The 56223-nt window shown below is 44.5% G+C and carries 64 protein-coding genes and 1 pseudogene (1 of these 65 only partly in view); 48 read left to right on the forward strand and 17 right to left on the reverse strand.

What is annotated here, in order from left to right; translation table 11 throughout:
- Nucleotides 1-90 precede the first annotated feature (90 nt).
- Nucleotides 91-344 (forward strand): annotated as a pseudogene (locus AR337_RS22550) (transposase); the annotation flags it as partial.
- A gap of 257 nt (nt 345-601) precedes the next feature.
- Nucleotides 602-727 (forward strand): GapA-binding peptide SR1P, encoded by a 126-nt coding sequence (locus AR337_RS00185; RefSeq protein ID WP_059169993.1) that lies wholly within the window; start codon nt 602-604, stop codon nt 725-727.
- 54 nt (nt 728-781) lie between these two features.
- Here AR337_RS00185 and AR337_RS00190 read toward each other — a convergent pair whose 3' ends face one another.
- Entirely contained in the window at nt 782-2254 is a 1473-nt protein-coding gene (locus tag AR337_RS00190; RefSeq protein ID WP_059169994.1) for an aminotransferase class I/II-fold pyridoxal phosphate-dependent enzyme, read from the reverse strand.
- A 258-nt stretch (nt 2255-2512) separates the two neighbouring features.
- Here AR337_RS00190 and AR337_RS00195 point away from each other — a divergent pair, with 258 nt between their 5' ends.
- Together AR337_RS00195 and AR337_RS00200 are read left to right on the forward strand one after the other, a co-directional pair.
- Nucleotides 2513-3475 (forward strand): nitronate monooxygenase family protein, encoded by a 963-nt coding sequence (locus AR337_RS00195; RefSeq protein ID WP_059169995.1) that lies wholly within the window; start codon nt 2513-2515, stop codon nt 3473-3475.
- Between the two features lie 208 nt (nt 3476-3683).
- Nucleotides 3684-3956: a UPF0223 family protein gene (locus tag AR337_RS00200; protein WP_059169996.1), complete on the forward strand. Its 273-nt coding sequence runs from the start codon at nt 3684-3686 to the stop codon at nt 3954-3956.
- Between the two features lie 115 nt (nt 3957-4071).
- Here the strand turns inward: AR337_RS00200 and AR337_RS23895 are convergent, their stop codons facing one another.
- Complete coding sequence (locus AR337_RS23895) at nt 4072-4197, reverse strand: hypothetical protein (protein WP_301335699.1); 126 nt, start codon at nt 4195-4197, stop codon at nt 4072-4074.
- Nucleotides 4198-4335: 138 nt separating this feature from the next.
- A complete protein-coding gene (locus tag AR337_RS00205) occupies nt 4336-4956 on the reverse strand; it encodes a YktB family protein (RefSeq protein ID WP_059169997.1) in 621 nt (206 codons plus the stop codon).
- Nucleotides 4957-5131: 175 nt separating this feature from the next.
- On the opposite strand from AR337_RS00205, the gene AR337_RS00210 reads away from it, so the two are divergent.
- Together AR337_RS00210 and AR337_RS00215 are read left to right on the forward strand one after the other, a co-directional pair.
- Nucleotides 5132-5326: a hypothetical protein gene (locus tag AR337_RS00210; protein ID WP_059169998.1), complete on the forward strand. Its 195-nt coding sequence runs from the start codon at nt 5132-5134 to the stop codon at nt 5324-5326.
- Nucleotides 5327-5533: 207 nt separating this feature from the next.
- Nucleotides 5534-6328 carry an inositol monophosphatase family protein gene (locus tag AR337_RS00215; protein WP_059169999.1) on the forward strand — a complete coding sequence of 265 codons (795 nt, stop codon included), beginning with the start codon at nt 5534-5536 and terminating at the stop codon, nt 6326-6328.
- A 32-nt stretch (nt 6329-6360) separates the two neighbouring features.
- Here the strand turns inward: AR337_RS00215 and AR337_RS00220 are convergent, their stop codons facing one another.
- A complete protein-coding gene (locus AR337_RS00220) occupies nt 6361-6540 on the reverse strand; it encodes a YlaF family protein (RefSeq protein ID WP_059170000.1) in 180 nt (59 codons plus the stop codon).
- Between the two features lie 195 nt (nt 6541-6735).
- On the opposite strand from AR337_RS00220, the gene typA reads away from it, so the two are divergent.
- From typA to AR337_RS00235, 3 genes are read left to right on the forward strand one after another with little or no spacing between them, the layout of a single operon-like run.
- On the forward strand, nt 6736-8574 hold the full coding sequence (gene typA, locus AR337_RS00225; protein ID WP_059170001.1) for a translational GTPase TypA: 1839 nt from the start codon (nt 6736-6738) through the stop codon (nt 8572-8574).
- Between the two features lie 22 nt (nt 8575-8596).
- Nucleotides 8597-8902 carry a YlaH-like family protein gene (locus AR337_RS00230; protein ID WP_059170002.1) on the forward strand — a complete coding sequence of 102 codons (306 nt, stop codon included), beginning with the start codon at nt 8597-8599 and terminating at the stop codon, nt 8900-8902.
- An 18-nt stretch (nt 8903-8920) separates the two neighbouring features.
- Nucleotides 8921-9226: a hypothetical protein gene (locus tag AR337_RS00235; protein ID WP_059170003.1), complete on the forward strand. Its 306-nt coding sequence runs from the start codon at nt 8921-8923 to the stop codon at nt 9224-9226.
- A gap of 54 nt (nt 9227-9280) precedes the next feature.
- Here the strand turns inward: AR337_RS00235 and AR337_RS00240 are convergent, their stop codons facing one another.
- Nucleotides 9281-9481, reverse strand: a complete 201-nt coding sequence (locus tag AR337_RS00240) for a YlaI family protein (protein WP_059170004.1) — start codon at nt 9479-9481, stop codon at nt 9281-9283.
- Nucleotides 9482-9658: 177 nt separating this feature from the next.
- Between AR337_RS00240 and AR337_RS00245 the strand changes: the two genes are divergently transcribed.
- Complete coding sequence (locus AR337_RS00245; RefSeq protein WP_059170005.1) at nt 9659-10114, forward strand: pyridoxamine 5'-phosphate oxidase family protein; 456 nt, start codon at nt 9659-9661, stop codon at nt 10112-10114.
- A 100-nt stretch (nt 10115-10214) separates the two neighbouring features.
- Here AR337_RS00245 and AR337_RS00250 read toward each other — a convergent pair whose 3' ends face one another.
- On the reverse strand, nt 10215-10802 hold the full coding sequence (locus tag AR337_RS00250) for a YhcN/YlaJ family sporulation lipoprotein (RefSeq protein WP_059170006.1): 588 nt from the start codon (nt 10800-10802) through the stop codon (nt 10215-10217).
- Between the two features lie 163 nt (nt 10803-10965).
- Between AR337_RS00250 and AR337_RS00255 the strand changes: the two genes are divergently transcribed.
- Nucleotides 10966-12294: a PhoH family protein gene (locus AR337_RS00255; protein ID WP_059170007.1), complete on the forward strand. Its 1329-nt coding sequence runs from the start codon at nt 10966-10968 to the stop codon at nt 12292-12294.
- 65 nt (nt 12295-12359) lie between these two features.
- Here the strand turns inward: AR337_RS00255 and AR337_RS00260 are convergent, their stop codons facing one another.
- On the reverse strand, nt 12360-12854 hold the full coding sequence (locus AR337_RS00260; protein WP_059170008.1) for a hypothetical protein: 495 nt from the start codon (nt 12852-12854) through the stop codon (nt 12360-12362).
- Between the two features lie 179 nt (nt 12855-13033).
- Between AR337_RS00260 and AR337_RS00265 the strand changes: the two genes are divergently transcribed.
- Together AR337_RS00265 and AR337_RS00270 are read left to right on the forward strand one after the other, a co-directional pair.
- On the forward strand, nt 13034-13315 hold the full coding sequence (locus AR337_RS00265; RefSeq protein ID WP_059170804.1) for a YlaN family protein: 282 nt from the start codon (nt 13034-13036) through the stop codon (nt 13313-13315).
- 148 nt (nt 13316-13463) lie between these two features.
- A complete protein-coding gene (locus tag AR337_RS00270; protein ID WP_059170009.1) occupies nt 13464-14666 on the forward strand; it encodes an FtsW/RodA/SpoVE family cell cycle protein in 1203 nt (400 codons plus the stop codon).
- 95 nt (nt 14667-14761) lie between these two features.
- On the opposite strand, the gene AR337_RS00275 is transcribed toward AR337_RS00270, so the two are convergent.
- Nucleotides 14762-15664: a heme A synthase gene (locus tag AR337_RS00275; protein WP_059170010.1), complete on the reverse strand. Its 903-nt coding sequence runs from the start codon at nt 15662-15664 to the stop codon at nt 14762-14764.
- Between the two features lie 663 nt (nt 15665-16327).
- Here AR337_RS00275 and cyoE point away from each other — a divergent pair.
- From cyoE to AR337_RS00310, 7 genes are all read left to right on the forward strand, one after another.
- Nucleotides 16328-17260, forward strand: coding sequence for a heme o synthase (gene cyoE / locus AR337_RS00280; RefSeq protein WP_059170011.1), 933 nt, complete (start codon nt 16328-16330; stop codon nt 17258-17260).
- 89 nt (nt 17261-17349) lie between these two features.
- Nucleotides 17350-18423 carry a cytochrome c oxidase subunit II gene (coxB, locus tag AR337_RS00285; RefSeq protein WP_059170012.1) on the forward strand — a complete coding sequence of 358 codons (1074 nt, stop codon included), beginning with the start codon at nt 17350-17352 and terminating at the stop codon, nt 18421-18423.
- A gap of 30 nt (nt 18424-18453) precedes the next feature.
- Nucleotides 18454-20325, forward strand: coding sequence for a cytochrome c oxidase subunit I (gene ctaD / locus AR337_RS00290; RefSeq protein ID WP_059170013.1), 1872 nt, complete (start codon nt 18454-18456; stop codon nt 20323-20325).
- The gene (locus AR337_RS00295) at nt 20325-20954 is read left to right on the forward strand and encodes a cytochrome (ubi)quinol oxidase subunit III (RefSeq protein WP_059170014.1); all 630 of its coding nucleotides are present in this window, start codon (nt 20325-20327) and stop codon (nt 20952-20954) included. The genes ctaD and AR337_RS00295 overlap by 1 nt, the downstream gene beginning before the upstream one ends.
- Before the next feature lie 4 nt (nt 20955-20958).
- Nucleotides 20959-21294 (forward strand): cytochrome c oxidase subunit IVB, encoded by a 336-nt coding sequence (gene ctaF, locus AR337_RS00300; RefSeq protein WP_059170015.1) that lies wholly within the window; start codon nt 20959-20961, stop codon nt 21292-21294.
- Between the two features lie 130 nt (nt 21295-21424).
- Nucleotides 21425-22318 carry a cytochrome c oxidase assembly factor CtaG gene (gene ctaG / locus AR337_RS00305; RefSeq protein WP_059170016.1) on the forward strand — a complete coding sequence of 298 codons (894 nt, stop codon included), beginning with the start codon at nt 21425-21427 and terminating at the stop codon, nt 22316-22318.
- Between the two features lie 360 nt (nt 22319-22678).
- Nucleotides 22679-23146, forward strand: coding sequence for a DUF420 domain-containing protein (locus tag AR337_RS00310; RefSeq protein ID WP_059170017.1), 468 nt, complete (start codon nt 22679-22681; stop codon nt 23144-23146).
- 53 nt (nt 23147-23199) lie between these two features.
- Here AR337_RS00310 and ytvI read toward each other — a convergent pair whose 3' ends face one another.
- Nucleotides 23200-24258, reverse strand: coding sequence for a sporulation integral membrane protein YtvI (gene ytvI, locus AR337_RS00315; protein ID WP_059170018.1), 1059 nt, complete (start codon nt 24256-24258; stop codon nt 23200-23202).
- A 159-nt stretch (nt 24259-24417) separates the two neighbouring features.
- Nucleotides 24418-24777: a YugN family protein gene (locus AR337_RS00320; protein ID WP_059170019.1), complete on the reverse strand. Its 360-nt coding sequence runs from the start codon at nt 24775-24777 to the stop codon at nt 24418-24420.
- A 204-nt stretch (nt 24778-24981) separates the two neighbouring features.
- Between AR337_RS00320 and AR337_RS00325 the strand changes: the two genes are divergently transcribed.
- Together AR337_RS00325 and AR337_RS00330 are read left to right on the forward strand one after the other, a co-directional pair.
- Nucleotides 24982-25416, forward strand: a complete 435-nt coding sequence (locus AR337_RS00325; RefSeq protein ID WP_059170020.1) for a CBS domain-containing protein — start codon at nt 24982-24984, stop codon at nt 25414-25416.
- 189 nt (nt 25417-25605) lie between these two features.
- On the forward strand, nt 25606-26682 hold the full coding sequence (locus tag AR337_RS00330; RefSeq protein ID WP_059170021.1) for a CAP domain-containing protein: 1077 nt from the start codon (nt 25606-25608) through the stop codon (nt 26680-26682).
- Between the two features lie 337 nt (nt 26683-27019).
- Here AR337_RS00330 and AR337_RS00335 read toward each other — a convergent pair whose 3' ends face one another.
- Together AR337_RS00335 and AR337_RS00340 are read right to left on the reverse strand one after the other, a co-directional pair.
- Complete coding sequence (locus AR337_RS00335) at nt 27020-27415, reverse strand: hypothetical protein (protein WP_059170022.1); 396 nt, start codon at nt 27413-27415, stop codon at nt 27020-27022.
- Between the two features lie 4 nt (nt 27416-27419).
- A complete protein-coding gene (locus AR337_RS00340) occupies nt 27420-27920 on the reverse strand; it encodes a PaaI family thioesterase (protein ID WP_156424267.1) in 501 nt (166 codons plus the stop codon).
- Nucleotides 27921-28055: 135 nt separating this feature from the next.
- Here AR337_RS00340 and AR337_RS00345 point away from each other — a divergent pair, with 135 nt between their 5' ends.
- The 3 genes from AR337_RS00345 to AR337_RS00355 all read left to right on the forward strand — a co-directional run bounded on the left by AR337_RS00345 (nt 28056) and on the right by AR337_RS00355 (nt 29269).
- Entirely contained in the window at nt 28056-28469 is a 414-nt protein-coding gene (locus tag AR337_RS00345; protein WP_059170023.1) for a YlbD family protein, read from the forward strand.
- A 14-nt stretch (nt 28470-28483) separates the two neighbouring features.
- Entirely contained in the window at nt 28484-28723 is a 240-nt protein-coding gene (locus AR337_RS00350; protein WP_059170024.1) for a YlbE-like family protein, read from the forward strand.
- Nucleotides 28724-28828: 105 nt separating this feature from the next.
- Nucleotides 28829-29269 (forward strand): YlbF family regulator, encoded by a 441-nt coding sequence (locus AR337_RS00355; RefSeq protein ID WP_059170025.1) that lies wholly within the window; start codon nt 28829-28831, stop codon nt 29267-29269.
- Between the two features lie 106 nt (nt 29270-29375).
- On the opposite strand, the gene AR337_RS00360 is transcribed toward AR337_RS00355, so the two are convergent.
- The gene (locus AR337_RS00360; protein WP_059170026.1) at nt 29376-29708 is read right to left on the reverse strand and encodes a hypothetical protein; all 333 of its coding nucleotides are present in this window, start codon (nt 29706-29708) and stop codon (nt 29376-29378) included.
- Between the two features lie 141 nt (nt 29709-29849).
- On the opposite strand from AR337_RS00360, the gene AR337_RS00365 reads away from it, so the two are divergent.
- On the forward strand, nt 29850-30125 hold the full coding sequence (locus AR337_RS00365) for a YlbG family protein (RefSeq protein WP_059170027.1): 276 nt from the start codon (nt 29850-29852) through the stop codon (nt 30123-30125).
- Between the two features lie 470 nt (nt 30126-30595).
- Here AR337_RS00365 and AR337_RS00370 read toward each other — a convergent pair whose 3' ends face one another.
- A complete protein-coding gene (locus tag AR337_RS00370) occupies nt 30596-30985 on the reverse strand; it encodes a hypothetical protein (protein WP_059170028.1) in 390 nt (129 codons plus the stop codon).
- Between the two features lie 375 nt (nt 30986-31360).
- On the opposite strand from AR337_RS00370, the gene rsmD reads away from it, so the two are divergent.
- Together rsmD and coaD are read left to right on the forward strand one after the other, a co-directional pair.
- Nucleotides 31361-31942 (forward strand): 16S rRNA (guanine(966)-N(2))-methyltransferase RsmD, encoded by a 582-nt coding sequence (gene rsmD, locus AR337_RS00375; protein WP_059170029.1) that lies wholly within the window; start codon nt 31361-31363, stop codon nt 31940-31942.
- Entirely contained in the window at nt 31935-32417 is a 483-nt protein-coding gene (gene coaD, locus AR337_RS00380; protein WP_059170030.1) for a pantetheine-phosphate adenylyltransferase, read from the forward strand. The genes rsmD and coaD overlap by 8 nt, the downstream gene beginning before the upstream one ends.
- Before the next feature lie 68 nt (nt 32418-32485).
- Here coaD and ylbJ read toward each other — a convergent pair whose 3' ends face one another.
- Entirely contained in the window at nt 32486-33703 is a 1218-nt protein-coding gene (gene ylbJ / locus AR337_RS00385; protein ID WP_059170031.1) for a sporulation integral membrane protein YlbJ, read from the reverse strand.
- Between the two features lie 274 nt (nt 33704-33977).
- Here ylbJ and AR337_RS00390 point away from each other — a divergent pair, with 274 nt between their 5' ends.
- Both AR337_RS00390 and AR337_RS00395 read left to right on the forward strand, forming a co-directional pair.
- On the forward strand, nt 33978-34760 hold the full coding sequence (locus AR337_RS00390) for a patatin-like phospholipase family protein (protein WP_059170032.1): 783 nt from the start codon (nt 33978-33980) through the stop codon (nt 34758-34760).
- A 1-nt stretch (nt 34761) separates the two neighbouring features.
- Nucleotides 34762-35799, forward strand: a complete 1038-nt coding sequence (locus AR337_RS00395; protein WP_059170033.1) for a SepM family pheromone-processing serine protease — start codon at nt 34762-34764, stop codon at nt 35797-35799.
- Here the strand turns inward: AR337_RS00395 and AR337_RS00400 are convergent.
- Nucleotides 35796-37031, reverse strand: a complete 1236-nt coding sequence (locus AR337_RS00400; protein ID WP_059170034.1) for a nucleotidyltransferase — start codon at nt 37029-37031, stop codon at nt 35796-35798. The genes AR337_RS00395 and AR337_RS00400 overlap by 4 nt on opposite strands.
- A gap of 232 nt (nt 37032-37263) precedes the next feature.
- Between AR337_RS00400 and AR337_RS00405 the strand changes: the two genes are divergently transcribed.
- The 4 genes from AR337_RS00405 (at nt 37264) to AR337_RS00420 (ending at nt 39594) form a co-directional block, all read left to right on the forward strand.
- Nucleotides 37264-37794, forward strand: coding sequence for a DUF177 domain-containing protein (locus AR337_RS00405; RefSeq protein ID WP_059170035.1), 531 nt, complete (start codon nt 37264-37266; stop codon nt 37792-37794).
- Nucleotides 37795-37875: 81 nt separating this feature from the next.
- Entirely contained in the window at nt 37876-38049 is a 174-nt protein-coding gene (gene rpmF, locus AR337_RS00410; RefSeq protein ID WP_053366094.1) for a 50S ribosomal protein L32, read from the forward strand.
- 95 nt (nt 38050-38144) lie between these two features.
- Entirely contained in the window at nt 38145-38900 is a 756-nt protein-coding gene (locus AR337_RS00415; protein ID WP_059170036.1) for an enoyl-CoA hydratase/isomerase family protein, read from the forward strand.
- A gap of 88 nt (nt 38901-38988) precedes the next feature.
- Nucleotides 38989-39594: an RsfA family transcriptional regulator gene (locus tag AR337_RS00420; protein WP_059170037.1), complete on the forward strand. Its 606-nt coding sequence runs from the start codon at nt 38989-38991 to the stop codon at nt 39592-39594.
- A 75-nt stretch (nt 39595-39669) separates the two neighbouring features.
- Here the strand turns inward: AR337_RS00420 and AR337_RS00425 are convergent, their stop codons facing one another.
- On the reverse strand, nt 39670-40143 hold the full coding sequence (locus AR337_RS00425; protein WP_059170038.1) for an N-acetyltransferase: 474 nt from the start codon (nt 40141-40143) through the stop codon (nt 39670-39672).
- Between the two features lie 318 nt (nt 40144-40461).
- Here AR337_RS00425 and AR337_RS00430 point away from each other — a divergent pair, with 318 nt between their 5' ends.
- The 14 genes from AR337_RS00430 to murD all read left to right on the forward strand — a co-directional run.
- Nucleotides 40462-41790 carry an acetyl/propionyl/methylcrotonyl-CoA carboxylase subunit alpha gene (locus AR337_RS00430; RefSeq protein WP_059170039.1) on the forward strand — a complete coding sequence of 443 codons (1329 nt, stop codon included), beginning with the start codon at nt 40462-40464 and terminating at the stop codon, nt 41788-41790.
- Nucleotides 41791-41855: 65 nt separating this feature from the next.
- Nucleotides 41856-42068: an acetyl-CoA carboxylase biotin carboxyl carrier protein subunit gene (locus AR337_RS00435; RefSeq protein WP_059170040.1), complete on the forward strand. Its 213-nt coding sequence runs from the start codon at nt 41856-41858 to the stop codon at nt 42066-42068.
- A gap of 10 nt (nt 42069-42078) precedes the next feature.
- The gene (locus AR337_RS00440; protein ID WP_059170041.1) at nt 42079-43620 is read left to right on the forward strand and encodes an acyl-CoA carboxylase subunit beta; all 1542 of its coding nucleotides are present in this window, start codon (nt 42079-42081) and stop codon (nt 43618-43620) included.
- A 167-nt stretch (nt 43621-43787) separates the two neighbouring features.
- Complete coding sequence (locus tag AR337_RS00445; RefSeq protein WP_059170042.1) at nt 43788-44678, forward strand: 2-dehydropantoate 2-reductase; 891 nt, start codon at nt 43788-43790, stop codon at nt 44676-44678.
- Nucleotides 44675-45070, forward strand: coding sequence for a DUF3397 domain-containing protein (locus tag AR337_RS00450; RefSeq protein WP_059170043.1), 396 nt, complete (start codon nt 44675-44677; stop codon nt 45068-45070). Before AR337_RS00445 ends, AR337_RS00450 begins: the two co-directional genes overlap by 4 nt.
- Nucleotides 45071-45170: 100 nt before the next feature.
- Nucleotides 45171-46805 carry a bacillithiol biosynthesis cysteine-adding enzyme BshC gene (bshC, locus tag AR337_RS00455; protein WP_059170044.1) on the forward strand — a complete coding sequence of 545 codons (1635 nt, stop codon included), beginning with the start codon at nt 45171-45173 and terminating at the stop codon, nt 46803-46805.
- A 148-nt stretch (nt 46806-46953) separates the two neighbouring features.
- The gene (gene mraZ, locus AR337_RS00460; protein WP_059170045.1) at nt 46954-47385 is read left to right on the forward strand and encodes a division/cell wall cluster transcriptional repressor MraZ; all 432 of its coding nucleotides are present in this window, start codon (nt 46954-46956) and stop codon (nt 47383-47385) included.
- Between the two features lie 61 nt (nt 47386-47446).
- On the forward strand, nt 47447-48379 hold the full coding sequence (gene rsmH / locus AR337_RS00465) for a 16S rRNA (cytosine(1402)-N(4))-methyltransferase RsmH (protein WP_059170046.1): 933 nt from the start codon (nt 47447-47449) through the stop codon (nt 48377-48379).
- Between the two features lie 57 nt (nt 48380-48436).
- On the forward strand, nt 48437-48793 hold the full coding sequence (ftsL, locus tag AR337_RS00470) for a cell division protein FtsL (RefSeq protein WP_059170047.1): 357 nt from the start codon (nt 48437-48439) through the stop codon (nt 48791-48793).
- A 44-nt stretch (nt 48794-48837) separates the two neighbouring features.
- Nucleotides 48838-51006, forward strand: coding sequence for a penicillin-binding protein (locus tag AR337_RS00475; RefSeq protein WP_367576238.1), 2169 nt, complete (start codon nt 48838-48840; stop codon nt 51004-51006).
- Between the two features lie 131 nt (nt 51007-51137).
- Entirely contained in the window at nt 51138-53057 is a 1920-nt protein-coding gene (locus AR337_RS00480) for a stage V sporulation protein D (RefSeq protein ID WP_059170049.1), read from the forward strand.
- A gap of 164 nt (nt 53058-53221) precedes the next feature.
- Nucleotides 53222-54691 carry a UDP-N-acetylmuramoyl-L-alanyl-D-glutamate--2,6-diaminopimelate ligase gene (locus AR337_RS00485; RefSeq protein WP_059170050.1) on the forward strand — a complete coding sequence of 490 codons (1470 nt, stop codon included), beginning with the start codon at nt 53222-53224 and terminating at the stop codon, nt 54689-54691.
- 162 nt (nt 54692-54853) lie between these two features.
- Entirely contained in the window at nt 54854-55828 is a 975-nt protein-coding gene (gene mraY / locus AR337_RS00490; protein ID WP_059170051.1) for a phospho-N-acetylmuramoyl-pentapeptide-transferase, read from the forward strand.
- Nucleotides 55829-56223, forward strand: partial view of a UDP-N-acetylmuramoyl-L-alanine--D-glutamate ligase gene (murD, locus tag AR337_RS00495; RefSeq protein WP_059170052.1) — the 5' end (the start) only. 955 nt of this gene lie beyond the right edge of the window; the window shows 395 of its 1350 coding nt (coding positions 1-395); the start codon lies at nt 55829-55831; the stop codon falls past the right edge of the window.

The following is a 56223-nucleotide window of genomic DNA, read 5'->3' on the forward strand; positions in this document are numbered from 1 at the left end:
AAATTGAGGATTTTCGAGGAGTCGCCATCCTCCATTCCAATCCACTAAAATCCCTTTATATAAAGAAAACTATGTATGAGGTGACCTGCCATGATGATTAAAAATCAAGCCAATGAACGTGAGCAATTAGAAATGCTGACAATTGATTGAATCGGCCATTAATTTTTCGTTCATCTATCCTTTGGTAGAAAACTTATACTCTGGACTGGGTCGGCCTAATATTGAACTAGTCGTTCCTTTAAAACAACTTTATACAATACAAATTTGGCATTCGATCCATGCGCCAAACCATTAAAGAATTTGAAACCAACATGGCATATCGGTGGTTTTTAGGGTTTGGTTTCTAGCATTAACCTTAGGAATTTCCCCAAAAATGACAAAAGGCTGCAAGAGGGGTGCCTCTCGCGGCCTTTTGTCGACACTCTGGGCAAGCCTAATAACGCCTGCTTTTTCAATTAAAAGAGAAATGTGGTGTTATTTACCGTTAAAAAAACCTAAAGTGACATACAATATCTATTGAAATTTTAAATACGTTATATTATTATATAAATAACCAACCATTAAGCGCTTACATTATGACAATAATAAGGAGCTGATCATCATGGGAACAATTGTATGCCAAAACTGCAATTCAACGATTGACCATTTCGAAGATGAAAAAGTTACTGTCCTTTACTCCAAATGCACCTGTGACAAATGCCATTCCCGTAATGATGAAGATTTGTAAACAGCACATATAAAACAAAACAGGATTCCCGCGAATCCTGTTTTTGTTTTAATTCTATTTTATGGCTTTATACTCTTTAATTACATGGATTGTTTTAATTTCATCATCTTCCGGCCCTTGGACAGGCAGGCCAACTTCCAAGTTTTTCTTGATATATAAAAGGTTTTCCTTGGTAATGATTTCACCTGGAATGAAAATAGGGATTCCGGGAGGATAAACCATGATAAATTCGGCGGTAATTCTTCCCTCGGATTCTTCAAATGGCACTACCTCGGTTTCTGAGTAAAAGGCATCACGAGGCGTTAAAGCCAACAAAGGCATATCCGGCAGGAATACTTGCAATGGGACTGGTTTCACTGCGTCCTCAACGCATTCTTCCGCTAGCTTTGCAAGGGCGTTGATAAGAATATCAGCCTCCCGCTGCGTATCACCCGGGGTTACGATGCAAAGTATATTGTAAAGGTCGGATAGCTCAACTTCGATATTGTACCTTTCACGAAGCCATTTCTCTACTTCATAGCCAGGTATTCCTAAATTCTTAACAGATATGATTAGCTTTGTTGGATCATAGTCAAACGCAGCCTTTGATTTGAGGATTTCCGGGCCTACACAATAGAGCCGGTCAATTTCATTTATTTTTTTCCTCATTGACTGGGCTAAATCGATTGTATTGGATATGAGCTCCTGCCCTTCCAATACAAGCCTTTTCCTGGCAACATCGAGTGATGCGAGCAGGAGATACGAGGTCGATGTCGTGGTCAGCATGCTCAAAATTGATTGAACGCGTTTTGCGGAAACAAGGCCTTCCCGAATATTCAAAATTGAACTCTGGGTCAAGGATCCGCCAAGTTTATGGACGCTTGTCGCTGCCATATCGGCTCCTGCCTGCATGGCGGAAAGTGGGAGCTCTTCATGGAAGTGGATATGGACACCGTGCGCCTCATCAACTAGTACAGGAACGTCGTATGAGTGGGCAATTTCAACAATCTTCCGAAGATCTGCGGAAATGCCAAAATAGGTCGGGTTAATGACAAGCACCCCTTTAGCGTCCGGGTGCTGATCCAATGCTCTTGCGACAGAATCAGTGGTGATGCCGTGCGAAATACCAAGGACTTCATCAATCTCGGGATGAATGAAAACAGGTATTGCGCCTGAAAAAACGATGGCGGACATGACTGATTTATGGACGTTTCGTGGAACGATGATCTTGTCGCCAGGTCCACAAACGGCCATGACCATTGTCATAATTGCGCCGCTTGTACCTTGAACTGAAAAAAAGGTATGGTCTGCTCCAAATGCTTCAGCGGCTAATTCCTGAGCCTGCTTAATAATTCCTTTGGGTGAATGTAAATCATCTAGCGGGCCAATATTTATTAAGTCAATGCTTAACGCATTGTCGCCAATGAAAGCCCGAAATTCCGGATCGATTCCGGCTCCCTTTTTGTGGCCTGGAATATGGAATTGGACGGGGTTCTTTTTTGCGTGTTCAACAAGGCCGGTGAACAACGGCGTTTCGTATTGGGACAAGTTTCTCCACACCTCTTTTTGCTGAATAATCAATTGTTACGGTTATGTTCCTTTAAAGGATGGCTTGAAGTGTAAAAACCTGAGCCGGCCAGCTAGGACATAAAACAAATGAATTATAGCACTTCTGCTTATGTTTGCAAATAATATTTCATTTCCTTTCAGAATTGTAGGGTCTTTAGATTGTAGTTTCCCGTTTGGAAAGGAAAATTAACCTGATTGAGAGAATTAACTAAGGGTACAGATGGAGGAGGCGGAGAAATGGAATGGAATACAAGAGTAACGCAAATCCTGGGTATTAAATACCCAATCATTCAAGGAGGCCTTGCGCACCTTGCATACTCGGAGCTTGCCTCGGCCGTATCCAATGCGGGCGGGCTAGGCCAAATAACAGCGATGTCCCTTGAGAGCCCGGCGCTGCTTCGTAATGAAATACGGAAAACCAGGGAAGTGACCGACAAGCCGTTCGGAGTGAATTTTGCAATCGGGCAGCATGGCCGCCCCTTCCAGGAATATGTAGAGGTTGCTATCGAGGAAAAAGTCCCAGTTATATCGATGACAGGTGGGAATCCCGCTCCGCTTTTTGAGCAATTAAAAGGGACAGGCATTAAAAAGCTGGTCCTAGTCGCATCAAGGAGACAAGCATTAAAAGCGGAAAAGCTTGGCGCGGATGCGGTCATGGTCGTCGGCCAGGAAGGAGGGGGCCATTTAGGGAAAGAAGAAGTTGGGACAATGGTACTCATTCCCAGTGTAACCGAGTCCGTTTCAATTCCGGTGATTGCTTCGGGGGGGATTGCTGATGGAAGGGGACTGATGGCAGCATTTGCTCTCGGAGCTGAAGGAATCGAAATGGGTACCCGGTTTATTGCAGTAAAGGAATGTGTTCATGCAAGTGAAAAATACAAACATATTCTTTTGGAAAGCGGAGAATCGGAGACTCTGATCATAAAAAAATCCCTTGGAATGCCGGGGAGGGTAATTCAAAACAATTGGGCTGAAAAGATTATTGAACTTGAACACCAAGGGGCTGCATTTGGACAATTAAAGGATTATATCAGTGGTGAAGCGAACAGGAAATTTATATATGAAGGTAAGATAGACGAAGGGTTTGCATGGGCAGGGCAGGCGATTGGGTTGATTCATGACATTCCATCAACGGCTGAACTGATTCACAGAATTATTACGGACGCATCGGAAATCAGAAAGCATTGGGGAAGGGCGTAAAACCACCAATATTTGAGCTTTGCTTTTCGGCAGGCATGGAAAAATGGTAAACTATAGCTTCCGAAACAAATAGGCTCAGTTAAAGGCCATTGATCTCCGTTCCAGGCTCGCACTTTCCGTGGGGCGTCAGTGGAGCCTCTTGTCGCCCTCCGCTTCAATCAACTATGCTTCGATAACTGAGCCAAACTATAAAAGAGCAGGTGCTATTATGGATTACCAATATCCACTTGATTACACATGGTCAACTGACGAGACAGTCCAGGTCATCCAATTTTTCCAGGCTGTTGAGGAAGCTTATGAAAAAGGTATTGGCCGGGATGATTTTATGGCTGCCTACAGGAAATTCAAGGCCATTGTACCTGGGAAGTCAGAGGAAAAGAAACTGTGCGGGGAATTTGAAGAGCTTAGCGGCTATTCCCCTTATAAGGCGGTAGTAAAAGCAAAGGAGCTTTCCGAGGGAGGAACCCTTCGTATCCGATAACGAACAAAAGGCGCAAGCGCCTTCGCGCCAAGCACAAACCGTTTCGTGACAGGCAAAGATTGCCTGTCTCTACGATGTTTATTCTCGGAAGCTTTCCTTTGTGTCCCTACGATGATTATTCCAAGGAGCTATCCTTAGTGGTCAGCCCGACCATTAAAGATAAGGTCCCGCAGCAAAGCCTATTCTGGTGGAGCTGGATTACAATAACTAATTTCGAGTTATCAACAATGTTCATTACCACCAAAAACCCCCCTATGCTGCCCAGGCATAGGGGGGTTTTTAGGTTAAATGGGTATTATACATGGTACTCTGGAAAGAATATTCACCCTTACCTCTTCCTTATTATGGCACAATTGTTTTTCCATGATATTTTTAAGGTTTATGTCAATTTATATAGGGGTAATATTTGTCTAAATACACCATCAATCAAATGAAGCAATTCCGATGGGCCCATTTTAACAACTTCATCACGATTGACGTGGCAGCCGCAAAGGATTTCCGCTTTTTTCAGGTCCTTTAGGCGCTGAAAAGAATCGTTCAGCTGTTCTGCCGAGAGGCTGCCATGCTTGATTGCACCAGGCTTCATATGGTCTTCGGACCAAACAAAATGGTTTGGGATTGCCGCATGGATTTCACGAAGGTGCTTTTGGAAATTTTCGCCGATTTGCGGTTTCCCATTGCATTCATAAATAACTGCGAACCAGATGAAAAGGTGGGTTTCCCACAGGCCTATTTGAAAATGAGGAAGCATTTTATAACCCCTAGGGTTACTGGCAAACGCTACCCATGTATCATTCGGGGGATTCTTGGTTCTCCTGGCGTGTTTGGCAACGTGGGCAAACATCTCTTCACCTGTCATTTCAGCCAGGACGGGAGCATAGCGATTGCCAAGATAGGTTAATTTAGGGCGGATATTCTCTATCAACGCTTCCATCCGTGCTTCCAGGCCGTCAATTGAAAAAATATTGAAATCATCATGGGTGAAACCATTAAATTCCATATGGTCCTCCTGAATTACAGTAATAAAATTATTTTAGCATATGGAAGCCGATCGTTAACACAGTTACGCCTCTGTATTGGATAGAAACACATTTTGTTGCAGATTTGCTTAGAGATTCATATTATAATAAAAAAATCCGAAAAATCAGTCTATTAGCCGGAAGGAGTGCTTACTAATGAAGCAGTTGATTAATACGACTAGGAAAAAGGCTTTTGATAAGGAAAGAACAGCAGTTTTAAGGCTTGAAATGGATTATGAGCTGGCAACATTGTTTGACGCCATGTCGGAAAATAATGAAGAGATGAAGAAGCATTGCAAGTTGCGGCTGGAAAAGATCCGGCAGGAACTTCTCCGACTCAAGGCTCTTTGACCAGTGGAGAGGAAGGCCAAAAAGAGAATGGAACTGCTGCCTGCCCACTATAAGAAACCTGTTTAAAACGAACTCCCGGCAATGCTGGAGAGTTCGTTTATTATTTTCCTCCGTGGGTACCATAAAAGTTGAAGGGGTGCTCGTATTTGTATAAGCTAAACAGTACAGGCGGAGTTCGTGCGCAACATTTTTTGGAGGGTTATCACAATGGATACAGAGCACGTGTATGAGCAGGCAAAAAAATGGATTCTGGAAGCAGGGGAAAAAATCCGATCCTCGTTCGACAAAACCCTTAATATCCATACAAAATCCGACCCGAATGATCTCGTGACCGACATTGACAGGGACACAGAGAAATTCTTTATCGAGAAAATCCGAGAAGTCTTCCCGGGGCATAGAATATTGGGTGAAGAAGGATTCGGTGACACCCTTTCCGACCTGGATGGTGTGGTCTGGATTATCGACCCTATTGACGGAACAATGAATTTTATCCATCAGCAAAGGAATTTTGCAATTTCAATCGGAATATATGAAAACGGCATAGGGAAAATTGGCCTAATATATGATATCGCCCATGATGAACTTTACCATTCAAAGGCAGGAGGAGGAGCTTTCCTAAATGGCAGGGAGCTGCCAAAGCTGGAAAGGGCAAAAGTTGAAGAATCGATTGTTGCCCTTAATATTACCTGGGTGCTGGAGAATAAAATGGTTGATCACAACCTGTTCATCCCGCTTGTCCGCAAAGCCAGAGGTACGAGATCCTATGGTTCCGCAGCTTTAGAATTGGTATACGTGGCCACCGGAAGGGTAAATGCATATATTTCACCGCGGCTTGCTCCATGGGATTATGCCGGAGGAGCCATTATTGTAGAAGAACTCGGCGGAATTGTGACCGACCTTCATGGAAGCAGGCTCGATATGCTGAATAAGTCGTCTGTTTTTGCGGCAGGGCCAGGCCTTCATGGTGAAATTCTGGAACAGTACTTAAAAGGACAAAAATAATAAAAGCGCTGGGGTTCGGTGTATCCGTACCCTCAGTGCTTTTTTCTATCCCGTTTTTTTCTTTTGAATCCTTCCTTCATTGTATAAAGTAGCAAGGTGATACATACTAGCACCCCGAAAATGCTTCTCTCCCCAATCGCAATTCCAATTCCGGAAATTGAAGCGGCGGCCAGAAAGGCAAACCCAAGAAAGCTCCATTTTATTTTCTCCATATTATCTCCAGTCCTTTTCCCTGCTATAAAAATAGCTTAACTTTCGTTGTTTTGGGGAAAATATATACTTCAAGGCTTATTGTACTTAAAAATGGTATAGTTTTCTACCTCATTTGTGTTATAATGTTTCAGTTGTACTAAAAATAATAATGCCTGAAAAGGCGTTACCCCTTACAAAGGCAGGAGTGGACCACTTTGAATAAAAGAAATGATATTCGAAATATAGCAATCATCGCCCACGTTGACCACGGAAAAACAACCCTTGTCGACCAGTTGCTAAAGCAATCCGGTATTTTTCGATCAAATGAACATATCGAAGAAAGGGCAATGGATTCCAACGATATAGAACGGGAACGCGGAATTACCATCCTTGCAAAAAACACTGCTATCCAATATAAGGATGCAAAAATCAATATTCTTGATACCCCGGGACACGCAGACTTTGGCGGAGAAGTAGAGCGTATCATGAAAATGGTCGATGGTGTTCTCCTTGTCGTAGATGCGTATGAGGGTACCATGCCGCAGACCAGATTCGTATTGAAAAAAGCGCTGGAGCAAAAACTGACTCCTATCGTAGTTGTCAATAAAATTGATAGGGATTTTGCCCGTCCTGCAGAAGTAATTGATGAAGTGATTGACTTGTTCATCGAGCTGGATGCGACTGAAGATCAGCTTGAGTTCCCGGTTATATATGCATCTGCGTTAAATGGAACAGCTAGCATAGACCCCGAGCGCCAGGATGAAAACATGCAGGTGCTTTATGAATCAATCATCGAGCATATCCCGGCACCAACTGAAAATCGGGATGAGCCGCTTCAGTTCCAGGTTGCCCTGCTAGATTACAATGACTATTTGGGAAGAATCGGAATTGGCCGCATTTTCCGGGGAACTATGAAGGTTGGCCAGCAGGTGGCTTTAATGAAGCTTGACGGAAAGGTAAAGCAGTTCCGCGTAACAAAATTATTTGGTTTCTTTGGCCTTAAGCGTCAGGAAATCCAGGAAGCATTTGCCGGAGACCTAGTCGCTGTATCAGGCATGGAAGATATCAATGTCGGAGAAACAGTTTGCCCAGTAGAACATCAGGAAGCACTGCCCGTGCTTCATATTGATGAGCCTACCCTCCAAATGACCTTCGCTGTCAATAACAGCCCGTTTGCCGGAAGGGAAGGAAAATATCTAACATCCCGAAAAATTGAGGAACGCCTGCATGCGCAGCTTCAGACCGATGTAAGCTTGAGGGTCGATAACACTGATTCGCCTGATGCATGGATAGTCTCAGGACGCGGTGAACTCCACCTGTCTATCCTAATTGAGAATATGCGCCGTGAAGGATATGAACTGCAGGTTTCAAAGCCTGAAGTCATTGTTAAAGAGATCGATGGTGTTCGCTGTGAGCCAGTCGAAAGAGTCCAAATCGATGTTCCGGAAGAATATACTGGAGCCGTCATGGAATCAATCGGGGCACGAAAAGGTGAAATGTCAGATATGGTTAATAACGGCAACGGCCAAGTCCGCCTGACATTCATGATCCCTGCCCGTGGGTTAATTGGTTATACGACGGAATTCCTAACATTGACACGTGGCTATGGAATCATCAACCATTCATTCGACAGCTATCAGCCTATGCTTGCGGGCCAGGTTGGAGGAAGGCGCCAGGGAGTGCTTGTATCCATGGAATCAGGCAAAGCGTCAACGTATGGCATCATGCAGGTTGAAGACAGAGGTATAATTTTTGTTGACCCAGGCACCGAAATTTATGAAGGCATGATTGTCGGTGAACATACCCGAGAAAATGACATTACCGTGAATATTACAAAAGTGAAGCATGCAACCAACGTCCGTTCTGCGAATAAGGATCAGACTTCGACGATCAAGAAGCCGCGAATTATGACATTGGAGGAATCACTTGAATATTTGAATGAAGACGAGTATTGTGAAGTTACACCGGAGTCAATCCGCCTACGTAAAAAAATACTTGATAAAAATGAGCGGGAACGGATTGCCAAAAAGAAGAAATATGCAGAAACGAATTAGGAATTAGGGGAGGTATGCAGGAATGGAGGACCGGCTGTCCTTTTTTGCAGCTCTTTACGGGGTAGGGGAAAACCCGCAAGTGGGCATGTGGATGCTGTATGTAACGATTGTTGCCCTTTCTATCGTTGTATACAAACTGGGTTTTGCTAAAAAACTTCCTCTTGCCAAATCTGCCGTTATTTATTTATTTCTTGCACTAGGGAGTACACTTCTAACTTTTCTGGGAGTCATGCTTCCAATAACGGAGGGTTTGGTAGTTGCTGCAATTATTTTGATAATCTACAAAATCCGTTTGAATCAGGAACGGAAACAAAAAACAGAAGCTTAATGTAGGGAGAGTCTGCCAATGAATTCCTTGCAGGATACAATATACAATTGGCTCACCATCAAAGTGGTATGCGATGCCAGGCCTGATGATTCTGCAGCTTTTGAAACAAAAGAGCTTTTTGAAGAACTGCTGGTTGAAAACTATGGTGTCACAGCTTCGGACTTGCTTATTGAAACGGATGAAAATATGTATTACGTCCATTATGAGCGTGATGGGGAAATGAAAAAAACGCGTTTTCCTAGGGAATTGATTGAAGTTATGCTCGATCAGATTAATATGGAACCCGATAAATTCTGCAGCTTCCCTGAAGATACTGACAGGTGAACCGCAAACCCCCCTGAACGGATTGTTCAGGGGGGTTTGTTTTACCGTTATAAGTTAAAATTCATCAACGGCTTTTTTGGTGCGATAAAGCCGGAAATTTCCGCTCGCAATCCGTTCATTTGTCCTGTCAGTAATTCTTTCGTGGCAAGGATTGCACATATACGTATGGATTGGCCGGTTGCGAAGCCGTTTTGCTTCTTGGGATTCATCAGGAATCGTTTCAATCGTATCACATAAAACACATTTAACTCTCAAGCTTGGGCCACCTCAAATCTGTTTGCTTTCACCTTGGATAATTTGCTGGCATACTAATAGTATAACATGGGAGATAACTCGAACAAAGTCCCTGCATTCATGCAAGTTGATGAATGGAATTGTAAATAGTAAGATTGGGGAGCCGGGTTATCAACAGAAATGAAAGGAGCAATTAAAATGCCTAATCAGGTAGAACCAAAACTTATCAAGCCACTGTTCGATGAACTGCAGAAAGAGCGGTTTGCCACTCTCGCAACCATTGACCATGAAACTGGCGGCCCGAACATTAGCGCCATCTCATGGCTGCTTGCAAAAGAAGAGGGGACCATTTATTTTGCAGTGGATAATCGTTCAAGGATTGTCCAAAACATTATGAAACAAAGCGATGTTGCCATAAATGTCATTGCCAACGAAACTACATACTCCATAAATGGCAATGCGTCTGTCAAGCAGGAGAGGTTGGAAGGGGTCCCTTTAAAGCTCGCATTAATTGAAGTGAAAATAAAGGAAGTACGCGATGTCATGTTCTATGGCTCTAAAATTACCCAGGAACCGCAATATGACAAGACATACGATAAGGATGCCGCGGCACGCCTGGATACACAGGTAATGGAGGCATTCCGGAAGGCGTGATTGCTGCGGGCCGTCCACAACAGTTTTTTAAAAAAATAAAAAAGCCTGGCTTCGTTGATATCATCGAACCAGGCTTTTTCAAATTGATACTTCTCCGTCCTCACTTTTTACGGAGTGACTCTTCCTCCTGCCGTTGTTCAAGTTCCTTCCGGTCGCGCCCATTCAATTGCCTGTTTGGCTCGTTAAGCGGCCTGTTTGGATCCGGCTGGACAATTTTCCCTGGAACCTCCGGGATAATCCTCCCGGCAATATCAGCCAGTTCATACATGATTCCCTGAATAGGCTGGCCATTCTTTATATCAGAAGAGAGCTCCTTAAGTCGTGCATTAATATCCGGATCCGCTACCACCATTGCCCTTGCCCCATTGGGATCCTCCTTCAAGGCTTCGACAACCGAGTATTTGATTACTCCCGCCTCCGATCTCTCAGTATCCGCATCGATATCAATTCCAACAATCGCATATTTTCCGAGAACAACCGCATTGGCCCCCCGCACATTGGGGACAGTTGAAGCAAGGTTCTCTAGATGCCTGGCAGACCGGGATCCCGTTTTCCTATCAACATCCGGTGTTACACTGTTTTTTACAGTTACATTCTGCTTGTGGGTGTTTCGGGTCCCATCAAGGCCATTTGTCCCGCACCCCGCAAGAATTAAAAGGAAGCTTGTAATGATCAATAGTTTAGCCATACGCAGACAACATCCTCATCCGTTAAAGTCCGGCATTGCCGTTTCCCTAAAAAAGTAGGGCGAATCAATATGATTATTGTCCGAAATATCGTCTATCTTTATTCCTAAAAACATATATTTTACCAAAAGTTGAAGAGAGGCCATATTAGCGGGAGGCATTCAATTGAATAATATTTATGTATTGGACACCAATGTATTGCTGCAGGACCCCTATTCAATTTTTTCCTTTGAAGACAATGATGTCGTCATCCCTGCTGTTGTATTGGATGAAGTCGATTCGAAAAAAAGATATATGGATGAAATTGGCCGAAATGCCCGCCAGGTTTCAAGGCTGATTGATGGTTTCAGGGCCCACGGCAAACTTCATGAGAGGATAAAGCTGGAAAATGGGGGGAACCTGAGAATTGAAATTAACCATCGTTCGTTTCATGAACTTCAGGAAATCTTTACGGAAAAGACCAACGATAACAGAATTCTTGCTGTCGCCAAGAATTTATTTTTGGAGGAACAAGCAAAGGAGAACGGTAAACGTGTCATTCTTGTCAGCAAAGATGCCCTTGTTAGGGTAAAGGCTGATGCGATTGGCCTTTATGCCGAAGATTTCCTACAGGACAGGGTGGTCGAAGCGGATCATATATATGATGGCTTCCTTGAGATTCATTTGCCAGTTGAAACGCTGAATAAATTTTATGCCAATAGCGAGTTGCCTGTGTCTGAACTCGCGAACCACCCTTTTTATCCGAATCAATTCCTTATCATGAAGGATGCGCTGGGCAGTTCTTCTTCGGCATTGGGGCACATAGACAGGTCAGGAAAAATTGCGAGAAAGCTTACGGTAAAACAGGAGCACGTTTGGGGAATCCATTCAAGGAACGTGCAGCAGACAATGGCGATTGAATTATTGCTTAGGCGGGACATTCAACTGGTGACCTTATCAGGAAAGGCCGGCACGGGAAAAACACTGCTTGCGCTCGCTGCGGGGCTCATGCAAATTGAGGACTTGAAGCAGTATAAGAAACTCCTTGTCGCGCGGCCAATCGTTCCTCTTGGCAAAGATCTTGGCTTCTTGCCGGGAGAAAAACAGGAAAAGCTGAGACCATGGATGCAGCCGATTTTTGACAACTTGGAATTTTTGTTCAACACAAAAAAGCCTGGAGAGCTGGATGCGATTTTGGCTGGGTTGGGGTCCATAGAAGTGGAGGGACTAACCTATATAAGAGGAAGAAGCCTCCCGGACCAGTACATTATCATTGATGAGGCCCAGAACCTTACAAAGCATGAAGTGAAAACCATATTAACAAGGGTAGGGGAAGGAAGTAAAATTGTTTTAATGGGTGATCCCGAACAAATTGACCATCCATACCTTGATGCCTATAATAACGGGCTTACGTATGTCGTTGAAAAGTTTAAAGACCAGCCAATTGCCGGCCATGTGAAACTGATGAAAGGTGAGCGGTCTGGCCTCGCCAGGCTTGCCGCCGACTTGTTATAGAAAAAACAGCCCCAGGGCTGTTTTTTCTATAACAAATACTGTGTCAAAAGAAATTGTTTACGGGATTACCGTATCACAAACGCCGTTACATTTCGGATCGGGTTTTCCTTGTTTGAACCATCTTTAAGGTAAATATGGATAGGACCATCTTCCCTAAGTGGTTTTCCTTGTTTTGAGAAGGCGGCAATAAGGCTATAGGCCTCGGCAAGGGGGAATTGATATTCACTTCCGTCCGCCTTGATGACTAGGGTATCGGCATCTTCCAAGGGTTCCGAATTTTTCAGGAAAGGGCCTAACGGCATGCCAAACGTACCCTCTAGCAATTTCTGCTTTTGGAATTTCTTCTTGCTCTGTCGCCCAGGCAGTTGTGCCCCTTCGGTAATCTCCATGTCCCATTGCTTGGAAACCGATTTTGTATACTCTTCAAGCTCTCCGCCAGATTCTTTTGATTGGCTGAAGTAGGTATCCAAATCCACTCTCCTTTCATCAAAAATCCAGACCCCGGGATCGATTGTTATCGGAAACTTTACTTTTCCAGCTAGTTGTATTATTCCATCCATAGCAATTCCTCCAATTTACTACTGCAATAAGAGTATACTCCGTTTAAGGCTTAATGTCATTTGCACTGGGATAATTGAAATAAACCTGCCTGAAGCCTTAATTATTCTTGCAATTTTCGGACATGACCTGTAAAATTTAAAGATAGTGGAGTAATCGCTCGGAAACGGGGGGATCGATGTTGGCGTCTGAAATGATAATAAACCATCAGGAAAAAGCATATGCCCTTTTACAGGCTGACGCTGATAAAATATTGAAGCTGATTAAGGTTCAAATGGATAATTTGACGATGCCCCAGTGCCCTTTGTATGAAGAGGTATTGGACACGCAAATGTTCGGCTTATCCAGGGAAATAGATTTTGCCTCAAGGCTGGGGCTGATAGATGGAAAAGACGGAAAAGCAATCCTTGAAAAGCTGGAGAAGGAGCTATCCGCCCTTCATGAAGCCTCAATGAAAAAATAATCTCCTAACCCAAACATCACCTGTTTGGGTTTTGTTATTTTAATCAAGTATTTCATTTTTATTTCAATCAGTAGAAATAGGATTTTATTCAACTAAAACTCCCTATTTTCATTTATAATAGAGACATTATTAAGAATGGGGAATGGCGATGCTGAAAAAAATTCTTAAATCATATGATTATTCGTTGATAGCGATCATAGCAATGTTGTCCATCTTCGGCCTGGTCATGGTTTATAGCGCAAGCATGGCATTCGCGGTCCATAGATATGGTGTGGCCCCTGACCATTTTTTTCTAAAGCAAAGACTGTTTTTGCTGGGAGGAGCAGTAATTTTTTGTTTCTTTGCTTTCTTTCCCTATAAAATCATGAGAAGCACAAGGTTCCTCGTTCCAATGGTCCTCCTTTCACTTGCGGGCCTCGGAGGCATCCTCGTGTTTGGAAAAGTGGCTGGAAATGCCCAAAGCTGGTACGAAGTTGGCGGAATAAGCATCCAGCCGTCTGAATTTGCCAAACTAGGGGTCATCATTTATTTGTCTGCCGTCTATGCGAAAAAGCAAAGCTATATCAACGAATTCAACAAAGGCGTTGTGCCGCCGCTCATGTATCTTGTAGTCATATGCGTGCTAATCATGCTCCAGCCGGACTACGGTACAGCGGGAATTATTATGCTGATTGCAACCTTTGTCATCCTTTCATCCGGAATGAACTGGAAAAATATTGTCAAGCTTATTGGCGTTGGGGCAGTCCTCCTTACTATTTTTGCAATTGGCTTTCATGACCATATTTTTTCCGCCGAGCGTCTTGAGCGATTTACCGTCCTCGAAGACCCGTTCAGGGATGAGCAGGATGAAGGCTTTCACCTCACGAATTCGCTCCTGGCAATTGGGTCTGGTGGAGTTACAGGCTTGGGGCTTGGAAAGGGAGTACAGAAGCTGGGCTACCTGCCTGAGTCCCATACCGATTTCATCATTGCTGTTATTGCGGAGGAGCTCGGTATTTTGGGCGTCTCGTTTGTCCTCTTTTGCCTCGGATTCATCGTGTTGAAAGGGATCCGGATCGGGATGAAGTGCAAGGATCCATTCGGAAGCCTTCTGGCCTTGGGAATATCGTCCATGATAGGCATCCAGTCAGTCATTAACCTCGCAGGTGTTTCTGGGATGATCCCTTTGACTGGGGTTCCGCTGCCATTCGTCAGTTATGGCGGCTCGTCCATAATCCAATTGGCTATCGCTGCCGGTATTTTGGTTAACGTCTCAATGTTTGCGAATTACGAGAACAAATATAAAACAAAACAAGCCCAGAGCCCACCAGCCGTGGTGCCAATGCGCGAACCAATCCAGGCTAGAAGGTAGGTCCACAGATAAAAGACAGGCAACGCCATTAATCTTCTGCTAAACTGGTAAACTATGAAAAGATGCCCCCAATTCTGGAGGCATCTTTTTTATAATTATAGTTTCTTGCTTCTGTATACCAGCAGGATGAAATAGCTGAACATCCCGAAAAGGCAGGTAATAAAAAATGCATGTGCGAGGGCGATGTAAAGATTCAGTCTGGTAAAAATAACGAGGGCACCGGCGAGTACTTGAAGAGTAACAAGGATGAAGGAAACAATCCAACCCCAGTATAGGACTTTTTCGCTACGGTAATTTTTTGCCGCCAGCCAGGCGATGTAGGCAACCCAAATAAAGATTAGAGCTGCCGCAGCCCTGTGGCCCATTTGCACCCACTCGTAAATGTTATCAGGCAGGGAGAAACCGCTGCTGTTGCATAGGGGCCATTCCGGGCAAACGAGGCTCGCGTTCATATGCCTTACAAGTGCCCCAGTATAAATAACGACAAAGCTATAGATCGTAACCCAAATAATATGAAGCCGCATCCGTTTATCAATGACCAGACTTTCGGCATTGAATTTTTTATCCACTTCAAAAATTAGTAGAGTCAAAAGGAATACCGATGCAAATGAAATTAATGAAATCCCAAAATGGAGTGCCAGTACAAAATCAGATTGTCCCCAAACGACCGCAGCTGCTCCAATCAGGCCCTGAAGCAGTAGAAAAGCGAAAGATAGGAGGGCAAGGAATTTTGTTTCCTTAATGTGGCCAATGGCCCGCCAAGCCCAAACTGATAGAGCCAGGACCATCAGGCCGACTGTACCCGAAACAAGGCGATGGGACAGTTCGATAATTAATTCGGGTGTAATATCACCAGGCAGGAACTCTCCGTTGCAAAGCGGCCAGGACCTTCCGCACCCCATTCCTGAATCCGTTTTTGTAACAAGTGCGCCTCCCAGCAAAATAAATACCATACCAATTGTTGTTGCAACCGCAAACCACTTCAAAGAGCGTCGCAAAAGAATCACCTTCTTAAAGTTCAATAATTTGTCATAAAAACTACTTGTCAGTATAATATATGGGAGTCGAAGGATATGCCCCTATACATAATAGCTAAGAAAGGGAGAAAAGAACAGAGCCATGCATGATTATCGGCCTCTTTTATGAGGCATCCCCTAAAAGTTTTATCCATCAAAGGAATCCACCAGTCTAACTGCTGGCAGCCTGATTTGACCATACCCGTTAATGCGTGAATTTTCTCTCAATAATGTTGGCACATCTTTTTGTTATATTAAAATAAAAAAAACGCCTGAAATTGAATGAATAAACATGCTTCTTTGAGGGGACAGGCACCAGTATTCATTTTTTTGCTAAAAAAGTGGAACCGACATCGCCTTTTCCATTTTATCTTATTTAGCCTTTTACGGAAACAAAATTTGCACTAGACTATAAGAACTATGTCATAAATTTATTGAATTAAATTCAAAAAAAGTTCACAAAAAAGGGAAGAAGTGTGATTTAATATACAGAGAAAGCAATTACTTTTTTCTTATATAATTAACATCATCCCTATAGTGGAAAATAGCAGTACAAGATAGAGAGAGAGGCATCACCGACTAACCCTGGAAAGGCATTGCTTTTTACAGCTATTATCATTCTAGGGCAGACAGGGAGGAATCATGTTGTCCAATCCAAAGGCGTATAGCGAAGCAACAGTTAATGAGGGTATTGGCTCAATTGGGCTGGGAAAAAATACAGCGTGGAAAGATTTTTTGGCACTTATAAAAATTGGCATTGTGAATTCTAATTTGATTACCACATTTACAGGTCTATGGCTTGCCCTTCATTTTTCAGGTATGCGTTTCCTTGATAACCTGGATATCGTATTTTTTACGCTGGCTGGGTCGGCGCTTATTATAGCCGGTTCCTGCAGCATAAATAATTTTTATGACCGGGATATAGACCCATACATGGAAAGGACAAAGGGACGTCCAACCGTCAACGGCAAGGTGCAGCCTTTAAACGCATTATGGCTTGGGCTGGCACTTATCACCATTGGAACAATGTTCCTTTTCCTGACAACCTTGACAGCGGCAGTGATTGGCATCATTGGCGTCTTCAGCTATGTTGTCCTTTATACAATGTGGTCTAAAAGGCTTTATGTATCTAACACAATCGTCGGCAGCATTTCCGGGGCTGTTCCTCCTTTAATCGGATGGGCCGCGATTGATCCGGGGCTTAGCCCAATCGCGTGGGCGCTGTTTGCCTTAATGTTTGCCTGGCAGCCACCGCACTTTTACGCACTGGCAATGAGAAGGGTTGAAGAATACAGAGCCGCGGGTATTCCAATGCTTCCTGTAGTTAAAGGGTTCAAGGTTACAAAGATTCATATTGTTCTCTGGGTTGCTGCACTGCTACCCATTCCTTTTTTCCTAGTTTCATTGGGGATCCCATTCCTGATTATGGCTACCTTGCTTAATTTAGGTTGGCTGGCGTTGGGGATTTATGGATATAGAGTAAAAGATGATATTAAATGGGCGAAAATGATGTTTGTCTACTCGCTTCAATACATGACAATTATGTTTGTTGCGATGATAATTTTCTCAGTCATCTAGTTTTCCCCATAGGGGCTTCCTGCCATGCGGGAAGGCGGATCCGTGTACACACGTTAAGACTTTAATTGAAAGAGGGGTTTGATTAAGCTATGAAAAGGCTTGCAAAATGGCGCTTATTCCCGTTGTTTACGGCTCTTGCGCTCATTCTCTCCGGCTGTGGAGAACCTTATTTATCAGCGCTACGGCCCGCTGGCGAAGTTGCAGAAATGCAATATTGGCTTATGAAGCTAAGCACCGGGATAATGGTTGTGGTTATCCTCGTTGTAATTATTATCTTCCTTATTGTCATGTTTAAATTTCGCCGTAAACACGACGATGAAATTCCTAAACAGGTTGAGGGAAACCACGCACTGGAAATCATTTGGACCATCATTCCTATTTTCTTGCTATTGATTCTTGCTGTACCAACTGTCGCTGAAACTTTCAATCTTGCTGATGTAAAGCCGATGGACAAGAAAAATAAGGATGGCACAAGGGACGCTCTAGTCATTAACGTGCGTGCCAGCCTGTATTGGTGGGAATTCGAGTACCCTGACCAAAAGATTGTAACGAGCCAGGAATTGGTTGTTCCAACCGATGAAAGGGTATATTTCAACTTAAAAGGAGCAGATGTAAAGCACTCCTTCTGGATTCCTGCTGTAGGCGGAAAAATGGATACAAATACGGATACATTAAATAGGATGTGGCTCGTATTTGATGGAAAAAAAGCGGAAGAGGCGGGAGATTTGTTCTACGGGAAATGCGCGGAGCTCTGTGGTCCGGGCCACGCCCTGATGGATTTCAAAGTCAAAGCACTTCCCCGCGATGAGTTTAACAATTGGGTAGCAGATATGCAGGACGTAAAAGAACCAGCTAAAGCTGAGACTGCAGACGCACAGGCTGGACAGGAAATCTTCAATAATAGCTGTATTAGCTGCCACGCTGTGACTCCGGCAAATACTACTCCGGAAGCTGCGAGGGTGGGTCCGAACCTGACTACCTTCGGTGAACGTAACCGTATAGCCGGTTTTCTTGACCATGATGAAAAAAATTTGAAGAACTGGATTAAAGATCCTGAGAAATACAAGCCAGGCAACCTGATGACCGGTGCTTACGGAGAACTTTCCGATAAAGAGCTTGACCAGCTTGCTGCTTATTTAATGGGATTGAAAGTCCAGGATTAACCTGGGATTTGTTGAAAGGGAGGTAAAACTGTGAGTACCTACGCTCAAAAAAAGGGATTCGGTGCAGTTTTATGGGATTATTTAACGACTGTCGACCATAAAAAAATTGCGATCCTATATTTAATCGCAGGCGGATTTTTCTTTATCGTTGGTGGCTTGGAAGCAATGTTCATCCGCATCCAGCTTATCCGTCCGGATAATGACTTCGTATCTGCGGGGGCTTTTAACGAAATCATTACAATGCACGGAACAACGATGATTTTCCTAGCGGCAATGCCGCTTCTCTTTGCCTTCATGAACGCTGTTGTACCGCTCCAGATTGGCGCTCGTGATGTTGCGTTCCCATTCGTGAACGCACTCGGCTTCTGGCTGTTCTTTTTCGGCGGGCTGTTCCTGAACCTTTCCTGGTTCTTCGGCAACGTACCTGATGCAGGCTGGACCTCGTATGCGTCGCTGGCGACACATAGCAAGGGGCATGGAATTGACTTCTATGTCCTTGGCTTGCAGATTTCAGGTTTTGGTACGCTGATGGCGGGGATTAACTTCCTTGTAACAATCATTAATATGCGTGCCCCGGGCATGACTTATATGAGGCTTCCATTGTTTACCTGGACTACATTTGTAGCATCCGCACTTATTCTGTTCGCATTCCCGCCGCTTACCGTCGGGCTGACTTTGATGATGTTCGACCGCATGTTTGGCGCTAACTTCTTTGATGTAGCCAATGGGGGAAATACTGTAATCTGGGAGCATTTATTCTGGATTTTCGGACACCCTGAAGTTTACATCCTGATTCTTCCAGCATTTGGTATTTTCTCGGAAATCTTTAGTATTTTCTCGAGAAAGCGTTTGTTCGGATATTCGTCAATGGTATTCGCAACCGTCCTGATTGGCTTCCTTGGTTTCATGGTCTGGGCCCATCACATGTTCACGACTGGCCTCGGCCCGGTGGCCAACGCTATTTTTGCCGTGGCGACGATGGCGATTGCAGTACCGACAGGAATTAAGATTTTCAACTGGCTGTTTACGATGTGGGGAGGAAGCATAAAGTTTACGACGCCAATGTACTGGGCGGTCGCATTCATTCCTTCGTTTGTAATGGGCGGCGTGACAGGAATCATGCTGGCCTCCGCCCCTCAGGATTATCAGTATCATGATACTTATTTCGTTGTTGCGCACTTCCACTATGTAATAGTCGGCGGCGTTGTGTTCGCCCTTATTGCCGGAACGCATCTATGGTGGCCGAAGATGTTTGGAACAATGCTCAACGAAATTATGGGGAAAATTACATTCTGGTTATTCTTTATTGGTTTCCATCTGACCTTCTTTATCCAGCACTTCCTTGGCCTAATGGGAATGCCGCGCCGAATCTTTACGTTCCTGCCGAATCAGGGGCTTGAAACCGGGAACTTGGTAAGTTCGATAGGTGCGTTCTTTATGGCTGCAGGAGTAATCGTGCTGCTTTACAACATCATCGTTACACAAGTTAAGAACGAGCGTGTTGGAAATGATCCTTGGCTGGACGGAAGGACTCTTGAATGGGCAATTGCGTCTCCGCCTCCATTCTACAACTTTAAGCAACTTCCGCTTGTACGCGGCCTGGATGCATTGTGGCTTGAAAAAATGGAAGGCAAAAAAGGCATGATGCCGGCCGAACCGATTGGCGATATCCATATGCCGAATTCGTCCTTCGTACCAGTTGTCATTTCATTCGGTTTCTTTGTCGCTGCTTTTGGCGCGATGTACCGTCCGGACGGATATGTGTGGGCGCTTCCAGTATTAATCATTGGGCTTCTTATTTCCTTCGGAGCAATGATTTTCCGTTCTGTCAAGGACGACCATGGGTTCCATATCCATAAAGAAGACCTGTTAGAGGACACTGACAAGGGGGTAGAGGCATAATGCAAACTGAAGAAAAAATGACGTTTGAAACGTGGCCTGCCCTGCCTGAAAAAGCAACGCTGGAAGGCAAAAACAAGTTTTTAGGTTTCTGGCTCTTCCTAGGCGGAGAAACAGTATTGTTTGCTTCCCTGTTTGCCACGTATCTAGCACTAAAGGACAAAGTGCCGGATAATACGCATAGCCTGGCAAAGGATATCTTTGACCTGCCGTTGACATTTGTTGCGACAATGCTTCTATTGACAAGCTCGCTGACGAGCGTATATGCAATGTACCACATGAAAAACTTTGCCTTTAATAAAATGATGCTCTGGCTTGGCATTACAGTGGCTTTGGGGCTTGGCTTCCTGTGCCTTGAAATTTATGAGTTCAACCATTATGTCCATGAATATGGCCATACGTTTACGAGTTCCGCCTTCGGATCTGCGTTTTACACGCTGGTTGGATTTCACGGGGCCCACGTTGTCTTCGGTCTGATCTGGATAACCACGCTGATGGTCCGGAACGCAAAGCGCGGACTTAGCCTTTACAATGCTCCGAAGTTTTATCTGGCGAGCCTTTACTGGCACTTTATCGACGTAGTCTGGGTATTCATTTTTACGGTAGTTTATTTAATGGGAATGGTGGGATAAACTGATGGCGAATCAAAATTTGAACTCAGGGAACCCAAGGATCGATCTGGCTTTCAGGAAGAGGAAAGGGAAAGAGGAAATGCGCTATCAAATTATCTCTTTCTCGATGATGCTGTTCCTGACATTCATTGCTTTTGCGGCAGTAGGGATGGGAAGCTTTTCAAGCTGGTTTACTGTTCCCTTAATTTTGCTTCTGGCTGCTGTCCAGGTGGTTTTCCAGCTTTACTATTTCATGCACATGAGCCATAAAGGCCATGAAGCACCAGCATTGTTTCTTTATACCGGCCTTTTAATCGGCCTGATTACAATACTTGCATTCATGACGATTATATGGTGGTAAAACAGGAGAAAATCGGCTTTTTGCCGATTTTCTTTTTAATGGGACTAGGTTTCACAGGAGTTTGCTCCATTGCTATCCGATTTTCCAATGGTTATAATAGAGTGATGAAACTATTTAGAGGTGATATACGGTGCTTACGTTAGACATATTTGGATTTCAAGCACTCTGGAGCCCGTACTTTTTTATATCAATAGCCGTATTGACAGTACTTTACTTCATGTTGACGGTGAAATTCAGGGGGCGTTTTAAGGACAATGAACCCCTGACTGTAAGGCAGGCCATATATTTCGTCACTGCCATGGTTTTGATTTATGCGATTAAAGGGTCTCCGTTGGACTTGATGGGCCACATTACCTTTTACGCCCATATGATCCAAATGGCATCCCTGTTTCTAATCGTCCCGCCTTTAATCATTATGGGTATTCCGCCGTGGCTTTGGAGGGCTGCCCTTGAACTGAAGGCCGTCCATAAAATCTTCTCTTTCATGACGAAGCCGCTAATAGCGTTAATTGTCTTTAACGGAATGTTTTCTTTATACCATGTCCCATTAATTTTTGATGCGATAAAGCAGTCGATGTTTTTACATGCTGGTTATACTGGAGGTTTGTTTTTCCTTGCGATTTTTATGTGGTGGCCAATCGTTTCAGAGCTGCCTGAGTATCAAACCCTGAGTGGATTGAAAAAGTTGGCCTATATTTTTGCTGACGGCATTTTAATTACTCCAGCGTGCGCCTTAATTATCTTCACGAATGAGCCCTTATATGCTGCCTATTCCGATCCAGCTCTTTGGGCGAAATCGATGGAATTGTGTGTTTCGCCTACATTGCTAGCCGGTCTCGACCTGAGCGGGCCAGAAATGTTCAGTTCAATGACGTTGGTTGAGGACCAGAGGCTTGGCGGGGTTTTAATGAAAATCATCCAGGAAATTGTGTACGCAGTTTTCCTGGCAAAGGTATTTTTTGAATGGTATCGGCAGGAGCAAACAGGGATCGATCCTGCGCCTGAACCAATTCCAGCGGAGTAAAGTCCCCTTAATGGGGACTTTTCGTATGTTCGTCTAGGAAATTTTAAAATCCAACATTGTGTATAACTCTAAATAAGTTGTTGTAATCCAGCTCCAGCGCCTAGCCCCTCGAGGTCTTAAGCCGGTTCCCTCCGGAGGGCAGGCCCGTCCTCGGAAATGCTCGCATTTCCTTCGTGCGTGGGCGGATTCAGGGATGCCATTCAGTGTCCTGCGGGCCCCGTCTTAATCTGGTCGGGGCTGACCAAGGCGCTTGCGCATTTTGTTCTGGAAGGATTCAATGGCCAGGTCCAAAATGAGTTTGAAAAATCAAATCAACTCGTCTAAAATTATAGTAGAATATATGATTGTGAGGATTGAGCAATGAAGTATTCCCTTCCGATTTTGCCGACTATAAGCACCACTTTTATTATTATTAGCGCTATTCTCGTTGCAATTGGCTGGTACCAGATTTCCCAGAGGAAGATTGAAGCGCATAAGCGGACAATGCTTTATGCGGGTGCAGCAGCGCTGACGTTTTTCATTATCTATGCATCGAGGACGATATTCATTGGGAATACTTCTTTTGGTGGCCCTGATAATATTAAGATATTTTATACGGTATTTTTGATTTTCCATATTACGCTGGCAACGATTGGGGGAGCACTCGGTCTTATCAATATCTACACTGGACTGAAAGACAAGCTACGTATCCATAGGAAGCTTGGCCCGATTACGAGCGTCGTCTGGTTTGGTACAGCTGTTACAGGCGTTACGGTATATTTGCTTTTATATGTAATTTATAAAGGCGGAGAGACAACCTCCGTAATAAAAGCAATTCTGGGTGGTTAATGCGGTAAAGCCCATACAAAAGAAAACAGGCAGCGATTAGCTGCCTGTTTTCTTTATAGCTTAAAGTTGAAGTTGACAATACCCGCTTCCCTTGCGGAAGTTAGTGCTACCACTAGAATTGGGCCGAACACAATTCCAGGAACGCCAATAATTTTGAATCCAAGATACATTGCTGCCAAAGTCAGCAAGGGAGAAAGGCGTAAGTGGCCTCCCAGCAACTTTGGTTCAAGAATATGCCTCGTTGTTATCAATACGGCTGCAAGCAGAGCCAGTTCAATTGCAAGGAGAGTATTCCCCAATAAAAGGGCAAATAAGGCCCATGGCCCTAATACAATAATCGAACCGATTATCGGAATGAAATCAAAAATCCAAACCAGGATAGCGGCAAAAACAGCCGCTTCCGGAACAATTAAATATAGTCCCAGCATCGAAATAGCGAAAATAAGCACACTGACAAGGAGCTGGGCCTTGATAAAGCCAAGCATAATATAGGAAAGCCTGGAAAACATAGCATTCACTTTTCCAGCGGTCCGTTCAGACAAATGCTTTTGGATTCCATTCCGCAGTCTAGGGATATCGACCATAAACAAGAAAAGGGCAACCAGATAAACTAAAAAGGATATCAGAAGGTTAGGCACGTTTGTAAGCAAGTCTCTAATATTCGTGATATTCACATATTCGAGCAAAACATTTTTAATGGCAGTTATAAATTTGTCGAGCTGGCCTGTAATCTGAAGGACGATTGCTTCGGGTAAATCCTTTGCGGCAAGGGTGATTGATTTCTTCGCTTCAATCCAGTAGGATGACAGCTTGTTGACAAATGCTGGCATATGGTTTACTGCAATCAAAGCTTCGGTGATGGCCTTTGTCGCCACATAGTATCCCGCAGAAGCTACAATGAGAACAAATAAAGTAAATACCACGAGTACTGAAAGATTCCTTTTCAGCCCAAGCTTGGCACCAGCCAATCGAACAGCTGGCTCGAGCAGGATAGCGGTTATTAAAGCCATGATTAGGGGAATGGAAACCGGCAGGATAAAGTATAGTGCAATGGCCGCGCCTATTATGCCAAAAAGCCATGCAACTCTTCTTTTAGTAAAAAAAGCTGTCAATTGTTTGTACCGTCCTTATGAAAGATGAAATATCCGTTCTATTAATTATAGCTTTAAATAGGGAAAACGAACAATAGCGGCTTTAATAAAAAAAGCCATAAAAAAAAGGCGCATGAATGAATGCGCCTTTTGCGGCTTGTAGAAGTGAAATAGAGTACCCTATTCTGCAAACGGTTCAATTTCTTCTTTTAATCGATCGAGCAGGTTCTTGCATTGATTTACCAGGGAAGCAGGAAAATGTTCTCCTTCTCCATATTCAACACCATGAGGGTAGTAATGTTTTCCGAGTAGTGGAGGCATAAGCTGTATCAACGCTCTGCTTGAATCGACATCTCCCTCAACAGCGTATCCCCGCACCCTTAAATAATAGGTTCCGTCCTTCAATTCGTATTTTTTATCAAATGTTACTCTTTCATAATCCCACTGGCCTTCCCGTACCAGGCCATGGCTTAGCATTACATCATCAAGTCTTCCAAGGTCTGCCTTCAGGTTTTCAATTCCGGTATTTTCAAATTTCACTTTTAATATCCCCCTTTAAAACATGCCCGTAACTATTTTTTCCGGCAATTAAGCTCTTTTTTATAATAGTGTAAATGAGGGGAATATGCAATGAATTCACTTGGAAGATACACCCGTTTTGGAATAATGATGGAGGCTAAAGAGAAAGATAAACGAGAGGAAGGTATTTAACCAACAACCAATTCATGGCGGGAGGAAATAAGGATGGAAAAAGTCGGCGATATTATGACTGAAAATGTTGAAACATGTTCAATCCTAGATAATATGTATGAAGTAGCGGTCAAGATGAAGGGTTTGAATGTTGGCGCAATCCCAGTGATTGACGATGAAAAATTGGTAGGCATCATAACGGATAGGGATATTGTTATAAGAGGAACGGCAGAAAAGCATCCAGGATCAACGAGAGTGGAGGATATAATGACTGAAAAGCTTTACACGATTTCTCCAGATGCTACAACCGAAGAGGCTGCGAGGATAATGGCCGAGCATCAAATCCGCCGCCTGCCGGTAGTCGAAGGGGACAAGCTTCTAGGAATTGTTTCGTTAGGCGATTTTGCTGTAAGGGAAAAGACAGATGATCAAGCAAAGGGAGCCCTCTCGGAAATCTCCGAATCAAATTATAATGGAGTACAGCATTAGGGAAAAAGGCGCATTCGAAGCGCCTTTTTTTATTTCCATCCAGTTGTGATAGTTGTAAAAATATTGGTGGTTTACGTAATATTGTTAAGAATTTGTTATAATTTAAAGGATGTCTATGAACGCAGGGAATACTGGTGATATAATTATTTTGCCTATATATATATAAATATAGATAATCGGGAAGGGGGAATGGTCCTGAAGGCACTTTTACGGATACTTATACTATCTACTGTCTTTCTGACTATTGGGTTTTATGTAAGCCAGGATAATACAGGATATAAAGACTCGCTTATTAGAGAGGAACCTGTTCCCGAGCCTGAAAAGCCAGCCCAAAAGCAAAAAGGGGGGGCCACAGGCTATGGAATTCCTGACCGGCCCGATAAAGGACTGTCAATTCTAATTGGGAAGACTGTTGCGGAAGTGGAAAAAGTATTGGGAAACCCGCAAAGGATTGACAAATCCAGCTATGATTACGATTGGTACATATATAATCTTTATCTGGATAAATATATCCAAGTTGGTGTGCTGGATAACAAGGCAGTAACCATTTATGCAATGGGCCGTGATACAAACGTTGCACCTTTTGCGATTGGTAACCCGCTTGAAGAAATATTCACTTCATTCGCCATCCATACAAATATAACAATTGACTACGGCGGCAATGCATATAGGCTTGAACTGAATGATACTGATGTCAATACGATGCCTCTCATACAACTTGGGGATATATTCGCTCAGCTTTACATCGATAAATTTAATGGGAGCTTATCGAGTGTCCGATTCCTGGATGCTGAAACACTTATTAAGCAGAGGCCCTACGAAGTAGCATACAGGGGAACGTTGATTGAAGCGAAAGCTTTAGCGGATGAAGACTGGCAAGAGGTAGAGGTAGGAGCCGAGAAACAAATCTTTGATTTATCCAATGTATTGCGAGTCCGCCACGGGCTTGAACCATTAAAGTGGGATGAAAAAACCGCCCAAGCAGCCTATGGACACAGTGTCGATATGTATGAGACGAATTCCTTTTCCCATATTTCGAAAGAATACGGGAATTTATCCGACCGACTGAAAAAGGCCAAGGTCGTTTACCAAGCGGCTGGGGAGAATATAGCGGCGAATTATATTGATGCCCCCGCAGTGGTCGAAGGCTGGCTAAACAGCAAAGGCCACCGTGAATCACTCCTCAACGGGGATTTCACCCATTTGGGCGTTGGGGTATACCGCAAGTATTACACACAAAATTTTATTCAGAAGTGGCTTGAATAAAGAGGAGGATGGTCAAGTAAACTGGCCATCCTCCTTTTTATCGGAAGGCAGGCCCGTCCTCGGAAATGCTCAATAATCCTCAATTATCCTCAATTATCCTCAATTATGCTACCGCATAATTTCGTGCGAGGATTATTCACGGATGTTTTTCCTTGGTGCTACCGCATAATTTCGTGCGATGTAAATTCGCTGAAGCCTTCCTTTGTGCTCGCATTTCCTTCGTGCGTGGGCGAATTCAGGGATGCCCTTCAGTGTCCTGCAGGAACCGGTTTAATCTGTTCGGCGCTGACAACTAGGGAAATCTCCCGAAAATAATCATCGCAGGGACAAATGTTTTTTACTTGTCCTGAAGGCGCTTGCGCATCTTGCTCCCTTGATCGGCAGCTTCAACCCTGTTGGCATGAAACCAGTTTTTTTCCCAGCTGCCATAGATTCGGAGCTCCTGGCCAACCCGATAATCTTTGATGGCCGCTACCTTTGTCAGGGGGGTAATGATTTTTGCCTTGATCTGCCCCATATCCGCCTTAATCATCAGCTCCTGGACAATTATGTAGCGATGATAATAAAAACGTTGCTTCTCCTGGAAAATGGATGTTATCGTGCCATTTACAACTGCCTCTTCGTTTGCTGTTGCAGTTTGAAGCCACCTTTTTTCATTCTCTTTAGCTTCCTTTAGGGTCAGCCATAAGAAGTAGAGGCAAATGATAGGAATTAGGATTGCTGTAACCATCAATAAATCACTCTCCGCTGCTTACCTTCTTTTCAACAACAAAGAAACTGCCTGTGGCTTGTGCTGCCTTTTTGCCGTCTTTCCGAAACACCTCGGCGCTGACAACCATAGTGTTTTTCCCATGATGGGCGATTTCAGCCCTGCAGCGGAGTGTATCACCAATTCCAGGTGCGAGGTAATGGATATTTAATTGGGATGTGACAGCCCCGAAGCCCGCAGGTACGAGCGTATTTGCGAGTGTCCCCATTGCCGAATCGGCCAATGTTGCCGTGATGCCTCCGTGGACAATCCCCAAGGAATTGTAGAGGGCGGGATTGATTGGAATGGTTACCTCCCAAATGGAATCATCAGGTGTTTTTTCATAATGCAGCATTCCGCCAATATACGTGGAAGATTTCCCTTCAAGCTTTTTTTTCATCCCTCTTATGACATGTTCCAATGCCTTTAGGTCTGTTTCGTCCGCATTCTCCATATACTCTTTCAAAAGCTGTTCCAGTTCATTTTTCAAGTTGTTCTCTCCTTTTCTCCCCTAAATAGTACCATCTCGAACAAAATTTTTATAGTTTTAATAATTGGGCCATCACCAACCGCTTTTTTGCACATATCGTAATATAGGCATGTAAAAAAAGGAGGGGAAGTACCAATGGCGGGAGAAAAGCTGCATCCTTCTGTAAACAAGTTCAAGGAATTTGTTACGAACAATCCTCATATTGCCAAGGAAGTAAGGGATGGGAATGCGACATGGCAGCAATTGTATGAGGAATGGTACTTGCTTGGAGAAGATGATCCGCGTTGGAAGAATTCATTAGAATCACAAGAGACTGCCGCAGATAAAACAAAAGAAGAAGGGGGGAAGGCTGAACTTGTTAAAAATTTTATGAATATGGCAAAAAAAATGGACGCGGCTCAATTGCAGGGGCATCTCTACAATCTAAGCCAGGCACTTGGTGCAATTCAGGGGCTGATCGGCCAGTTTCAAAGCAGTCCTCCCCCTCAGCAGCGGGCATCGCATCAGGAAACCATTCCGCCGCAGCCATTTCCATTCCGTAAAGACTGATTGGGGGGAAGCAAATGAGGATGGAAGTGATGGATTATATTGAGGGAAGAACGGATTTAAAAAAATTCCTCAGGGACCAGCCGCTTTGGTATAGGAAACTGTCGCGGAATCCACAGGATTTGGAAGCATTCGAAACAGCCTCCTTATACTACTACGAGAAAACAATCCCACACAGGGTTGCAAAGTTTTCCAATGGGGTACAAATGGCTTCAATGATGTTTCAGATGCTCCAAAGCATGAAAAATTCGAACTAGTAACTTAATTATTCTTCTTTAAAGTGGGAAAACAATGGGTAACAACGGAAAGATTTCACCTTTTCCCTGTCTTCATGGTAAAATGGCAGTGGAGGTGGGCGAATTTTGATCGCGACTACTGAAAGAGTTGAATTGCTTGAAAATGCCGAGCACTTAGGCAAAATGGTTATAGAATCCGACGTTGCCGAGCAGTATCGGCATTGTTTATATAAATTGCGTACAAGCCGTGAATCCCAAAATAAAATTTCGCGTTTTGTGAAATTGAAGGACCTTTATGATGAGGTTCAGCGATTCGGCAAATACCATCCTGATTACAAAACCATCATGATGCAAATCAGGGAAGCGAAACGCGAGATGGACCTTGATGAGAGGGTTGCCGAATTCAAGAGGGCTGAAAATGATCTCCAAGCCCTCCTTGATGAAATCAGCGTCCTTGTAGGTGCATCCGTTTCAAAACATATAAAAGTCCCAACAGGCAATCCGTTTTTTGACACCGGTTCAAGCTGCGGCGGCAGCTGTGGTACTGGGGGAGGCTGCGGTTGCTAGGAGGCAATTCAATTCATTGAGCTAAAATGCAAGATTGCGGGCCGGCAAAAGCCGGCCCTTTTTTGTCTTTGTTCATACCCCACAGCACCGTCAAAGCACGGCTACTCTAAAAAAAACGATCCGGTACAAATCGGACACAGTCCAAGCATAGATTCCCGCAGCAAAACATTTTTCGCTGGGGAACGAAAAAACGGTGGCGAAAGACAAGAAAGCTGGCGTCGGATCTGACAAAAACAGTTTCGCTGCTGAGCCTTTTACCTTTCATTGTTTCAGAGGAGCAAAGCCGCAAGCCTTTCTCAATACCGTTGCGGGTACCAGTTTCAGCTGGATAAATAAAGAGAAATGGAATGCCGGCAATTTTCTTCATTTCAATCGAGGCTACCCCAGGCAAACCGCCTGCCTTTTTAACAAAAATATCATAAATGGAATCGAGCTCCATTGGCAGATCTCCTCTCCGGAATATCATATTCTTTCTATTATATTCTGAAGTTTACCCATTCTTGTTGCCCGTCCGATTGATTTAACATGTTTTTATATGCTAGACTAATAAGAAACACCGATTATGAAGGGGAAAAAATATATGTTTGGGCAAAGGCAAGGTTTAGTGGTTTGGCTTTATACGTTAAAGCAGGCCAAAATGCTGAGAAGGTTCGGAAATGTCCATTATGTTTCCAAAAAGCTTAAATATGCTGTCATCTACTGCAACCAAAATGAAATTGAGACAATCATGGAAAAATTGCAGTCGTACTCCTTTGTGAAAAAAGTGGAGCCTTCCTACAAACCATTTGTTAAAATGGAATATGAAAACTCGGCACCTGATAAGGCCAAGGAATACGATTATAAAATGGGTATTTAAGATTGCGATAAAGTGAGGGGCAGTTTCCCTCACTTTTTGTATTCTCTAGGAAATTTTATAATAGATCATTGTAAATAACTCGAAATGAGTTATATTAATCCAGCTCCACCAGAATAAGCTTCGGAAGCATTAACCTCGCACGAAGAAAAAGCGTTAGCTTTTTCGAGGAGCGCCTAGCCCCTCGAGGTCATAAGCCGGTTCCCTCCGGAGGGCAGGCCCGTCCTCGGAAATCCTCAATTATGCTGCCGCATAATTTCGTGCGATGTAAGTTCGCTGAAGCCTTCCTTTGTGCTCGCATTTCCTTCGTGCGTGGGCGAATTCGGGGATGACATTCAATGTCCTGCTGGCCCCGTCTTATGCTGGTCGGGGCTGACCACTAAGGAAAGCTCCTTAGAATAATCATCGCAGGGACAGGCGTTCTTTGCCTGTCGCGAAGGTGCTTGCGCATTTTGTTCTTGCCTCCACTCCTATTAATTGAGCGGGGGGAGGAAGTGGTTAAGGCGGAGAATGCCGATTAGCTGCTGATAGTAAAGCTCCGGTTCCGCAAAAAAGGGGGATGGTTTGATAGATAATTCGCATATTGTATTTCCTAGTCTGTTAGCCGTTTCCTCAAAAAGGGAATACCTTTTGCTCGGCAAGATCCGTGGATTTGGGATTCCTTCCCTGCAAATGTAAATAGGCTGGAATTTTCCTTCCCCAGCGGGATTTAAGATGATTGCCACTGATGTTACTTCTCTTTGGTTGATTACCGTATGCAGTGCAAGCGTATGCTTGATTCGGTGAGAATTTGTTTCTGCAATTGCAATCAATTCATAAATATCCCCGTACCCACTGCCAAGTTCGATGAAACGCTGTATCACACTGTACGCCCCTTTTCTATGTTCCCTTTGTTTTCTTTCCTTTACATTAGCATAACGCCAATTTTGGAAAAAGAAAAAAACCCTGCAGGAAAACCTGCAGGGTCCTTCTATATCCCAACAGGGACAGAAGGCAAAGGGAGAGGAGAAACCGGAGGAAGAACTTATGGGGAAACGTAAGTCTTCTCTGCGGTTGGCAACAACATCCTCGAATTGATGTTGTTAGTACCATTATTTCCATTGATGGGAAGGTTATACACACTTTACCTTAAAAATTTTATGCCTTAAAAATCGCTTGCTATAAATTTGATTTGGCTGCTTGGGCCAATTGTGTTAGGATTATGGACAAAAGTATATACGAATTTGCGGTGATAATCGATGAGAGTCGTATCAGGAATGTGCAAAGGCCGCCAGCTAAAAGCTGTACCTGGCACTGGAACTAGGCCAACGACCGATAAAGTGAAGGAAGCCATCTTCAATATGATTGGCCCTTATTTTACGGGCGGGAAGGGACTGGACCTTTTTGCTGGGAGCGGTGGGCTTGGGATAGAAGCCTTGAGCAGGGGATTTGATAAAGTTATTTTTGTTGACAGAGATCCAAAAGCGGTTATGACGATTAAAGAAAATGTTAAGGTATGTTCCCTTGAGGACAAGACCGAAGTTTTCCGGACGGATGCCGAAAGGGCCATAAAGGCGTTAATGAAACGGGAATTATCTTTTGATTGTATTTTTCTTGATCCTCCTTACAAGAAACAGCAGCTCGTTTCACTTCTTGAACAGATTGTTTCGGGAGGCAGGCTGAATGATGGAGGAATGATTGTATGTGAGCATAGCAAGGATGTTGCTTTGCCTGATCATGTTGGAAGCCTTGAAAAAATAAAAAGTGAGATTTACGGAATTATTGCTATAACTATTTATGCTTATCCCCATTCGGTTCAGGAGGAGAATGAAAATGGCTAGCATAGCAGTTTGTCCGGGCAGCTTTGATCCGGTTACATATGGCCATCTCGATATTATTAGAAGAGGTGCAAGGGTTTTTGATGAGGTGTACGTTGTTGTCCTGAACAATTCCTCGAAAAATCCGTTGTTTTCAGTTGAGGAACGGATTTCACTTATACACGAGGTAACGAAAGATTTAAAAAATGTAAAAGTTGACTCCTTTCAGGGGCTGCTTGTCGATTATGCAAAAAGCGTGAATGCCGGAGCTATCATCCGTGGGCTAAGGGCAGTTTCCGATTTTGAATATGAAATGCAGATCACATCGATGAACAGGGTCCTTAATGAAAATATCGAAACATTTTTCATCATGACCAATAATCAATATTCTTTCCTTAGTTCCAGTATTGTTAAGGAAGTCGCCAAATATGGTGGGAAGATATCAGAGCTGGTACCTCCATTTGTTGAAGCGGCCTTAATAAAGAAATTTGACCTATAAATAAATGAATGAAGCCGGGCCATCAAGCGCCCGGCTTTTTCAAATCCTTTCGTTTACATGATCGGATTTTACAGGCCCCGTGATTGCCTGCTAAATAAAATGGCTATGTAAATGGCCAGTGCGGTTAGGGTAATTAGCGGGCCGGCATCCATTAGCAGTGAATAGGAATTGGCCAGCAGCAAAGTCTCCCCTTGAAAGAACACTGGAACCGCATCTAGCGGGGCGGTTGATTCAGAAAACCTGGAATAGAAAGGTTCCCACAATAATAATGAGAATGCTCCGGCAAAACACCCATGCATAATCCTGGCAAAGAAAAAGGGCTTAAACCGGATATCCGTTTGTGCAAGGATGCTCGCAACCTGAGCTTGAACACTGAAGCCGCTGAATGCGAGAATAAAGCTCGTAATGATTGCCTGTTGTCTAAGCGTTGCTTCCTGTACCTGGCTGGTTAGCTGGCTCCCTAGTGTAATTTCAAACAGGCCTGAAATAAAAGGAATGCTTAGCATTTCCGGAAAGGCGATGGATGTGAACAGTAAATCGACCCCTTTTGCTAGAAAGGCGGTTATGTGCAGGTGAAAAAGAAGCTTGTTTACAACAGAAAACAATATGATAAAACCGCCAATCATAAGAAGTGTCTGGATAGAAGAAGTAACGGCATCCCCCAGCAGCTTCCCAATGGGCCTATTGTCTTTTATCCGTGTCCTGTGCAAAGCGGCAAGGGCTGCTCTGATTTTAAATTTTTTGTGGCGGCCGCTCCTTGTCCTATGTTCATCTTTCCCATAAAATCTCATAAGCAGGCCTACAGCTATATTTCCAAGGTAATGGGAAATAGCGAGAATTACTCCAAGCTGAGGATTGTGGAAAAAGCCTACCGAAACAGCTCCGAAAATAAAGAGGGGATTAGAGGAGTTGGTGAACGAAGCCAGCCTTTCCGCTTCAATTCGTGTAAGGCTCCCCTCCTGCCTTAGCCTAGCGGTAAGCTTCGCCCCGGCGGGGTAACCGGATGCCATGCCCATGGCCCATACGAAGCCTCCGACCCCTGGCACTTTAAAAAGTGGCCTCATTAAGGGTTCCAGCAGGACACCAATGAATTTTACCACTCCAAAGCCAATCAGCATTTCCGATATAATGAAAAAAGGAAGCAAGGAAGGAAATACAATTTTCCACCACATATTCAGGCCCCGAACGGATGCTGAAAACGATTCCTGAGGAAAAGCGATTAAAGAAGCTGCCATAATGGTAACCGAAGCTGCAAGGAGAATTGTTTTTACTTTTGAACGGGACATGACTGGCCTCCTTCAAAAAACGAAGTCGATGGTATAGTTGCAAAAAGGAGAAATAGAATACAAAAAATTCATTCTCATAAAATCAATCAGCGGGTTTCGGACAGAAAAAGCCAATAGCATAAGCCTTGTCCCTGTAACACAATATACTCATAGAATGGTGATTTAGACCATAAGATTGTAGGAGATTTTCACATGGCTGAAATGTCAAAAAGAAGTGTGGAAAAAGGATTTTTCGAGAATAGAAAGGAAGTTTTAGCCGGGGAGGCAGGTCGCTATGGCTCCAAAAGTAGGATTGGCGTTAGGCTCGGGGGGAGCCCGAGGATTTGCGCATTTGGGGGTTTTGAAGGTTTTGCGTGATGAGGGCATTCCGATAGACATGATAGCTGGGAGCAGCATGGGCGCGCTTGTTGCTTGCCTTTATGGAACTGGAATTGATTTGGAACGTTTCTATAAATTATCCATTTCCTTCAAACGGAAATATTTCCTTGATTTTGCGGTCCCGAAAATGGGGTTCATCGCCGGGAAGAGGGTAAAAGAGTTTATCAGGCTCTTTACGCATAATAAAATGATTGAGGAACTGGACCTGCCCGTTGCAATTGTCGCTACCGATTTAATGAGTGGAGAAAAAGTGGTTTTTAAAAAGGGTCCCGCTGCGGAGGCGGTCAGGGCAAGCATATCCATACCGGGCATTTTAATTCCAGAAAAAATTGACGGGCGGCTGCTTGTTGATGGAGGGGTCGCGGACAGAATACCAGTATCCGTTGTAAAGGAAATGGGTGCGGATATTATCATTGCCGTTGATGTTTCAGGCTTTCAGAGAAATGCCGAAATTAACTCCATTTATGATGTAATTATGCAAAGTATCGATATTATGCAGGCCGAACTTCTTAAAAACCGTGAAATAGAGTCGGATGTCATGATTCGGCCCAAGGTTGGCAGATTCAGTTCTCGAGCCTTTACCAATATAGATGAGATTATTAAAATAGGGGAGGAAGAGGCTCTAAAACAAATAGGCCCAATCAAGGATGCCATTAGGCGCTGGAAGGAGCAGCAATAGAATGCACAATAAACATCTTAAAATCCCTTATGTACTCACGGCAATCTTGATAGTGGCAAGCATGTTTTATACATTGCCCTATTATGTATCAAAACCCGGGCTTGCAAAGGAGCTAGAGCCAATCATTACCGTGGAGGGGGGCCATCCCGAAGAAGGCAGCTTCATGCTTACAACCGTTCGCATGGGAAAGGCAAATATCTATACTTATCTGCTGGCCAAATTCAGCAAATACCAGGAAATTTACCCGATTGGGGACATTCTTCGCAAGGGTGAAAGCGAAAAGGATTACAACACAAAGCAGCTCCATTTGATGGATAGTTCCAAAACCTATGCCATAGAGGCTGCCTATAAAAAAGCCGGAATTCCAGTGGAATACAGATATAAAGGCGTCTATATAATGAGCATTGTACCAGGCATGCCTGCCGAGGGAAAGCTTGAGACGGGAGACCGGCTTATGAGCGTGGATGGAAAAACCCTGAAGTCGAGGGACGGGCTTTTCGAGCACCTTGCTTCAAAAAAAGCGGGGGATAGTGTAGAACTTGTGTATACCCGGGATGGAAAGAAGCATAAAGAGAACCTTAAGCTCAAACCTTTTGAAGATCTCCCTGAAAAAGCCGGGATTGGGATCGAGCCTGTTGATGACAGGGAAATCATAGTCTCCCCAAAAGTAAAGGTGAAAACCGATGAAATAGGGGGGCCATCTGCTGGGCTGATGTTCGCCTTGGAAATATACAATCAGCTTACAAAAGAGGATTTGACGAAAGGATATCAAATTGCCGGGACAGGTACGTTAGCCGATGGAGTTGTGGGACCGATCGGCGGAATTGAACAGAAAATTGTTGCCGCCGACAAGGCTGGAGCAGAGTATTTTTTTGCCCCTAATGAAAAAGGAGCAAAGGATTCGAACTATCGCGCGGCGGTCAAAACAGCAAAGGACATCAAGACGGACATGGTGATCGTGCCTGTAGACACGTTCGATGAGGCCGTTGCCTACCTAGAAAAGCTTAAACCGAAAAAAAGGAAAAGGATGAGGCGTTAGCGCTCCATCCTTTTTTCAATAAGTATTGGCGGTTGGCTGTATTCCATTTTTAATAGAGTTTGTCCTTTGCTCCCCGGGAGGCCCAAGGAATAGGCGGCAGATGCCCGGATATCCAGCCCAATTTCCGATTCAGAAAAGGATGAGAGTTTTGATACGATAGGAAGGGGAAAGGTCCCTTTCCTTTTGTTTAAATACTCCCTGCCCCGAGTCGTCATGCCGAGCAGCCGCAGATAACCGGCACGCTGGATTCCTGACGACATTTCTGTTTTTTTGGCATTAACCAATATATGTGTGCATAGCCGCTGAATCCTTGTCCATGTATACCGTTTCGTTTTTACGCGTTCCATGAATTCTTGGAAGTTTTCCGACTTAAAAGCGGCTTCAATCAGCCTGTTTTCGAGGCCTTCCTCTGCTTCATAAACAGAGCGGAGTTCATCGAGAGTGCTTTGGAGTAAACGGTATTTAAGAAGCTGCCAATAGGTTTCCCACTGATGAAGTTTCCCGAAATCTTCGATATATTCATTTAGGACTTTAACGGACGGGATAGGCATATATTGCTCGATTGCTGCTGTTCCGCCGTCTCCTCCGTTTGAAAACAGGGCCTTTCTTAGACTGGTCGCGCTGGCGATAGTAGCTGAAGAAAAATCTTCATCATGATAATTTGCATTTTTCCTTCTTACAGTAAGGGGTTTCATTGCACTGTTTTGTTCAACAATGGATTTCACATAATGGTAGCCAAGAATATTGTTGGGCTCAGACAACGAGATGATGTCCGGAGGAGGATTCAATCCGAGCAATGCCAGCGAAGCGGCCTTTGGGTAGCTTACCCCGGTGTTTATATAGTTTTTAATTAAAAGGTCATAGGCTGCCTTTTCTTTTTCTAGAAATTGAACGGTTTTTCCGAATGCGGGAGCTTCACCTGATTCGCTGCCAAAACAAAGGAATGAGCAGCCGGCCGCATCGAGAATTGACACAGCGCCTGAAGCAAAAGCCTCCGCCTTCTGGGTGCTGAATTTGTAGGGCAATTCAAAAACAATATCCACGCCATTCAATAATGCCATTTTCGTCCTGGCCCATTTGGATACCAGAGCAGGTTCGCCCCTCTGCAGGAAGTTTCCGCTCATGGCGGCAATGACGATGTCAGCACCTGATACTTCCTTGGCAGATTCGAGATGATAGAGATGCCCATTATGAAATGGATTGTACTCCACTACTACTCCAACCGCTTTCAAATAATAACCCCCCGTCACAAATGTATATGTTTATAATAAATCAGCCAGGCTCCGCAGTAAAATGCGAGTTTAGGCGAAAAGGTTTGTGCGTGTTATTTAAGGTTAAACTAAAAATAGTAACAGTTTCCTTAGAAAAAGCAGCTTGTACAAGCCTATGCAGGTGTAAAGAAAAAATATTGACAAATGGTTTTATGGGAGCTATAATTACCTTTGTTGCCTTGGGGTGATGAAAATGAAATGGACAATAAACCAGCTGCAAAGAAGCCGGAATAAGGAATTGTCAATTGATGAAATGGTCCGCGTTGATGATATCAAAGAAATTGAATCATCGATTAGAGGCGTTTCCCCGATCCATGTAACGGGACGGGCTGATATCGGGTCTGCGAAGGCAGTGTTCCATATCAGAATAAAAGGCCATTTGGTCCTGCCTTGTTCACGGACATTAGTTGATGTGAATTATCCAGTTGATGTCGAAACGACTGAGACATTCCTCTTCAATCTTTCTGGATTTGAAACCGAAACCGAAGAGGAAGCCCATCAGGTTAAGGGGGATATCATAGACTTAATGTCTGTTATCAAGGAAATTCTGTTGCTTGAAGTTCCAATCCAGGTGTTTTGCGATGATGCCAACATCGAAGGGGCTGCTCCGCAATCCGGGAAGGATTGGGAAGTTGTCCAGGAGGAAGACAAAAGCAATAGGATTGATCCGAGGCTTGCAGGACTCGCCAAGTTTTTTGACGACAACAAATCTTCCGATTCATAATCGGCACAAAAGAAGCAAAATGAAGAACCAGCATATCTGGCCTTCATAACTTTCTTAATACTCTTTAAGGAGGTGGGAAGAATGGCTGTACCTTTTAGAAGGACTTCTAAAACTGCGAAAAGAAAGCGTCGCACTCATTTTAAACTAAATGTTCCTGGTATGGTGGCATGCCCGAATTGCGGAGAAATGAAGCTTGCTCACCGCATTTGCAAAGCTTGCGGAACATACAAAGGGAAAGAAGTTGTGAACGACTAATTTTCCGTTCGAACAAGCACAAGGGATTCATCCCTTGTGCTTTTTTCGTATTCAAGGCATTGTAAAACATAAAGTGTCCCAGGGAGGCAAATTAGATGGCATACTCGATAAAAAAATTGGATGGCGGTATTCTCCTGTTCACGATTGAAAGGGAAGAAAAGCGGAACGCCATCAACTATAAGGTCATGGATGGCCTTTCCTTGCTTATTCAAGAAGCACGGAAGGAAGACATTAAGGCGATTGCCTTAACAGGGGCTGGAAAGCTTGCCTTTTGTTCCGGAGGAGATTTGTCGGTATTTCATTCGCTTAATACGAAACAGGAAGCCTTTGCGATGCTCTCCAAAATGGCCGAAATCCTTTATGGCCTTTCAGTTATACCAAAGCCAACCGTTGCGATTCTTAACGGAACCGCCGTCGGGGGAGGGTGCGAACTTGCCTCAGCCTGTGATTTTCGGATAGCGAAAAAAGGAATTAAAGCGGGTTTTATCCAAGCGAAACAAGGGATCATTACCGGCTGGGGAGGCAGCTCCATTCTTGCGGAGAAAATTCCCGGGCCAGCAGCTTTAAGGATGTTATTGGAAGCGGAACCCAGCCTCGTTGAGGAACTGTCTGAAACTGGGTTTATCGACAGTGTTTTTGATGGTGAACCTGTAGAAGCAGGAATTAAATTTCTGGCCCCTATGCTTAGGCATGAGGCTGCGGTTCTAGAAGCCTATAAACGTGTACTCATATCCAAATGGGAGGCAGTCCGGCTGCGTGAGAGGATTGAAAAAGAAGTCGATATGTGTGCCACACTTTGGGAAAGCGAAGCGCATCACCGCCAGGTTGCCGCATTCCTAAAAAAAGGCTGAAACAACAAGCAATTCTATCCCGCAGGTACTATTCTATCTTTTCTACTACATGCATATGTATGAGTAAAACGATAGGAGGGATGCAAGGATGTCTTCGACACGCCAGGATGCATGGACCGCGGATGAGGATTTGCTGCTAGCAGAGGTGATTCTTAGGAATATTAGGGAAGGCGGCACCCAACTGCAGGCATTTGAAGAGGTGGGAAGGCAGCTTTCCCGCACTCCAGCAGCCTGTGGATTCAGATGGAATTCCCATGTCCGGAAACAATACAGGGCTGGGATTGAACACGCAAAGAAACTGCGTAAGGAAGGCAAAAAGCAGAGTGTTCAAGAGGTAAAAAATGATCCTCCAGTACCCATGGCTAAAGAGGAAGAAAACCGTGGATCCGGGGGTGGATCACCCTATGATTTTAAAGCAATCCTTTCCTATTTGGGACAGCTCTATGAGGCGGCAGGAAATTCGGTTTCAAATGCGGATGGATATAAACAAGGCCTCGCTAGGATTGAAGAGCTGGAACATGAAAATGAGAGGCTGCTTAAAGAACTAATCCAGGTGAGAGACGATTACCAATCCCTATTGGAAATTCTCGATAAGGCCAGGGCAATGGTAACAGGCAAGGAAATGTCTTTGCAGGTTCAGCAAAAAGCGAAGTTCCAGGTCGATAAGTTCGGAAACCTGGAACGAATTGAGTAAAACGAATAAGAAAAAGGGCTGCATGGACATCATGCAGCCTTTCTCAATCTTTAGCGGAGCAACTCATAGAGGGGATTAATGGTGCTGTGCGGTTACACCTTCCGGATACCAGACAAGCGGGTTTTCCCCACGGTCCCTTTCGACCTCGTAAACAACATCGGTGAAGCCGTGCTTTTCCCAAAAGCCTTTAGAATCGACACGAGGGTTTGTTTTAATTGGATAACCGTACTCTTTGGCAAACTTGACGAGTGCTGTTCCGTATCCTTTGCCTTGATAGTCTGGAAGGACCTCAAGTTTCCACAGTTCAAGGTACGTCTGAGCAGGCTCGAAGTAGCGGTCGAATTTTGAATCGACCTTATAAAGGCTCATCCGCGCTACCAGTTTATCACCGAAATAGATGCCATAAAAGGGCGATTGGCTATCATTTTCGATAATATTGGCTTCCAGGTCCTCAAGCATGGACAACTCCTGGATTCCATACTCTTTGAACCTTTTAAATTCCTCCAGCGTTTTGTAATTGACCTTAAGCTTTTCAACTTTTCCCGGCACGTTGATACCCCCTAAAAAATACCCTCTTTATTTCAATTCCGTAGGAAAGAAACAGGGAAGATGTGTATTATTTTTATTTTGACACTCTTATTATATATCAAAAATACAAAAAATTCTGCACCTAAGATTAATATCGCAATTTCAAAATTTGCAGGATATTCAGAGTATATGGTAGAAACATAGTATAGGGAATTATTAATCCTTGAAAAAGTCTGAATCCGCTTTCATGCATGTGGGCCTTTCAGGTTCATGGGAAAAGTGTTGCATAAAAAATATTCCAGAGCATTCATCGGGAAAAGTGGAAGAAAGGGGTATAGTGTGCGGAGGATTTTAATTGCGAACAGGGGCGAGATTGCCCTAAGGATTATAAAAACGTGCGAGAGGATGGGAATTGAAACAATTGCCGTCTATTCTGATGCCGACGAGGGCCTTCCTTATGTTAAGGCGGCCACAGAATCTGTACGGATTGGGGAACCGCCCGTCGTAAAATCGTATCTTCAGGCTGACGTGATTATCGATTTGGCGAAACGGATGGGGGCGGATGGAATTCACCCTGGATATGGTTTTTTATCCGAAAACGCGGAATTTGCCCAACTGGCGGAGCAGGAAGGGATTACATTTATTGGTCCAGATCCAGAAACAATCCGGCTAATGGGAGATAAGGTTGCTTCGAGGAGCTCAATGGAAAAAGCAGGGGTCCCGGTGGTTCCAGGGAGTACAGAGGGAATCGAAACCCTTGAAGAAGCGCTTGCGGCTGCCGGTAAAATCGGCTACCCCGTGATGCTGAAGGCGTCCAGCGGCGGTGGCGGAATAGGTATGGTTAAATGCTCCGGGGAGGAAGAGCTTGAAAAATCTTTTTCATCCATAAAGGCAAGAGCGAAAGCCTATTTCGGCTCTGATGGGGTATTTTTGGAAAAATTCATTAAAAATGCGAGGCATATCGAAGTTCAGGTTTTTGGAGACCGCCACGGAAATATTGTCCATCTATTTGAAAGGGACTGCTCCGTCCAAAGGCGGAATCAAAAGGTGGTTGAGGAAAGCCCGTCTCCATTCCTCTCTGAAGGGACAAGGCAAAACCTTTTTGAAACCGCTATCATAGCGGCGAAAGCAGTCAAGTACAAGAATGCCGGGACAATTGAATTTATTTTTGATGAAGAAGAGAATTTTTACTTCCTGGAAATGAACACCCGGCTTCAGGTTGAACACCCCGTCACAGAGGAAATAACAGGAATCGATTTGGTTGAATGGCAGATTAGGGTTGCACGCGGCGAAGCGCTTCCGGTTAATCAAAACGGGATTACCTCATCTGGCCACGCAATTGAGTTTCGCCTATATGCGGAAGATCCAGTGAAGTTTCTCCCATCCCCCGGAAAGATAGAAGAATTTTCATTCAGTGAAGGAGATGGGATCAGGATTGACTCCGGGTATGGCAAGGGAGATACCGTAACTCCTTTTTATGACCCAATGATAGCCAAATGCATTTTCTTCGGGGACAGCAGGGAGGAAGCTCTATCCAGGGCCAGAAGTTTTTTTGGAAAACTGGAAATTAGCGGCATCAAAACAAATGCGCTCCTATTCAAGGAAATAGTGGATAATCCCCAGTTTGTGAAAGGGAATTATACGACTGCGTTTTTGAGCAAACGTTAGCGATTGAACGAATATCTCAGTAACAAAACAAATAACTAGGTTATTAAGAGATGGAGGAAGCAGGAATGAAGGAAATCGTATCTTCTATGGCAGGGACTGTATTTAATATTTTGGTAGCCGTGGGTGATGAAGTTAACGAGGGACAAACAATCATCGTTTTAGAATCAATGAAAATGGAAATTCCAATCGAAAGTACGGCCAGCGGAAAAATTGGCGAATTAAGGGTGGCCATCGGAGACTTCGTAAATGAGGGCGATGTTTTGGCCACGTTCGAATAAGGAGGAACTTATGCAGGGAACTAGTGGTATTCAGCAGAAATTATTTGAAAATAGGAAGGTTGCCGAGGCAGGGGGCCACCAAAAATACCATGAAAAGCTGAAGGAACAGGGAAAGCTTTTCGTCCGCGAACGGCTGGAATTGTTGTTTGATAACGGTGAGTACGAGGAGGATGGGAAGTTCGCCAACAATATGGCGAAAGGCCTTCCGGCGGATGGAGTCGTGACAGCTATTGGCAAGGTTGGAGGCCAGACGGTATGTGTCATGGCCAATGATTCCACTGTAAAAGCCGGATCCTGGGGTGCAAGGACCGTTGAAAAAATCATTCGGATCCAGGAAACGGCTGAAAAGCTAATGGTTCCGCTTTTCTACTTGGTGGATTCGGCAGGGGCGAGAATTACGGACCAGCTTGATATGTTTCCGAACCGCCGCGGCGCGGGAAAAATTTTTTATAATCAGGTGAAGCTTTCGGGGATGATACCCCAAATCTGCCTTTTGTTCGGTCCGTCTGCAGCTGGCGGTGCGTACATACCGGCATTCTGTGACATTGTCATCATGGTGGATGGAAATGCATCCATGTACCTTGGGTCCCCAAGGATGGCCGAAAAAGTAATTGGCGAAAAGGTTACGCTTGAAGAAATGGGCGGAGCGCGCATGCACTGTACGGTGTCCGGGTGCGGTGATGTCCTCGCAGCTTCGGAGGAGGAAGCGATTGAAGCTGCGAAAAAATATCTCGCCAACTTCCCAGCGAATTTCAAAGAAAGGCCCAAAGTGTGGGAACCTTCTGCTCCACTTGAGGGGAGAAGCCTTGAGGCCATTATTCCAGAAAACCAAAATGCCCCCTTCGATATGTACGAAGGGATCAATTCCCTGATTGATGCAGATAGTTTTTTTGAGATTAAAAAGCTTTTTGCCCCGGAGCTAATAACAGGACTAGCCCGGATTGGAGGAAGGACTGTCGGAATCATTGCCAACCAGCCAAAGGTAAAAGGCGGAGTGCTGTTCGTTGATTCGGCAGATAAAGGAGCGAAATTCATCCAGCTATGCGACGCCTTCCACATTCCGCTGCTCTTCCTTGCCGATGTTCCGGGTTTCATGATTGGAACAAAGGTAGAAAGAGCGGGAATCATACGCCACGGAGCGAAATTGATTGCGGCGATGAGCTCCGCGACAGTTCCTAAAATATCGGTCATTGTCCGGAAGGCGTATGGAGCAGGGCTATATGCGATGGCGGGACCAGCGTTTGAGCCGGATGTCTGTATCGCTCTCCCTACAGCGCAGATAGCCGTTATGGGACCAGAAGCGGCCGTAAACGCGGTTTACTCAAATAAAATCAATGAAATTGAAGACCCGAAGGAACGGATTGCATTTGTCCAGGAGAAACATCAGGAATACAAGGAACATATCGATATTTACAGATTAGCTTCGGAACTGATTGTTGACGAGATTGTCGCCGCTTCCGAGTTAAGGGATGTTTTGATTAAACGGTTTGGCTACTATGAAACAAAGGAACTGAACTTCAGTACAAGAAAACATCCGGTCTATCCCGTTTAGGCCGAATCTATGGGCTTTCCCGCCATTGTGCCGGGAAAGCCTTTCGTTCTTTAAGCCCTGATTTGGCCGGATTGGACCAGAATACTAAATCAAAAAAACTAATTTTCGGTACAAAGGTCCTGTAATTTGGTAAAATGTAGGCAAAGATGAGATAGGGTGAATTTACTATGAAAATTGGGATAGTCGGTGGGGGCTCAATTGGTTTATTGTTCGCTGCTTATTTACATCGCCTCTTTAAGGTAACACTCTATACTAGGACAGAAAGACAGGCGGATGAAATAAATCGTGATGGCATAAGGCTCTTAAACGGGATAGGTCCATTAAGGGCAGCTGTACGCGCGCAGGTGCTGGGCAGCGGGGTGATGGAAAATGACTTGACAATCGTCGCCGTAAAGCAGTACCAGCTGGAGTCGTTGATTGGGGATTTGCCTGATACAGGCGGATTTCTTTTTCTCCAAAATGGCATGGGCCATTTAAAACTGTTGGAAAAAATGAAAGCTGAAACTATTTACGTCGGCTCCGTTGAACATGGGGCTTCAAGGGAGACTTCTACATCGGTGAGCCATAACGGCATGGGGGTTACACGGGTGGCGGTTTTCAGGGGCAATCCCGATTTGCTTAAAAAGGTTTCTGACGCCCTCTCTGAAAAATTCCCTTTCCATATTGAACCCGATTACTATGAAATGCTGTCCGGGAAGCTGGCCGCCAATGCTGTAATCAATCCCCTTACGGCAATCCTAGGGGTGAAAAATGGAGAACTTGTTCAAAACAGCCATTTTGAAAGTCTGTTGGAAACGTTATTTAAAGAAGTTGCGGGTATTTTGGATTTCAAGGATCACCATTCCGTGCTTTTGAAGGTAAAGGGCATATGCAAAAATACTGCCGAAAACAAATCTTCCATGCTGAAAGATTTGGATAGTGGAAGGCAGACCGAGGTAGACGCCATCATTGGATACCTATTGGAGCAAGCAAAGTCCAAAGGGATGGAAGCGCCGCTTTTGAATGCCTATTACGAAATAATCAAAGGAAGAGAACTGGCTGGGGGGGTAAAAGGTTGAGTACGATTCTATCATCCATTTTCGCATTGTTCATTTTCCTCCCCCTTTTGGGTTATTTAATTGTTTTTGCAATAAGCAAGCCGATAACCGGAAATCACCGCCGATCTGTCGGGCTCGCCCTTGATGCCACAACCTTCCTGTTAGTCATTTCGGTCCATTTTTTAATTATGACAATCTGGGAAAGCTCTCTCCTTTGGCTTATATTACTTATTCTTTTATTCGCTGGGATGCTGTCCGCAATCATTCAATGGAAAATCAAAGGGGAAGTTGTACTGCGGAAAGTATTCAAGGGTTTTTGGAGATTTACTTTTTTGCTGTTTTTTATTGCCTATGTCGGACTGATTTTATTTGGCCTTGTCGAGAGGGCGATCATGGCGGTCCAGGCATCCTAGCGCCAGAAAAGAAAAAACAAAGCAAAGTTTTTTTCCTTCGATGGTGTTAATGCTATACTCATATGGTATGACAATTGTTTAATCAGAAAGGAAGTACTATATGGAGGTTTCAAATCTCTTACTGCCAGCCACCAATCGATTTGCTTCGGACTATCTGCAGCAGTCGGATGATGTGACGGCATTTTTCCATTATACATATAAGGAGCCTGGAACATACAAGGAAAGAGTTGAAGAATTGCTTTCTAGAGATTTTCCAAGAGAGCAGTTGGCTGGGCATATTGAATCTTATATGGCCAGGTTCCAGGAAAGCCATGAAACGAGCAAATCCATCGAAAAATTGATGCGCCAGGATAGTGTTGTCGTAATTGGCGGCCAGCAGGCAGGAATTCTGACCGGGCCGCTTTATACAATACATAAAGCTATATCCGTTATTCAGCTTGCCCGTAGGGAAGAAGAAAAGCTGGGGGTGCCAGTCGTACCGGTGTTCTGGATTGCGGGCGAGGACCATGATTACCAGGAAGTCAACCATATTTATGTGCCTACAGAAACAACGGCGGAGAAATGGAAATTCCCGCAGAAAGTGTTCGGAAAGAAAATGGTCTCCGATATAGAGATTGACCAGGAGCTATGCCGCTCATGGGTCTCTAATTTGATTGCCCATTTCGGGGAAACTGCCCATACAAAGGAATTGGTCGGCCTCATTGACGAGTCACTGGAGAAATTTCCCGCCTTCACCGATTTTTTCGCATCAATCATCCTTCACCTGTTCAGGGACTCGGGCTTACTTTTGGTAGATTCGGGTAACAAAGAGCTGCGCCAAATCGAAAGCGGGAAATTCGAGGCGCTTATCAAAAGCCATGCCGCCATCTCCGAATGCTTGTCAATCCAGCAGGAAGCCATCCGGAAAAAAGGCTTTCCGAACGCCATTGAAACAACGAAGCATTCTGCAAACCTCTTTTATTATGAACCGCGTCTAACCGAGAGGGTACTCCTTGAGTATGATCCGGGAAGGGAGCTGTTTACCGGAAAAAATGGGGCTGTCTCGTTTACTCAGGATGAATTGCTTCAAATAGCAAGGGAAGAACCACACAAGCTTAGCAACAATGTCGTAACGAGGCCATTGATGCAGGAATGGCTTTTTCCAGTTTTGGCCTTTATCGGAGGACCGGGAGAAATTGCTTACTGGGCTGAACTCAAGCTCGTTTTTGAACACTTTGGCATGAAAATGCCGCCGCTAGTACCTAGGTTGAATATGACCATTCTCGAACGCCCAGTGGAAACCGACCTCAAAGAGCTTCAGCTCAATATTGCAGAAACACTTAGGCGGGGAACGATGGAAGAGGAAGAAAAATTCCTTAAATCATTGGAGAATCCGGAACTGGAAGAGGCCTTTAAGAAAGCAAAGAAAGAAATTATCGGCCAGTATGAAAATCTTTTGGAGAAAACAGCTGCTTCGGTTCCATCATTGCTCCCTATTTTGAAGAAAAATGAAATGATCGTCCTTTCCCAGGTAGGTTTTTTGGAAAAGAAGCTTGAAGACGCGGCGCGGTTAAAGCATGCAGTTACCCTTAATAAATTCGCCCGGGTTAACCTGGCATTGCGGCCGGAAGGAATCCCCCAGGAAAGGGTATTGAATATCCTCTACTATCTTAATAAATATGGCATCGACTTTGTTTCGAGGCTTTTGAACCTTGAGTATGAATTCGATGGAAGCCATAAATTGATACGCATTTAAACAGTTCACCTAAGGGTGAGCTGTTTTTTTTGACCCTGCCGCAGCGCTTACTCAATGTTATGCCAACTATTTGCCATGAAAAGAAAAAAAGTGTGGAGGAAAGTGGAGGATTGTGGTACATTCAAATTAGAAAGTGGGGGTATTGGGCATGTTCATGGGCGAATATCATCATAACATTGATAATAAAGGCCGCCTGATTGTGCCTTCCAAACTTCGGGACAACCTAGGGGAAATGTTTATCATTACCCGGGGCTTGGATCGATGCCTGTTTGGGTATCCACTTTCTGAATGGAGCCTGATTGAGGAAAAGCTTAAAGCTCTTCCGCTTACAAAAAAAGATGCCCGGGCCTTTACAAGGTTTTTCTTTTCAGGAGCAACTGAAAGCGAAATCGATAAACAGGGCAGAATCAATATTCCGGCTCCTTTACTGGACTATGCGAACTTACAAAAAGAATGTGTGATTTTAGGGGTTTCCAATCGAATTGAAATCTGGAGCAAGCAGATTTGGGAAGAATACTTCCAGGAATCCGAGGATTCTTTTGCTGAAATTGCAGAAAATATGATTGGCTTCGATATTTAAGGGAATTATTATTTTGGAATAGTTTCCGTAAGTATCGCTCGATTGGAAAGGTGGCAAGCAAATGTTTGAACATACAACTGTATTATTGGATGAAGCAGTCGATGGACTGAAAATTAAGCCTGATGGCATCTATGTTGACTGCACGTTGGGAGGCGCCGGGCATAGCCTGAAAATTATCCAGGAGCTTGGAGAAAATGGCAGGCTGATCGCTTTTGACCAGGATGAGACCGCAATCAGGAATGCCCGTGAAAAACTTGCTCCTTATGAAGACAGGCTGACGTTGATTAAAAGCAATTTCCTGCATCTTGAAAGTGGACTCGAGGACCTTGGAATACATAAAGTTGACGGGATTCTATATGACCTTGGGGTTTCATCCCCTCAGCTGGATACACCTGAACGGGGATTCAGCTATCACCATGATGCGCCGCTGGACATGCGGATGGACCGCAGCTCTGATATTTCGGCATACGATGTAGTAAACCACTGGTCGTACGAAGATTTGGTCCGTATCTTTTTCCGGTATGGCGAGGAGAAATTCTCCAAGCAAATCGCCCGGAAAATAGAAGCGGCAAGAGCAAAAAAGCCGATCGAAACGACATTTGAGCTTGTAGAACTCATTAAGGAGGCCATCCCTGCTCCCGCTAGGAGAAAAGGCGGCCATCCAGCGAAAAGAATTTTTCAGGCGATTAGAATCGCGGTGAATGATGAACTAGGCGTTTTTGAAAAATCCTTGGAACAAGCGATTAATTTACTGGCTGAAGGCGGAAGGATATCCGTTATAACGTTCCACTCCCTTGAAGACCGGATTTGCAAAGCCGCATTCAAGCAGGCATCCGAAACGCCTCCTCTTCCACCTGGGCTTCCCATTATACCCGAGGAGTTTAAGCCGATACTTAAATTGATAAACCGAAAGCCAATTTTGCCGTCAGATCTTGAGTTGGAAGAAAACAACAGAGCGCGCTCCGCAAAGCTCAGGATTGCGGAAAAAATTTAAGTAACCAACCACTGAAAGTAATGAGAATAATACACGCAGAAGTTGAGGAGGGAAAGAATGAGCAGTTTAGCAAGAAAACTCCAAGAACAGCAAACCCAGCATACGCAACCGGCGATTCAGCCTGAAAGAAGGAAAGCATTAAGGCATCGGGTTACCCCTGGTGAAAAACTGATTTGGGCGATTTTCGCAGCCCTGCTTTTCTTTGGCGCTGTCCAAATTGTCTCTGCCCAGTCTGAAATCTATAAGGTGAACAAAGATATTCAGGAAATGAAAGTGTCCATTAATGAGCATGAAAGAGCGAATGGGGACTTGAAGGCCCAAGTTAAAGAACTAAGCAATTATGACCGCATTATGGCCAAAGCAAGGGAACTTGGCCTGAAGCTGAACGAACATAATGTCAAGGTTGTGCAATAATAATGGTAAAAAAACAACCAAATATAAACAGAGGAGCAGTTGGATTGTTTTTTCTTTTCAGCCTGCTCTTTTTTGCCATCCTGTACCGTTTTTTTGTTTTAGGGATAACGGGTGAAGCCGCCGGTCAGCCACTGGCAGCCAAGGCTGAACAGAAACATATGAGGTATAGCACGATTGAAGCGGAGAGGGGCACCATCAAGGATCGGACTGGCGAGGTAATCGCAGAAGATACAGCCTCCTATACCCTTGTAGCCATCGTGGATAAAAAGATGACCACCGACCCGGATAACCCGAGGCATGTTGCCGATCCTGAAAAGACCGCGGCAAAGCTATCAAAATATATTAAATTAGAAGAAAGCGAAATACTTAGGATCCTCTCCAAGAAAAAAGAGAATCCTAAAGTATTTCAAGTCGAGTTTGGCAAAGCTGGCAGTGATATACCCTATCAGACTAAAAAGCAAATTGAAGCTGAAAAACTGCCAGGTATAATCTTTAAACGTGAATCGAAACGTTATTATCCAAACGGCGTCTTCGCTTCCCATGTCGTCGGATTTGTCGAAAAGCAGAAATCGAAGGATGGCAAAATCAATAGCTTTGGGAAACTCGGTCTTGAAAAGGCCATGGACCAGTCTTTAAAAGGGGAGAACGGAAAAATCAATTATGAAAGCGATTTGTGGGGTTATTTGCTTCCTAAAGGGAAGGAATTTGTCACTCCCGCCCAAAATGGAGACGATATTTACCTAACTTTGGATAAAAAAATCCAGACCTTCCTTGAAGATGCTTTAAATAAGACGGTCGAGGAATTCAACCCCAAAAAAATCATCGCCATTGTTGCCGACCCGAAAACAGGAGAAATTCTGGCGATGGGCCAAAGGCCGACTTTCCACCCGAAAACAAGGGACGGCATTGAAAAGAGCTGGCATAATGAAGCGATAGAATATCCGTTTGAACCAGGTTCCACGATGAAAATCTTCACACTTGCAGCTGCAGTGAATGAGGCAGTATTCAATTCGGAAGAAAAGTACAAATCTGGCTCCTACAAGGTTACAGACCGTGATAAAGCAATCAAAGACCATAACGGAAAAGGATGGGGATCAATTTCCTATCTTGAGGGCGTCCAGCGCTCATCGAACGTTGCATTTGCCAAAATCGCCAAAGAAAAACTGGGTTTTGAAAAATTCCGGGAGTATTTGACCAAGTTTGGTTTGGACAGGCAAACAGGGATTGACCTTCCTGATGAAGCAACAAGCAAGCTGCGCTATGAGTGGCCGATCGAAAAAATTACAACCTCGTACGGCCAGGGAACGGCCATCACGGCCATTCAGCAAATCCAAGCGGCAACCGCGATTGCAAATGATGGGAAAATGATGAAGCCCCATGTTATCAAAAAAATAGTTGACCATGATACAGGCGAAACGATAGAGGAAAAAAAGCCCGAAGTTGTCTCGCGGCCAATTACTCCTGAAGCTGCAAAGAAAGTCAGGGATATATTGGGGACAGTTATTACATCACCGAATGGCACAGGTCAACGTTACAATATCGAAGGATACAGCGTTGCGGGTAAAACTGGCACTGCCGAAATGTCGCAGGGCGGCGGTTACCTGAAGGGACCAGGGGATTATATTTTCTCCTTCCTGGGAATGGCGCCAAAGGACGACCCAAAACTTATTGTCTATGTTGCGGTCCAGCAACCGGACATCGATAGCTATTTCAAGGGATCTCTTCCTGTTTCAATGATATTTAATCCAGTTATGAAAAACAGCCTGCAATATATGAATATCAAGCCTTCCACCCTTGTTCCGCCAAAAACCGAGGCATTGCCTGACCTGGCGGGAAAGAAATCCTCGGAAGCTGGGAAGCTTCTTAAGGACAAAGGGTTTGATGCCGTTGTGATTGGGAAGGGCGGCACTGTTGTCGGCCAGATTCCCGCTGCAGGGGAAACCGTGATGGAAGGTGAAAAGGTAATTCTCCGCACTTCCGGGGATCCAGTTATGCCGGACATGGCCGGATGGTCGTTAAGGGATGCGATGAAGGCGGCTAACCTGGCAAAGCTAAGCTTGAATTTTAAGGGTTCAGGCTATGTCGCCAAACAAAGCATTACGAAGGGGACTCTTTTGAAGGATGGAGACCATCTAACAATTGAGCTCGAAACCCCGTTCGATAGCATAAACGGAAAAGATGAGGAGATGAAGGACCCGGAAGTAAAGGAATAGTAGCTCATATCCGGCCGGCGGGATTACCCGCCGGCGTTCTATTTTTTTATAGGCCCGCATAAGAATGAACGACAGGCATGTCCTTCCCCAATAAACGGGGCCAGGTTCTGAAAGAAGGAGGAGCACACTTAATGCGGGTTTCAAATGTTACGGTTAGGAAACGGCTGATGGCAGCCCTTTTAACGGGCATCCTTGTATTCATTATCATTGATGTCCGGCTTGGGTATGTCCAATTTTATTTAGGGGATATGCTGACCGACAGGGCCAAGGATTCTTGGAGCCGAAATATTCCGTTCGCCCCTAAGAGGGGTGAAATAGTCGACCGCAACGGGGTTCCACTTGCAACGAATATCAGTTCGCCAACGGTTTGGATCGTGCCCAGGCAAGTAGAAGACCCGGAAACCGCAGCCGAAAAGCTTGCGGCTGTCTTAAATACATCAAAGGAAAGCACACTCAAGAGCCTGACGGAAACCGAATCGATCATCCGTCTTCCTTCAGGCAGGAAAATCTCGCATGAAAAGGCTAAGGAAATCCGTTTGCTTGGCTTGAAAGGAATTTATTTGGGAGATGATTCGAAACGCCATTATCCATTTGGCAATTATTTATCACATGTACTTGGGTTTGCAGGGATAGACAACCAGGGATTGATGGGACTGGAGTTATTCTATAATAAGGAATTAAGCGGCCAAAAAGGCTCGGTCCAATTCTATGCGGATGCAAAAGGCCGCCGTATGGATGATATGGCTGATGATTATCAGCCGCCGATAGACGGCCTTGATTTAAAATTGACGATTGATACAAAAGTCCAGACAATTGTTGAAAGAGAACTGGAAATCGCTCAAAAAACGTATAACCCAGATGGATTAGTCGCGATAGCAATGAATCCTAATAATGGGGAAATACTGGCCATGTCAAGCCGACCTAATTTTGACCCGGCAAATTTCCGGACCGTTCCCCAGGAGGTATACAACAGGAATCTCCCTGTTTGGAGTACGTATGAACCGGGTTCCACATTTAAAATCATCACTCTTGCCGCAGCTATCGAGGAAGGAAAGGTGAATTTGGAAAAAGACCATTTCCATGATTCCGGAAGTGTCCAGGTAGCGGGTGCGAGGCTGAAATGCTGGAAGCGAGGCGGGCATGGCAGCCAATCTTTCCTTGAGGTCGTCCAAAATTCATGCAACCCTGGATTTGTTGAACTAGGAGAAAGGCTTGGAAAGGACAAACTATTCAGCTATATTAAAGGATTCGGTTTTGGCCAAAAAACTGGAATAGACCTTCAGGGTGAAGGTACAGGCATCCTGTTTAATATGAATCGGGTCGGACCGGTAGAACTTGCAACAACAGCATTCGGCCAAGGGGTTTCAGTAACACCCATTCAGCAGGTTGCGGCCGTGGCAGCTGCCGTAAACGGGGGATACCTCTATACCCCCTATATAGCAAAGGAATTGGTTGATCCTGTCACAAATCAGGTGATTATGAAAAATTCCCCAAAGCTAAAAAGGCGTGTCATTTCAGAGGAAACATCAAAGCAAATCAGGTTTGCCCTTGAAAGTGTCGTTGCGCAAGGTACGGGCGGAAAAGCGTTCATCGATTCCTACCGGGTAGGCGGCAAGACTGGGACTGCCCAGAAAGCTCAAGGCGGACGCTACCTTGAGAACAACCATATCGTCTCCTTTATCGGTTTCGCACCAGCGGATGACCCGCAGCTCGTTGTGTATGTCGCTGTAGACAATCCAAAGGGTACTGTCCAATTTGGCGGTGTTGTTTCCGCGCCGATTGTTGGAAATATCATGAAAGATTCTCTGCTGGCGATGGGTGTTGAGCCGCGAAAGGAACAAATTGAAAAGAAAATGACGTGGCAGGATGTACCAATGATTGAAATGCCAAATCTCGAAGGGCTTTCCAAAAAAGAGTTAAGGGAGCAAATGGAAAACCTTAAAGTCGAGGCAAAAGGTGAAGGCGATATTGTCATCAAGCAATTGCCTCAGGCAGGTACCCGGGTGAAAGACGGCTCAACCATCATCCTTTATTTTGGAAATGGAAATTAAAAATTGGAAGGCGATGGAACCTTTTCCTCCGCCTTCTTCCTGTGTTTCCAGGATATAGATTAAGTTATGCGGCGGACTTGGCAATTAACGATGGATTTATGGCGAAATGCAAGTGTATCATGTAAAATAGGTATCGATTGTTACGCAAGAGAGGAATTGAAAAAATGAAATTGCATGACCTTTTAAAGCATTTACACCAACCCGGTGCATTGCCGGACGAGAATCCCGAAATTGTCTCTGTTGAAGACAGCGATAGCAAGGTAATAGATGGCAGTCTGTTTATCTGCATTAAAGGCTACTCCGTGGATGGACATGATTTTGCAGAGACGGCTGTAAAAAAGGGCGCAGCAGCGATTGTAGCCCAAAGGCCGCTTGACTGCTCGGTTCCTGTATTTATTGTCCGCGATACGACGAGGGCAAAGGCCGTGATTGCCGACGCGTTTTATGGCCATCCAAGCCATGGTATCCATTTGACGGGGATAACAGGAACGAATGGCAAGACAACAACGAGCCATTTAATTGAACAAATTTTTGCGGATGCAGGGAACAAGACCGGATTGATCGGAACAATGTACACAAAAATCGGCGACAAAAAATATGATGTAAAGAATACTACACCGGAAAGCCTCACACTTCAGAAAACGTTCAGGATGATGGCTGATGAAGGTGTTACGCATGCGGTAATGGAGGTATCCTCCCACGCACTTGATTATGGCCGGGTCCATGGTACGGATTTCAATGTAGCCGTATTTACAAATCTTACCCAGGACCATCTGGATTACCATAAGACGATGGAAAAATACAGGCAGGCAAAAAGCCTTTTGTTTTCCCAACTGGGGAATACCTATTCCGAAAATTCACCAAAATTTGCGGTTTTAAATAGTGATGATCCCGCTTCCGGGGAATTCATAAAAGCAACCGCAGCGCATGTTCTTACATATGGAATCGATCAAAAGGCCGATATACAGGCTGGGGATATCAAGCTATCCCCGCAGGGAACATCATTTATCCTCCAAGTGGCTGGCGAGTCTTACCCTGTTACAATGAAGCAGGTCGGCAAGTTTAATGTATATAACGCCCTTGCCGCAATTGGGGCTGCTATTGCTGCAGGATTAAATCCCAGAGACGCACTGGCTACACTTGAGAAAATAGAAGGAGTGGCTGGGAGGTTCGAAACGGTTGATGCTGGCCAGGACTTTACCGTAATTGTCGATTATGCACATACGCCGGATAGCTTGGAAAATGTTTTAAAAACAGTCAGCGAATTTGCGAAAAGGAATGTCTATGTCATCGTCGGCTGCGGTGGCGACAGGGATAAGGCAAAGCGCCCGTTAATGGCCAAAATTGCATGCGATTATGGAACACACCCGGTGCTCACTTCAGATAACCCAAGGAGCGAGGATCCCCTTGCGATTCTCGGGGATATGGAAGAGGGGGTAAAAGGCAGGGATTACAAGGTCATTCCCGACAGGAGAGAAGCCATCAATTTCGCGGTACGCTCCGCGGAGTCCGGCGATATTATCCTAATAGCCGGGAAGGGGCACGAGACCTATCAGGAAATTAACGGGGTTAAGCATGATTTCGACGACAGGGTTGCTGCCAGGGAAGCTGTCCTTCGGATGGCAAAGGACTAAAACACACAAAACTAAACTACAATATAATGGAGATTAATGTATTTATGAGTACCAGACAATTTGTTTTTTTTCACAAGGGCTTTCTCCCCAAAAAAACTTCAAATGATATTTTTGTGGCCAAGGGCATTGCCAAGGCCGCTTTTCCGGTAAGGAGGCAGCTTTATGCTTGAGCAAGTTATTTTCTTTACAATCCTGATGGGCTTTTTAATATCCGTCCTCCTTTCCCCAGTCTTTATTCCTTTTCTCAGGAGACTGAAATTTGGGCAAAGCATAAGGGAAGAGGGGCCTAAATCTCACCAGAAAAAGTCGGGGACTCCGACTATGGGCGGGATTATTATCCTTTTGTCCATCATTATTACATCACTCGTCATGGCGAGTAAATTTGCAGGGCCTACCTCCAAGACCCATATGCTAATTATTGTTACTGCCGGTTTCGGCCTTCTTGGTTTTCTTGATGATTTCATCAAAGTTGCCATGAAGCGCAATTTGGGCCTTACGTCAAAACAGAAACTGCTTGGCCAGATTATTATTTCGGTCATTTTTTATCTGTTATACAGAAGAAATGAAATGCCGTCCGAACTAGGTTTGCCTTTTACGGATTTCTCGATTGACCTTGGCTGGTTTTATCTCGGCTTTGTCATTTTTTGGCTCGTCGGCTTCTCGAATGCAGTCAATCTGACAGACGGGCTTGATGGCCTCGTCTCGGGGACGGCAGCCATTGCATTCGGGGCATTTGCTGTCCTTGCCTGGAGCCAGTCACAGTTCGAGCTGTCAATTTTTAGTGTTGCTGTAGTCGGCGCGGTATTGGGATTTTTAGTATTCAATGCCCATCCGGCAAAAGTGTTTATGGGTGATACCGGATCATTGGCGCTCGGCGGGGCCATCGCCGCACTTTCAATTCTTACAGGACACGAATTGCTGCTCCTGGTAATCGGAGGCGTCTTTGTTATTGAAACGCTCTCCGTCATCCTACAGGTCATTTCTTTTAAAACGACCGGGAAAAGGATTTTTAAGATGAGCCCGCTCCATCACCATTACGAATTATCGGGGTGGTCAGAGTGGCGTGTCGTTGTTACTTTTTGGACTGTAGGCCTCCTTTTTGCGATACTTGGAATTTATATCGGGGTGTGGTTGTAAGTGAAGATGATCGAAACGTACCAGCACAGAAAAATATTAGTCCTGGGCCTGGCAAAAAGCGGAGTGACCGCGGCCGCGCTCCTTCATAAGCTTGGCGCTTTTGTCACCGTCAATGACTTCAAGCCGCTTTCCGAGAACACAGAGGCCCAAGGGCTGCTTGAACAGGGGATTACTGTCATATGCGGCAGCCACCCAGTCGAACTGCTTGAGGAAGGGTTTGAACTGGTTGTAAAAAACCCTGGCATCCCCTATACAAACCCAATGGTAATGAGAGCCATGGAAAAGAAAATACCTGTCATTACTGAGGTCGAACTTGCCTGGCAAATATCCGAAGCACCATTTATCGGAATAACTGGTACAAACGGAAAAACAACGACAACGACACTGATTTTTGA

Origin of the sequence: Bacillus sp. FJAT-27445, from assembly GCF_001510665.1 — a bacterium.
In the GTDB taxonomy this organism is placed as follows: domain Bacteria; phylum Bacillota; class Bacilli; order Bacillales; family Cytobacillaceae; genus Bacillus_D.

Bases quoted from the DNA above. Each gene is read 5' to 3' on its own strand.
- AR337_RS00185 (WP_059169993.1), top strand. From the start codon at position 602: ATGGGAACAATTGTATGCCAAAACTGCAATTCAACGATTGACCATTTC.
- AR337_RS00195 (WP_059169995.1), top strand. From the start codon at position 2,513: ATGGAATGGAATACAAGAGTAACGCAAATCCTGGGTATTAAATACCCA.
- AR337_RS00200 (WP_059169996.1), top strand. From the start codon at position 3,684: ATGGATTACCAATATCCACTTGATTACACATGGTCAACTGACGAGACA.
- AR337_RS00205 (WP_059169997.1), bottom strand. From the start codon at position 4,956: ATGGAATTTAATGGTTTCACCCATGATGATTTCAATATTTTTTCAATT.
- AR337_RS00210 (WP_059169998.1), top strand. From the start codon at position 5,132: ATGAAGCAGTTGATTAATACGACTAGGAAAAAGGCTTTTGATAAGGAA.
- AR337_RS00215 (WP_059169999.1), top strand. From the start codon at position 5,534: ATGGATACAGAGCACGTGTATGAGCAGGCAAAAAAATGGATTCTGGAA.
- AR337_RS00220 (WP_059170000.1), bottom strand. From the start codon at position 6,540: ATGGAGAAAATAAAATGGAGCTTTCTTGGGTTTGCCTTTCTGGCCGCC.
- AR337_RS00230 (WP_059170002.1), top strand. From the start codon at position 8,597: ATGGAGGACCGGCTGTCCTTTTTTGCAGCTCTTTACGGGGTAGGGGAA.
- AR337_RS00235 (WP_059170003.1), top strand. From the start codon at position 8,921: ATGAATTCCTTGCAGGATACAATATACAATTGGCTCACCATCAAAGTG.
- AR337_RS00245 (WP_059170005.1), top strand. From the start codon at position 9,659: ATGCCTAATCAGGTAGAACCAAAACTTATCAAGCCACTGTTCGATGAA.
- AR337_RS00250 (WP_059170006.1), bottom strand. From the start codon at position 10,802: ATGGCTAAACTATTGATCATTACAAGCTTCCTTTTAATTCTTGCGGGG.
- AR337_RS00260 (WP_059170008.1), bottom strand. From the start codon at position 12,854: ATGGATGGAATAATACAACTAGCTGGAAAAGTAAAGTTTCCGATAACA.
- AR337_RS00270 (WP_059170009.1), top strand. From the start codon at position 13,464: ATGCTGAAAAAAATTCTTAAATCATATGATTATTCGTTGATAGCGATC.
- coxB (WP_059170012.1), top strand. From the start codon at position 17,350: ATGAAAAGGCTTGCAAAATGGCGCTTATTCCCGTTGTTTACGGCTCTT.
- AR337_RS00295 (WP_059170014.1), top strand. From the start codon at position 20,325: ATGCAAACTGAAGAAAAAATGACGTTTGAAACGTGGCCTGCCCTGCCT.
- ctaF (WP_059170015.1), top strand. From the start codon at position 20,959: ATGGCGAATCAAAATTTGAACTCAGGGAACCCAAGGATCGATCTGGCT.
- AR337_RS00310 (WP_059170017.1), top strand. From the start codon at position 22,679: ATGAAGTATTCCCTTCCGATTTTGCCGACTATAAGCACCACTTTTATT.
- AR337_RS00325 (WP_059170020.1), top strand. From the start codon at position 24,982: ATGGAAAAAGTCGGCGATATTATGACTGAAAATGTTGAAACATGTTCA.
- AR337_RS00330 (WP_059170021.1), top strand. From the start codon at position 25,606: ATGGTCCTGAAGGCACTTTTACGGATACTTATACTATCTACTGTCTTT.
- AR337_RS00345 (WP_059170023.1), top strand. From the start codon at position 28,056: ATGGCGGGAGAAAAGCTGCATCCTTCTGTAAACAAGTTCAAGGAATTT.
- AR337_RS00350 (WP_059170024.1), top strand. From the start codon at position 28,484: ATGAGGATGGAAGTGATGGATTATATTGAGGGAAGAACGGATTTAAAA.
- AR337_RS00360 (WP_059170026.1), bottom strand. From the start codon at position 29,708: ATGGAGCTCGATTCCATTTATGATATTTTTGTTAAAAAGGCAGGCGGT.
- AR337_RS00365 (WP_059170027.1), top strand. From the start codon at position 29,850: ATGTTTGGGCAAAGGCAAGGTTTAGTGGTTTGGCTTTATACGTTAAAG.
- rsmD (WP_059170029.1), top strand. From the start codon at position 31,361: ATGAGAGTCGTATCAGGAATGTGCAAAGGCCGCCAGCTAAAAGCTGTA.
- coaD (WP_059170030.1), top strand. From the start codon at position 31,935: ATGGCTAGCATAGCAGTTTGTCCGGGCAGCTTTGATCCGGTTACATAT.
- ylbJ (WP_059170031.1), bottom strand. From the start codon at position 33,703: ATGTCCCGTTCAAAAGTAAAAACAATTCTCCTTGCAGCTTCGGTTACC.
- AR337_RS00390 (WP_059170032.1), top strand. From the start codon at position 33,978: ATGGCTCCAAAAGTAGGATTGGCGTTAGGCTCGGGGGGAGCCCGAGGA.
- AR337_RS00395 (WP_059170033.1), top strand. From the start codon at position 34,762: ATGCACAATAAACATCTTAAAATCCCTTATGTACTCACGGCAATCTTG.
- AR337_RS00405 (WP_059170035.1), top strand. From the start codon at position 37,264: ATGAAATGGACAATAAACCAGCTGCAAAGAAGCCGGAATAAGGAATTG.
- rpmF (WP_053366094.1), top strand. From the start codon at position 37,876: ATGGCTGTACCTTTTAGAAGGACTTCTAAAACTGCGAAAAGAAAGCGT.
- AR337_RS00415 (WP_059170036.1), top strand. From the start codon at position 38,145: ATGGCATACTCGATAAAAAAATTGGATGGCGGTATTCTCCTGTTCACG.
- AR337_RS00420 (WP_059170037.1), top strand. From the start codon at position 38,989: ATGTCTTCGACACGCCAGGATGCATGGACCGCGGATGAGGATTTGCTG.
- AR337_RS00435 (WP_059170040.1), top strand. From the start codon at position 41,856: ATGAAGGAAATCGTATCTTCTATGGCAGGGACTGTATTTAATATTTTG.
- AR337_RS00440 (WP_059170041.1), top strand. From the start codon at position 42,079: ATGCAGGGAACTAGTGGTATTCAGCAGAAATTATTTGAAAATAGGAAG.
- AR337_RS00445 (WP_059170042.1), top strand. From the start codon at position 43,788: ATGAAAATTGGGATAGTCGGTGGGGGCTCAATTGGTTTATTGTTCGCT.
- bshC (WP_059170044.1), top strand. From the start codon at position 45,171: ATGGAGGTTTCAAATCTCTTACTGCCAGCCACCAATCGATTTGCTTCG.
- mraZ (WP_059170045.1), top strand. From the start codon at position 46,954: ATGTTCATGGGCGAATATCATCATAACATTGATAATAAAGGCCGCCTG.
- rsmH (WP_059170046.1), top strand. From the start codon at position 47,447: ATGTTTGAACATACAACTGTATTATTGGATGAAGCAGTCGATGGACTG.
- ftsL (WP_059170047.1), top strand. From the start codon at position 48,437: ATGAGCAGTTTAGCAAGAAAACTCCAAGAACAGCAAACCCAGCATACG.
- AR337_RS00480 (WP_059170049.1), top strand. From the start codon at position 51,138: ATGCGGGTTTCAAATGTTACGGTTAGGAAACGGCTGATGGCAGCCCTT.
- AR337_RS00485 (WP_059170050.1), top strand. From the start codon at position 53,222: ATGAAATTGCATGACCTTTTAAAGCATTTACACCAACCCGGTGCATTG.
- mraY (WP_059170051.1), top strand. From the start codon at position 54,854: ATGCTTGAGCAAGTTATTTTCTTTACAATCCTGATGGGCTTTTTAATA.